This window comes from Moraxella nonliquefaciens, assembly GCF_001679005.1.
GTDB lineage: Bacteria > Pseudomonadota > Gammaproteobacteria > Pseudomonadales > Moraxellaceae > Moraxella > Moraxella nonliquefaciens.
This window is the reverse complement of the sequence record NZ_LXTW01000003.1, coordinates 62,930-120,600: the sequence shown is the minus strand read 5'-3', so window position 1 is coordinate 120,600 and position 57,671 is coordinate 62,930. Positions and strand designations below refer to the sequence as shown.

Below are 57,671 nucleotides of genomic sequence, written 5' to 3'. Positions count from 1 at the left end.
GCGGTTGTTTGCTTTTGGCAATAAAAAGCTGACCGTCTGTGTATTTAAAAGCACTTTTGGTAAATTCAGCCGATTGCTTGTGAGTTTTCTTTTTGAATGTTGGGTATTTAGCACGACCCTCAAAGAAGTTTTTAAAGGCGGTTTGTTGGTGTCTAAGTACTTGCTGGGTGGGAACACACGAAACATCATTCAAAAAAGCGAATTGAGGTTGTTTTTTAAGCCAAGTCAATCTGGCATTGGCTTGAATATAGCCAATTTTAGTTTTGCTTTGGTAGTATTCATCAGTACGCCAACGCAAAATCGTGTTATAGACAAACCGCACACAGCCAAAGGTTTGAGCAAGCAGTTTGGCTTGTTCATCAGTTGGGTAAAAGCGGAATTTGTAGGCACGATGTTTCATAGCTCACATTTTATCATTAAAAATGTGAAATATCAATTTAACAACACAGCGTTTCTTCCATGCCCTAAGTCAATGATGGTGTGTGATAGCTCTTGTTTTAGCAGTTCAAAGTCTATGCCACGCTGGGTGATGGGGTATCCGTTTTTGTCTTTGATGATGTTACCTCTCGCATCGGTTTTTGCTTTTTCGCTGATGCAGTGGGGGAACAGCTGACAGATGCGGTCAATGTTGTTATCCACCAGGTTTGGGGTGTGCATTTTTGGGCTTTGTGCTGACATGGGATTATCCTTTTTGGGTGCTTAAACTGATTGCGACATCATTTTTATTTGTAATTAAGATTGATAATGGTGCTTATTTGATGCTTTTATCATCTGCTTCATAGACATCGCCACGAAAATAGCCACGTTCATGCTCATCATTACAAAAGAACAATTCACGCTCATCATCTGCCCCCTTGTGCAAAATACCCCGATAGGTGGCAAGTTCATGCCCACAATAATCGCATTGTCTGATGCTGGTGTCATCATCTGCTGTTGGAGATAAATGCTTGGGCGGTTTTGGGTACATCAGTTTAAAAAAAATCTTCATCACGATGGCGATGATGATAAGGTTGATTAAAAAAGCAAACATGGCATACATCAAGGGCAAAATAATGCCTACTATATCACAAAATGGGGCGATAGTGTGCTATACTAAACCGATTTGCCTGATTAAACTGATTGAACTGATTTGGCAAATCAAAGCCATCATTTCATCATTGCTTGCTCATAGATATGGATTGACAACAAGCGATAACCATCAATGTATTTTAGTGGATAATTAAAAATGCCAACAGAAAATTTTAGCGAAATTAGCACCCCAGACGGTACAATCACTTTTGCCATCATGCAAACAAATTTTTGGGTGGGTGACATCAAAGGCAATGTGGGCAAGATGAAAGCCCTTGCCTTGGATGCCAAAACACGTGGAGCGGACATTGTCATCTTTCCTGAACTGGCACTCGTCGGCTATCCGCCAGAAGATTTGCTACTTCGTCCTACACTATCAGAGCGTGTCAAAGTTGCCATGAACGAACTTGCCAAGATAGAAGACATTGTCATCATTTTGGGTTATCCACATGTGGATAATCACGGTACATTTAACTCAGCGGCGATATTGCAAGGTGGCAGCCAAAAAGGTTTTTATCATAAACAATGCCTGCCAAATTATGGCGTTTTTGATGAAAAACGCTACTTTACAGAAGGTCGCAATCAAGTCCTCTTTGACTACAAAGGGCTGACCATAGGACTGCTTATCTGCGAAGACATTTGGCATGACAAACCCATCAAAGCACTCAAAGATGAAGGGGCACAAATGGTGGTCGTGCTAAATGCCTCCCCCTTTGAAATTGGCAAACAAACAGAACGTAAAGCACTCATCAATCGCCAGTCATCAACGCACAAACTGCCCATCATCTATGTCAATACCGTCGGCGCCCAAGATGACATTGTCTTTGATGGTGGTTCTATCATCAGTCAAGACGATGGCAAAATTGCTCACGAAGGGGCAAGATTCTTAAATCAGCTCATCATGGCAACCTTTGATGTATCCAGTGGACGTTTTGACACCCAAACCAAACCCCCGCTAGATTTATCCGAAGAATCACAAATTTATCAGGCTTTGGTGGTTGGTCTGCGTGATTATGTCAATCGTTCGGGCTTTAAGGGTGTGATTGTGGGTCTGTCAGGAGGCATTGACAGTGCGTTGGCTCTTGCCATCGCCGTTGATGCGTTGGGGGCTGATAAGGTCTATGCGGTCATGATGCCTTATGAATACACATCACAGATGAGTCTGGACGATGCCGCCGCCCAAGCCGCTCGCCTAAATGTCTCTTACACCATCTGCCCCATCCATGATGCAGTGGCAGGACTCAAATCCACACTTGCACCACTGTTTGTCGGGTCAACTCCTGATGTTACCGAAGAAAATCTACAAGCTCGGGCAAGAGGTGTGATACTCATGGCTTTGTCCAACAAATTTGGGCATATGGTCATCTCAACTGGCAACAAATCAGAAAATGCGGTCGGTTATGCCACACTCTATGGCGACATGGTAGGTGGGTTTGACGTCCTAAAAGATGTCTATAAGACCGATGTCTATCGTCTGGCAGATTATAGAAATCGCTTAGAAGATGAACCTGTCATCCCTAAACGTGTCATCACTCGCCCACCATCGGCTGAATTGCGTCCTGACCAAACTGACCAAGACAGCTTGCCTGATTATGCTCTGCTTGATGCCATCTTAAAAATGTATATTGATGAAGATTTGGGCTACAAAGCCATCTGTGCAGCAGGCTTTGACCCTGTGGTCGTTGAACGTGTGCTGACGATGGTAGACAAATCTGAACACAAACGCCGTCAAGGGGCAATCGGTACTAAGATTAGCAAAAAATCCTTTGGGCGTGAACGTCGTTACCCACTTGTTAATGGCTGGTCGCTTACAGGAGAGTTTTGACAGGGTATCAAGCCTAAGGCATCTTTACCATTACCATCAAATTAAAAATATCGCCAAAAATTTCAACGTACACGATACCATGTAAACGATTAAATGGTTAAATGGTTAAATGGTTAGATTGATTATTTTCATTATAAATGCCAAAGACAGCAATGCCCCATAAAAAAAGCTCGCCTAAGCGAGCTTTTTTATTGTTAAGGGTTATTCACTTTGACCAAATTCACTGGCAAATGCTGCTGCAAGGTCAACTTCGGCATCTGTTTTGGCAAGCAATGTATCAACAGGGTTGGCGTATGGGTCTTCGGTAACGGTAATCACAGGCTCCAAACCACGCTCAGCCAAGCGTTGGCGGTTTTGATGATATGCCAAACCAGTACCAGCAGGAATCAAACGACCAACCACCACATTCTCTTTAAGACCTGACAAGTCATCTACTTTGCCCATCGTTGCCGCTGCCGTTAAGACACGTGTGGTCTCTTGGAATGATGCCGCTGAGATGAACGACTCTGTTGCAAGCGATGCTTTGGTAATGCCCAGCAACTGACGCTCATAGGTGATGGGGGATTTACCATTGGCGGTGAATTCTTCGTTTAGGGCACGTACTTTGGTGTATTCCACCTGATCGCCTTTAAAGTAGCTAGAATCACCTCCATCAATCACCTCCACCTTACGAAGCATTTGACGGATAATCACCTCAATGTGCTTATCATTAATCTTCACACCCTGCAAGCGATAAACCTCTTGGACTTCCTTGACCACATAATTTGCCAATGCTGTCTCACCTTTTAGACGCAAGATGTCATGTGGATTTTGAGGGCCATCAGAGATAACCTCGCCACACTCCACATGTTCGCCCTCAAACACGTTGATTTGACGCCATTTTGGAATCAACTCTTCATGCTCATTACCCTCTTCGTCTGTGATGATAAAGCGGTTTTTGCCCTTAGTCTCTTTACCAAATGACACCGTACCACTGACCTCTGCCATGATGGCATGGTCTTTTGGCTTACGAGCTTCAAACAAATCAGCCACTCGTGGTAGACCACCGGTGATGTCTTTGGTGCCTGATGTGGCTTGTGGCACACGACCGAGTACCGAACCTGCTGCTACTGTCTCACCCTCTGACACACGAATCACAGTCTCAGCAGGTAGGAAATAGACCACCTCACGCCCGTCTGTTGTGTCTAAGATGATGGCAGGACGCAAATCCTTGGATAGGCTTGGACGGTCTTTACCTGCCAACACCTCAAAGGAGCTCATGCCTGTGGTCTCATCTACCTTGACAGTTGCGGTCATGCCATCTGCAATATCGCTAAACCGTGCCGTACCAGCAAATTCGGTAATGATTGGATGGGTGTGTGGATCCCATTTGGCAATAACATCGCCTGCACTCACCTCATCACCATCACGCACCAAAATGTTAGAACCATATGGCACTTTATAACGTTCACGCTCACGACCTTGGGAGTCTGTCACGCCAATTTCAGCTGAACGTGATACAACCACCAAATGACCATCTGTATGCTCTACGGTCTTCATGTTATGAAAACGTACCGTACCGTTATTACCCACAGACACACTGTTGTCCACTGATGCGGCACTTGCTGCACCACCGACGTGGAAAGTACGCATGGTCAGCTGTGTACCAGGTTCACCAATAGACTGTGCTGCCATAACACCAACCGACTCGCCAATATTAACCAAATGACCACGAGCCAAATCACGACCATAACACTTAGCACACACACCTTGCGTTGCTTCACAGGTAATGACTGAACGTACATACACCTCATCGATGGCGTTGTTATCTAACACTTCAACCAAACGCTCATCAATGAGCGTACCTGCAAGAATAATCACCTCGCCGTCGTGATTGACGACATCTTTGGCAGTTACACGACCCAGCACACGATCACCTAAACGCTCAACAATATCACCACCCTTAATCACAGGGGTTATAAGCTGTCCTGCATCAGTACCACAGTCATCATGGGTAATCACCAAATCCTGTGCCACGTCCACCAAACGACGAGTTAGATAACCTGAGTTGGCAGTTTTTAGGGCGGTATCAGCAAGACCTTTACGAGCACCGTGCGTTGAGATAAAGTATTGGAGTACCGTCAAACCTTCACGGAAGTTCGCCTTGATGGGTGTCTCAATGATAGAGCCATCTGGTTTTGCCATCAAACCACGCATACCAGCAAGCTGACGAATCTGAGTGGCACTACCACGAGCCCCAGAATCTGCCATCATATAGATAGAGTTAAAGGATTTTTCCCTCTCAATCTCACCTTGACTGTTTATCACCTCATCAGTCGATAAGTTATCCATCATCGCATTGGCGATTTTATCAGATGTACGAGACCAAATATCAACCACTTTGTTATAGCGTTCACCTGCGGTAACAAAACCACCCTCAAACTGCTGTTCAATCTCACGTACCTCGGCGTCCGCAGCATCGACAATCTCTTTTTTGTTTGGTGGAATCACCATGTCTTCCATACCGATTGAGATGCCTGATAGGGTCGCTTGGGCAAAGCCTAGATACATCAAATGGTCAGCAAACAGAACGGATTCTTTGACGCCCAATTGACGATAACATGAATTTAGTAGCTTAGAGATATTTTTCTTGGTCATCTCTTTGTTGCATTCTTCAAAAGCCATACCCTCTGGCATGATATTCCAAATAAGCAAACGCCCTGCAACTGTGTCTTTGATTTCGGTTTTGGTGGTTTTCTCACCCGTTTTTTCATCCAAAATCGTCTCAGTAACACGCACTTTGACCTTGGCATTAACCGACAAATCATCAGAGCCAATGGCACGTAAAGCCTCATTGACGGTGCTAAATGTCATATTTTCGCCCTTGGCATTGACATGACTGCGACTGATATAGTACAGACCAAGTACCACATCTTGTGATGGCACAATGATCGGGTCACCGTTGGCAGGCGATAAAACGTTATTGGTAGACATCATCAAGGCACGAGCTTCAAGCTGAGCCTCTAAGGTTAATGGCACGTGAACCGCCATTTGGTCACCGTCAAAGTCGGCGTTAAACGCTGCACATACCAAAGGATGTAGCTGAATGGCCTTACCCTCAATAAGAACAGGCTCAAAGGCTTGCAAGCCCAGACGGTGAAGCGTTGGGGCACGGTTAAGTAGCACAGGATGCTCACGAATGACGCTTGCAAGCATGTCCCACACCACAGGTTCTTCACGCTCTACCATTTTTTTGGCAGCTTTGATGGTTTGGGCAATGTTATTTTGTAACAGTTTGGCATAAGTAAATGGCTTAAACAACTCTAATGCCATTTTCTTGGGCAGACCACATTGGTGCAGACGCAAGGTAGGGCCTACCACGATGACCGAACGACCAGAATAGTCTACACGTTTACCCAGCAGGTTTTGACGGAAACGACCTTGTTTGCCCTTAATCATATCAGCAAGCGATTTGAGTGGACGCTTGTTTGAACCTGTGATGGCACGACCACGACGACCGTTATCTAAGAGTGCATCTACCGCCTCTTGGAGCATACGCTTTTCGTTACGTACGATGATGTCAGGGGCATTAAGTTCAAGCAGACGTTTTAGACGGTTATTACGATTGATGACACGGCGATATAAATCATTCAAATCAGAGGTGGCAAAACGACCGCCTTCAAGTGGTACCAAAGGGCGTAGGTCAGGTGGCAAGACAGGCAATACTGTCATCACCATCCATTCAGGCTTATTACCTGAATCACGGAACGCTTCTAGCAGTTGCAAGCGTTTTGACATTTTTTTAAGCTTGGTCTCAGAGCCTGTTTGGGGAATGGCAGTACGAAGCTCATCAATCTCACCATCAACATCAATGTCTTTTAACAAATCTTGAACAGCCTCTGCACCCATTTTTGCGATGAATTCATCGCCGTATTGTTCTAGGGCATTAAAATATTGCTCATCATCCAAAAGTTGATACTTTTCAAGGCTTGTCATGCCAGGGTCGGTTACGATATAGCTTTCAAAATAAAGCACACGCTCAATATCACGCAGGGTAATATCAAGCAACAGACCAATGCGACTTGGTAAGGATTTTAAGAACCAAATATGTGCCACAGGACTGGCAAGCTCAATATGACCCATGCGGTCTCGGCGAACTTTGGCAGTAGTTACCTCCACACCACATTTTTCACAAATAATGCCTTGAAACTTACGGCGTTTGTATTTGCCACACAGACATTCAAAGTCCTTCACAGGCCCAAAGATCTTGGCACAAAACAGACCATCACGCTCAGGCTTAAAGGTACGATAGTTAATGGTTTCTGGCTTTTTAACCTCACCATGCGACCATGATTTGATGGTATCAGGACTTGCCAAAGAAATTTGAATGCTGTCAAACTCTTTTAGCCCACCATCAGCAGGGCTTTTCATGATGTCTAATAAATCTTTCAAATGACTTCTCCGTTTAGTTTTATCTCATCGCAAGCGGATGCCCATCCAAAGACAAGCACCCAACTTAACAGCAATTACTTTTTCTCTTTTAGGTCAATATTAATACCCAAAGAGCGAATTTCTTTGGTCAGTACGTTAAATGATTCTGGCATGCCAGGATTCATGTATTGTTCACCATCGACGATGTTCTTATACATGCGTGTACGACCCTCAACATCGTCCGACTTCACAGTAAGCATCTCTTGTAAGGTGTAGGTTGCACCATATGCCTCTAACGCCCAAACTTCCATCTCACCAAAACGCTGACCACCAAATTGTGCTTTACCACCCAATGGTTGTTGGGTTACCAGTGAATAAGAGCCAGTTGAACGGGCGTGCATTTTATCATCAACCAAGTGGTTCAATTTAAGCATGTACATATAGCCGACCGTAACAGGGCGGTCAAATTTCTTACCTGTACGTCCATCATATAGCGTTTGCTGACCTGATTCATCAAGTCCTGCCAACGTAAGCAGCTCTTTGATTTGAGTTTCTTTGGCACCATCAAAGACAGCCGTACCCATTGGCACACCAGCACGCAAATTATCAGCCATGGCTAGGATGTCTTCATCGGACAAACTGTCCAAATCCACCTGTTCGCCACCGACTTGATTATAAATCTTATCTAAGAATTCACGAAGCTCACCAACAGCAACTTGCGAACGTAACATGGCATTAATCCTATCGCCCAAACCACGTGCCGCCATGCCCAGATGCGTTTCTAGCACCTGACCGATGTTCATACGAGATGGTACGCCAAGTGGGTTTAATACGATATCCACAGGATTGCCATTTTCGTCATAAGGCATATCCTCAACTGGCATGATGCGAGAGACGACACCCTTGTTGCCGTGACGACCTGCCATCTTGTCACCTGGCTGGATGCGACGTTTTACCGCCAAATATACCTTCACGATTTTTTGCACACCATGAGCCAAATCATCACCTGCGGTTAGTTTGGCTTTTTTTCTGGCAAATTTATCATCAATCTCTTTTTGCTTATCGGTTAAGTAATCAGCAATCTGAGTGAGACGTTCAGAGATTTCCTCTTCGGCAGGTTGAATGTCAAGCAAGGTTTCAAGTGCTAAGCTCTCCATGTCAGTACCTGTTAGTACCGTACCTGCTTTAAAGCCTGCACCGCCTGAGACTTTTTTACCATCTAACAAGGTGATGATGCGACCACGTGCCGCCGCTTCAAAAATAACAAGCTCTTCTTTTAGGTCTTTACGATAATCATCAAGCATTGCTTTTTCAATGGCTTTGGCACGGCTGTCTTTTTCCAATCCATCACGGGTAAAGACTTGCACGTCAATAACCGTACCTTTGGTTGATGATGGCACACGCAAAGATGTGTCTTTAACATCCGCCGCTTTTTCACCAAAAATGGCACGAAGTAACTTCTCCTCTGGGGTCAGCTGACTTTCACCTTTTGGTGTTACTTTACCAACCAAAATATCACCAGCATCCACCTCAGCACCGATATAGACAATACCCGCTTCGTCAAGATTAGACAGAGCTGCCTCGCCCACGTTTGGAATATCGCCTGTAATCTCTTCTGGCCCAAGTTTGGTATCACGAGCCACACAAGTTAACTCTTGAATGTGAATCGTGGTGAAACGGTCTTCTTGAACCACTCGCTCAGAGAGCAAAATAGAGTCCTCAAAGTTATACCCATTCCATGGCATAAACGCCACACGCATGTTTTGACCCAAAGCAAGTTCACCCAAATCAGTAGATGGGCCATCAGCCAAGATATCACCACGAGCAATCACATCGCCAGCATTGACAATGATGCGTTGGTTAATACAGGTGTTTTGGTTGGAGCGAGTGTATTTGATGAGGTTATAAATATCAATACCTGCCTCACCTGCGATCATTTCAGCATCATTGACACGTACGATAATACGACTGGCATCAACCTCTTCAATCACACCGCCACGTTTGGCGACAACACACACGCCACTGTCACGAGCAACATGGCGTTCCATGCCTGTACCCACAAGCGGTTTATCAGCACGCAAGGTTGGTACTGCTTGACGTTGCATGTTTGAACCCATCAAAGCACGGTTGGCATCATCATGCTCCAAAAATGGAATCAAACTTGCTGCCACTGACACCACTTGGCGTGGCGAGACGTCCATATGTGTTACTTTATCAGGACTCATTCGTACCGATTCACCATGATGGCGTACCATAACCATCTCTTCGGTCAGTTCGCCATGTTCGTTCATGGGTGAATCTGCTTGGGCAACAACAGCCCCAACCTCTTCAATGGCAGACATGTATTCAATGTCATCGGTTACCTTACCATCAACAACACGACGGTAAGGCGTTTCTAAAAACCCAAAGTTATTGGTCTTGGCAAAAACCGCCAATGAGTTAATCAAGCCAATGTTTGGACCCTCTGGCGTCTCAATCGGACACACACGACCGTAGTGCGTGGTGTGTACATCACGAACCTCAAAGCCTGCACGCTCACGAGTTAAGCCACCAGGACCTAAGGCAGAGACACGACGCTTATGGGTAATCTCTGATAATGGGTTGTTTTGATCCATAAATTGCGACAGTTGCGATGCACCAAAAAATTCTTTGATGGAAGCTGCCACAGGCTTAGAGTTGATCAAATCTTGGGGAGACAGATTGTCAGATTCGGCAACAGTCAAACGCTCTTTGACAGCACGCTCTACTCTTGCAAGTCCAATGCGGAATTGATTCTCGGTCATCTCACCAACCGAGCGGATACGACGGTTACCCAAATGGTCAATATCATCAACCTCACCACGACCATTACGAATTTCAATCAACTCTTTTAGTACATCAACAATGTCTTGATTGGATAACACACCCTGTTCACGTTGCACATCAATACTGTCGCTATTTACAAAATCACGACCCAAACGGCGGTTAAACTTCATGCGACCAACATTTGACAAATCATAACGCTCATGGCTAAAAAACATGGATTCAAATAGTTTTTCAGCAGTTTCTAAGGTTGGTGGCTCACCTGGACGCATGATTTTATAAATCTCAATGAGTGCCTCTTCACGTGTATTAATCGTGTCAGCACGTAGCGTATCAGCGATATACGCTCCATGGTCAATGTCATTGGTAAATAGGATTTTAAAGGCTTTGATATCTTTATCAATGAGTTTAATAAGCAACTCATGATCAATCAAGCTATTAGCACGAGCAATGACCTCATCATGATAAATCACATCTTGGGCAAGGACACGCTCATAAAGATACTCATCAGGCACAGCTAATTTAGTCATACCAGATGCTTGGATTTCTTTGATACGGCGTGCGTTAATGCGTTTGCCTTGTTCAACAATCACCTTGCCATCGGGTGAGACAATGTCAAATTGTGCCATCTCGCCTTGTAGACGCTCAGGTACAAGCTCAATCTCAAAACCACTATCCCCTTTAAAAACATCTACGGTCTCAAAGAATGTGGATAAAATATCGGCAGTATTCATACCGATGGCACGCAGTATAATAGTTGCAAGCAATTTACGGCGACGGTCAATACGAGCATACACCAAATCCTTGACGTCAAATTCAAAGTCAAGCCATGAACCACGGTAAGGAATGATACGAGCGTTATATAACACTTTACCACTAGAATGCGATTTACCTTTGTCGTGGTCAAAGAATACGCCCGGTGAACGGTGCAACTGTGAGACAATCACACGTTCAGTACCGTTAATGATGAATGTACCATTATCGGTCATGAGTGGCATCTCACCCATATACACAACTTGCTCTTTGATATCTTTAATCGCCGCTTTACTCTCTTTATCTTTGACATCTTTGTCTTTGACCACCAAACGAATCTTGACACGCAGTGGAGCGGCAAAGGTTGAACCACGCATGATACATTCACGTTCATCAAACTCAGGTTCACCCAAATAATATTCAATAAACTGCAACTCAGCATTACCAGAATGGCTGGTTATCGGAAAAATAGATGAAAATGCTGCTTGCAAACCAATATTAGCACGGGCAGCAGGTTTTTTGTGTTCTTGTAAAAACTGCTCGTAAGAATCCACCTGAATGGCGAGCAAGTACGGCACGTCCATCACATCAGGCAGACGAGAAAAACTTTTACGAATACGTTTTTTTTCAGTATAAGAATATGCCATTAAGAATCCTTACGTTAAACTAAGAAAAGCACTCTGATTGAGTACCAGAAAGAAACTACCAACCCTCAAAAATCAATCACTGCCCTTTTGTTTTGCATGTTAAATACCAAAGACACAAAAACACGCCAAACACGATAACGCATTTAGCTTGTTAAACACTTTAAAAATATGGCTTATGCATGGGAGTGTTTGTCCTTTTTGAAGTGTGCTGACACCAGCTTGAAAGACCGTGCTAACACAAAAGGTCAAATACCAAATTATACAGCAAAAAACTCCATCTTGCAATAACAAAATGGAGTTTTTGTCAACTCTCTTACCCTGAATTGATGATTATCAACCCAAGAAAATGAGATTAAGTGGTTAAACTTAGATTATTTAAGTTCAACAGAAGCGCCAGCTTCTTCAAGTTTTTTCTTAAGCTCTTCAGCTTCGGCTTTAGACACACCCTCTTTAATATTTTGTGGTGCACCCTCAACCAAGTCTTTGGCTTCTTTTAGACCAAGACCAGTTACTTCACGTACTACTTTAATGACAGCAACTTTCTTATCACCAGCAGAGGTAATAACAACGTTAAAGTCGTCTTTTTCCTCAGCAGCAGCAGCTTCACCACCTGCAGCAGGAGCGGCAGCCAGTGCGGCGGCAGATACGCCAAATTTTTCTTCCATCGCAGAGATAAGCTCAACGATTTCCATGACTGATTTGGCAGCGATAGCATCTAAGATTTGTTCGTTAGTTAGTGACATAGCAATTATTCCTAAAAATAAAGATTAAATAAAAAATTTGATTAAACAAAAATGATAACCGATACCCATCATCAGGCAGCTTCGGCTTCCATTTTGTCACGAAGAGCAGCAAGTGTACGAGCCAATTTGCCCGCTGCTGCTTCTTTCATGGTACCCATCAGACGTGCAATCGCTTCGTCGTAAGTAGGTAGGGTTGCCAGTTTATCAATGGATTTTGCATCAATAAATTCGCCTTCAAAAGCTGCACCTTTGATTTCAAACTTGTCATTACCTTTGGCAAATTCTTTGAACAGACGTGCCGCTGCACCTGCGTGTTCATTTGAAAATGCAATCAAGGTAGGACCCACAAAAACATCATTCATGCAAGCATAATCAGTACCTTCTAAGGCACGACGTAATAGCGTGTTACGTACGATACGCATTTCCACGCCAGCTGCACGAGCTTGTTTACGAAGTTCGGTCATCTGACCCACTGTTACACCACGAGAATCGGCAACAACAGCAGATAGGGCAACTTTGGCAGCTTCATTTACCTGAGCAACAATTGCTTGTTTGTCTTGAAGGTTTAGTGCCATGGGTTGTCTCCATATTTATCACTGAGTGATAATTAATTTTACAAATCCTTATTGCCTAAACATATAAGAATTTGCACCGAATGTACGGTGATATTTTCACCGTCTGCGTAGGCGAATGATTTTACTCATTCATTAGACCAATGTTTAAGAATAACCATCAGCACCTACGGTCTTAGACAGCACAACCCGTTGTGCTGAGCTAATATGTCAAATTTTGCTATTGTGATAAGTCATACAAACAACTCACCACAAAATTATGGCATAATAGGCAAAAACCCTAAAAAGTAAGTGGTTTATGATTTTTCGCCCAAATCCATCAAAAATTATTTGTTAGCACGGTGTGGCACTGGGTCAATAGCAAGACCAGGCCCCATGGTGCTAGACAGCGTAATCTTCTTGATATAAATACCCTTAGAGGTCGCTGGTTTGGCACGTTTTAGGTCGTTTAATAAAGCAGTGGCATTTTGCTCAATTTGTTCGCCTGTAAAGCCTACCTGACCAATAGAAGCATGAATGATACCTGATTTATCAACACGGTATTGGGCTTGACCTGCCTTGGTGTTCTTAACAGCAGTTGCCACATCAGCGGTAACCGTACCAACTTTTGGGTTTGGCATTAAACCACGAGGACCCAATACAGTACCCAACTGACCAACAACACGCATGGCATCAGGAGAGGCGATAACAACATCAAAATCAAGATTGCCCGCTTTAATACTCTCTGCCAGGTCCTCAAAACCTACCACGTCTGCACCTGCCTCTTTGGCGGCATCAGCTGCTGCACCTTGGGCAAATACCGCAACACGCTTAGTTTTGCCAGTACCAGCAGGTAGGTTGGTTGCACCACGAACCACTTGGTCTGATTTACGTGGATCAACACCCAAATTGATGGCAATGTCAATAGATTCTTTAAATTTAGCAGCAGGTAGGCTGTTTAGAATCTCAACCGCTTCTTCAATGGTATATAGTTTGTTAGCATCAACTTTTTCGCTGATTAGCTTTTGACGCTTGGTTAGCTTAGCCATTACACACCCTCCACATTAAGACCCATAGAACGGGCAGTACCAGCGATGGTACGTACAGCCGCATCCAAATCAGCACCAGTCAAGTCCGCTTCTTTGGTTTTGGCAATTTCTTCTAACTGGGCACGGGTAACTGTACCAACTTTGGTTTTGTTAGGAACAGCAGAACCTTTGGTAATGCCAGCTGCTTTACGCAGTAGTACTGCTGCAGGTGGTGACTTCATCACAAACGTAAATGACTTATCGCTAAATACGGTGATAACCACAGGAATTGGTAGACCCGGTTCAATATTTGCAGAAGCGGCGTTAAATTCTTTACAAAATGCCATGATATTCACGCCTTTTTGACCCAAAGCCGGGCCAATAGGTGGTGATGGGTTTGCTTTACCAGCAGGCACTTGTAGCTTGATGTAGCCATCAATCTTCTTTGCCATGAGAATGCTCTCCAATGATGGGTAATAACGCTAAAACTAGCTCCCCGTAATGTTTCAAATTTAAAAGTCAGTACTTTCAAATTCGCCTAAGTTAATCAAACAATGAACTCAGTGCTAAGTTGCATGTTAAACTAAGTTGCATGTTAATTTTTCATATCAATCAAAAGCTCTAAACATCTGTTCAGAGCCAAAGGGTTATTATAACAGACTTTTATAAAAAATTAAACTGTTTTTTCAACTTTTGCAAATTCAATCTCAACATCTGTTGGACGACTAAATACGCTGACAGTTAGAGATAATTTAGATTTCTCATAATCCACTTTTTTAACCATGCCTTTGAAATCAGCAAAAGGACCATCAATGATAAGCACCTCTTCGCCCGGTTCAAACATGGTCTTCGGTCTTGGTGCATCTGCACTCTTATTGATGCGGTTTAAAATACGGTCAGCTTCTATTTTAGTAATGGGTGCAGGTTGGTCTTTGGTGCCACCAATAAAACCTGAGATATTCGGACAATCCTTGACCACATGCCATGTATCCTCACGCATCTCCATCTCAATAAGCACATAGCCTGGGAACAGTTTATGCTCAACGGTGCGTTTTTTGCCATCACGCATCTCAATCACCTCTTCGGTTGGCACAAGCACATCACCGAAATATTCAGAGAGCTCACTTCTTTTGATACGCTCAATTAAGGCGCGTTGAACTTGTTTTTCATAACCTGAAAATGCTTGAATGATATACCAACGCATGATAGTTTTCCTAATGATTTACTAACGATATGAACCGATAAAATGTAAGATTAATGCAAAATAAACCCAAGCAGATAATTAAATAAATTATCCAACAGCCACACGATAAGACCCACGATAATCATCACCACAATGACCTGCCATGTGTATTTAAAGGTCTCGTTTTTGGTAGGCCATGTTACACGACGAAGTTCAATACCTGCATCTTTTAGAAGTACTTTAAAGGCCTGTCCTTGATGGGTAAACGCAAGGCAAATCACCGCCAAAATTACCAAAGTCGCTGTAATAATCAGTTGATTGATACTGCTGGTCGCAGGTGCCCAATAACGTGGCAAATAGGTAGAAATGAGTGTTGAGCTAATAAGTGCCAAAATGGCGATCAGCCATAGTGCAATATCCACCCCTGAGCGAGTGGTTGCCACATCAACGACGTTTTCTTCGGACACAACAACGGCTTTGCGTTTGTTTAGTAGACTCTTGGCAGTTGCTTTGGCATCCGCCAAACGAGTTTCTAAATCGCCTTTGGTGTCATTTTGTTGGGAATTATTCTTATTGTCGCTCATGCAAGAGATTTCCTTAAAATAAGGAAGTGATGATTAAAAAAGGGGAATGCAAAAAGATGGCAGGCGACGAGGGACTCGAACCCCCAACCTGCGGATTTGGAGTCCGCTGCTCTACCAATTGAGCCAGTCGCCTAAGGTTGTTAAGGACTGCTATTATATACATATTTTTGGTATTTGCAAGTACTTTTTGAACTTTTACTAAAATTTTTGACTTTATTTTTATCTCATACTTTATTTTTATCTCATTTGGTGCTAATATGGGGCATGTCAGACTCATCATGTTAAATCTTCATCATGTTAAATCTTTAATGATGCAATTAATTATTGATGACTTGATTTAAAAACTTAACTTGTAGTTGAACTGCCTTAAACCAAAACAGTCATTTTATGACAGCACAACAGATGACAAAGGCAAAGATGCCCAGTTGTATTTTTAGGAAATTTATTTTAGGAAAATATCATGAAAACCCCCAGCTTAGCCTTACTTGCCCTGACCTTATCACTTAGTGCATGTACTGCCATCAGTCCTGTCCACGAACCAACAAAAGCCACCGCCATGACTCACACCAATCTAGTTAGCCCTTATGATTTTAATACCACGGTTAGTCGCCTAAAATCTGCCATCCAAAGCAAAGGCATGACTGTATTTGCCACCATTGATCACGCCAAAGCTGCCCAAGATGACGGTATGACCATGCAACCTGCCACCGTGATTATCTATGGCAGCCCCAAAGCAGGCACACCGCTCATGAAAAAAGACCCTGCTTTTGCCCTAGCATTACCCTTAAAGGTGCTAATCACCGAAACTGATGGGCAGGTACAGGTCATATACACCCCTGCCAATGAGTTGATTAAAGGCAGTCAAATCCAGCCATCTGATGTCGAAGATACTCTTGCCAATGCCGAAAAATTGATTCGGTCAGTCTTGCAATAACTGATGACAATAAAACGTACCTGCCTTTATAAAAAATCTAAACCCAATAAAATCGGAGTTTTACGAAAATTTTAATGATTAAATGGGTGCTTTGATGACAAATCATGATAAAAGATGATAAATCATAATAAAGGCAGGTGCGTTCTTATCAAAAATTTTTAACATTTTTCAATACGACAGCCATCATCACATCCTGCCATACTCTGCCAATAATGCCAAAAACTCGCTTTCACTCACCACACGCACACCAAGCTCATCTGCCTTGTTCAGCTTAGAGCCTGCTTTATCCCCAGCCAGCAGCACACTTGTTTTGGTAGACACCGACCCTACAACCTTTGCCCCCAACGCATGTAGATGAGCTTTGATCTCATCTCGCCCCATGACTTCAAGTGTGCCTGTTATCACCCATGTTTGACCATCAAGTGGGGCATTAGCTGTATTCTTGACAACCGCTTGCCAATGCACACCCAATGCCATCAAATCATTAACTACCTCCATGTTATGCTTTGTGCGAAAAAACTCATGGATATTTTTGGCGGTAATCTTGCCAATATCCACCACTTTTAACAGTTCATCCACACTGGCATTTTGCAATCTGTCCAACCGACCAAAATGCTCAGCCAAATTTCGTGCCGTACTCTCGCCCACACCACGAATGCCCAAAGCAAAAATAAAACGTGATAAGGTTGTGTTTTTGGATTTTTCAATGGCAAAGAGCATATTAGCAACCGACTTTTCACCCAAACCTTCTAGTTTTTGTAAAACCTGTGCTTTATCTGTCAAACGATAAATGTCTGCCACGGTCTTAATCAGCTGCATATCAAAAAACTTAATGAGCCGCTGCGACCCCAAACCATCAATATCCATGGCTTTTCGTGAAACAAAATGTATTAAGGCTTCTTGGGCTTGGGCGGTACAGACCAGTCCCCCCATGCAACGTGCCAAAGCTTCGCCATCTGGCAACACCACAGGCGAATCACAAACAGGGCAGGTATTTGGCAGATGGATTGCACGTACATTATCATCACGCAAATTTTCCATCACATTGGACACTTTGGGGATTACCTCCCCTGCTCTGTGAATGCTCACAATGTCGCCCATCATGACCCCAAGCCGTTCAATCTCGCCAAAGTTATGCAAGGTAACGTTACTCACGGTAACGCCCCCAACATTGACAGGTTCAAGCTTACCCACAGGGGTGAGTTGCCCTGTACGTCCCACTTGCCATTCTACATCCAGTAGGCGTGTTGTGGCGGTCGTGGCAGGGAATTTGTAAGCAGTCGCCCAACGTGGCTCACGACTTAAAAACCCCAAATCATCTTGTAAGGCAAGCGAGTTTAATTTAACCACCATGCCATCAATCTCAAAGGGCAACTCATCTCGTTTGGTAATGGTCTCTTGATAAAAGTCATCAATTTGTTGTAAGTTTGCCACCACTTTAAAGGGCGATACATCAAACCCCTGTGCCTGCAAAAAACGCATTGCTCCACTTTGGGTTGTGATGGCATTGGGCAGACCTTGATTGACCGAATAACCATAAAAAGCCAGCGGACGGGATTTGGCGATGGCAGGATTTAGCTGTCTTAATGACCCTGCTGCTGCGTTTCTGGGGTTGGCAAAGACCCTCTCGCCACGTTTACGACTTTGTTCGTTTAATTTTAAAAATCCTGCTTTTGGCATTAACACCTCGCCACGCACCTCTAAAAGATCAATGTCTTGACAGTCATCAAGTACAAGTGGTAGGTTATAAATGGTGCGAACGTTGTGCGTAATATCCTCACCCACCTGCCCATCTCCACGAGTGAGTGCTTGACTAAATACACCATTGATGTATTTTAAAGATACCGCCAAACCGTCCAATTTAAGTTCCATTTCAAATTCAGGATTTTGGTTTTTGCCATCTAAACGCTCATTAACACGGCGAACAAAATTTGCCACATCATCAGCATTAAAGGCATTAGCAAGCGATAACATGGGCAAATCATGACTGACCTGAGTAAAAAATGGCAAAGGCGTATCACCCACGTTATCGGTTGGGCTGTCTTGTTGTTTTAGCGTGGGAAAGTCATTTTCCAGCTGGACTAATTTGGCACGCAAACTGTCATACTCACCATCTGTAATGGTTGGATGATCCAGTACATAATAGGCGTGATTATGGTGTTTTAGGACTCTGATGAGTTTACGCATTTGGGCAATAATCGCCATCTTGTCATTGGCAGGCATATCAGCAGATAAAGGGGCAAATAAATCGGTCATGTTATTTTGTAAATAATGATTAAAATCTAACGTTTAAAAAACCGCCCTAAAAGACGGCTTTTGAGTGAGGCACATCAGCGATAATCAGCCACTTTGGCACGCAACTTCGCCAAATACGTCCCATCTAAGATGTAACCTTCATCATCGTGCACATCAGCATTAATGTCTTTGGCAATCATCTGGGCAACAGATACCATGCTGTCAAAACCGCGCAGAGCATGAGGATGTGGCAAAGATAAAAACAGCGATAAGCCACTAAAATGACTGTCGGTTAAGGTATTCAAATCAAAACCTTCTACTAGCCCATCATAGCCTACCCCCAACATGCTAAACCATAACTTACCCGTGCCATCTTCACGCTCATAGCGATGATACATATTCATCACACCGTATTTTAATCCATAGGCTCTGACAATATCAAGCACCGCCCTGCCTGAAAGTCCACTGTATTGGTTCTTGGGAGTAATGACAACCGTTACCGTCTCTTGGGCGTTTAGCAAGGGGTCATTATCTTGATCAAAGGCTTGTTGCTGTTCAAGATGGCGGTCAAGCACAGGTGAATTCTGAGTAAAGTTGCCAGATGGTTCGGTAAATCGCTCCTTTTTGATGGGCTCATCAGTCAAGACATGGACGGCTTTGTCATCTTGGGGAGAATGATGGTCATGCGTGTTAGAATCCTGACTTGCAACCATGGCAAGGCTTGATAGGGCATCGGCTTTACTTTCATCGCTAAGCGGTTGTTCTGATTTGACAGACTTAGTATTGGCTGTTTGATTGTGTTTGTTGATGAAAAGTGCTGACTGCCCACGCTCATCACGAGGCAAAATTGGCAAACCGTCCTTGTACGCCAATATCTTAGCATCACCCTTAAAGTCCTTGGTAAATACGCTACGAACAATCAGACCCAACCCAATCAAAATGACCGATACAATGATAATTACCAAAAAAGTACTCATAGCACCCATTTCCAAAAATATTTTTCAAATAAATTTGTTAGTTTACCACGCCTGCCTAATTTAGTCATCTATTTTGACGGTAAATTTTGGCACAAAGTTGGTACGTAAGGCACTGTATTACAAGTACCGCCCCACAATCTCTGCCATCAACTTAATATGTATCTCATCGGTATTTAGAGCAGGGATATATTCATATGATTTACCGCCAGCATTCATAAAATTATCATGGTTTTCTATGGCAAGCTCCTCTAAGGTCTCTAAGCAGTCAGCAGAAAAAGCAGGGCTTAGCACTTGCACTGATACGCCCTGCTTACCCCACTCGGTAAGCAGTTCATCGGTATAGGGTTTTAGCCATTCTTGGGCGCCAAAACGTGATTGAAAACTTATCGCCCATTCATGTGTATTAAGTCCCAACTCACTTGCAACCAAAACCGCCGTTTTGCGACACTCATCAGCATAAGGGTCTCCTTTGTCAACATAAGGCTTGGGTATGCCATGAAAGCTCATCAGCAATCTATCAGCTCGCCCCTGCTTTGTCCAAAACTTACGAATGCTCTCTGCCAGTGCCTGTATATACAAAGGGTGGTCGTGATAACCCCTAGTAAACTGCACAGAGGGCATGTTACGTTTTTTCATACAATATTCTGCCACTTTATCAAATACCGCCCCTGTGGTCGTCGCTGAATACTGTGGATACAGTGAAAAGACGATAAAATCATCATAACCTTTGTCCTGCAAATCTGCCATGACTGTCTTAATATTGGGATTACCATAGGTGGTTGCGGCAAACACAGCAATATTTTTACCCTGTTTGGCAAGATGGTCTTGTAGTAGGGTTGCCTGCTGTTTTAAAATCGCCAATAGCGGTGAACCATCAGATGTCCACACACTTTGATAAGCATGGGCGACACGCTTGGGGCGAGTGGTCAGCACAAACAGATTTAGGATGATTTGCCAAATAAAGGGGGGAATTTCAATCACACGAGTATCAGACAAAAACTCACGCAAATAACGGCGAACACCCTGCACAGTCGGTTCGTCAGGTGTGCCCAAATTAACAAGGATGATGGCGGTTTTCATGAATATTTATCATTTAAAATTTGGCTTAGTGTAACATTTTTTGGCAAAATTGTGAGAATTATTTGGTGAATTTTATGATTGAAACAACCAAAACCATTCATAGAATTTTTACAAAAACGACTTTTTAATCGTCATTACTAAAAAGACATAACACATCATTCATTCGTTTTCATTCATCTTATCAATCACATGACCCCATTTGGCATTATAATCTGCCTTTTGTGATTGATAAATATCAAATACGCACAACTCACCACATCTATTATGACAACATTCATCATCGTCAGGTGGTACAGGTGGAGGCGGAACGTCGCTTGGAGTTGGGGCATTGTCTGTCAATTGATCGGTCATGATGCTCTCTTTGTAATTTTGGGCGTGTCTGTCTTTGATATTTGCTCTGTTAATGTGGTATTATAATCGTTATTGTTGGTTCAAACAACCATACCAACCCATCAATCCTAAGACCCATTAACAAACTTGATAAACTCATGAAGACCCAAACCGCCCTAACCCATGCCCTAAATGCCCTAAACCCCATACACTTGACACTGGACAACGAAAGCCACATGCACGCAGGGTATTTTGATGGCAAAGAGAGTCACTTTAAACTCATCATTGTCAGTGATGCCTTTGATGGCAAACGTTTGGCATTCCGCCATCAGCTCGTCTATAATCTGGTCAATCCCCATCTGACCATACAAGGGGGTACGGTACACGCCCTAGCCATCCATGCCTACACCCCTGCTGAATGGACAGCATTGACGGCCATCCCAAATAGTCCTAACTGTGCTGGACAAAACAAATAACCCAATACCCACAAACTCTCATCACAACCCCTTATCAGGCAGGCATTTGCATGAAAACCACAAAAAAAGCACATATCTTATTAACGGCTGTCGCTGTCGCTTTAACAGGTTGTGCCACAACCAACATCGTCCCTCAATACGTCAATCCTACCAATTATCAAGGTCATGATTGTAACCTTCTACAAAGCGAGGTCGCTCGCATCAGCCAAAGTGCCAAGGCAACCGAAAACCAAAATACCAAACTGTCTGCCACAGGTATTGGCATTGGTCTTGTGGGTGGTCGTGGCGGTATCTATCCATCCATCAGTGTGGGTGCAGGGCTAGGTGGTGGCACAAAACAAGCCAAAACCAACACCCTAGCCAAACTCTATGGTGAGCATGATGCCATGGTGGTTGCTGCTCGCCAAAAGGGCTGTGCTTTTGCCCAACACATCAAGATTTATGGCGAATGATTGACCCAAATTGGATTTACTTATCCACTTCATAAAGCAGATACCATCGTACTTAGGTACTTAGCTTGCTTTTTAACCTTATTTTTGGATTTGCTTTTAAATTGACCATCAAAATTGCATTTGGTTTAATTTGATTTAAAAATCATTAAAAATTTGCTATCATAGGCAAATTTTTAATGATGGTTTTTTATGGCAATCACACATCCCCAATTTGACCCCGTCGCCCTTGATTTGGGCTTTTTACAAGTGCATTGGTATGGACTTATGTACCTGCTTGCCTTTTTGTCTGCCTATATATTGGCAACTTATCGTGGCAAAAAACGGCGTGATTTTAGTGGTGAGATGGTCTCTGATTTGATATTCTTTGGGGCGATGGGCGTGATTTTGGGTGGTCGCATTGGCTATGTGATTTTGTATAATTTTGGCGAATTTTTGGCAAATCCTGCTTATCTGTTCAAGGTATGGGAGGGGGGCATGAGTTTTCACGGTGGTTTTGTTGGCGTATTGGTTGCCATGTTCTTTTTTGGGCATAAATACAAAAAACCTGCCTTTACCGTATTGGATTTTATCGCCCCATGTGTACCGCTTGGGCTACTTTTTGGACGGCTTGGTAACTTCATTAATGGCGAACTGTGGGGACGGGTGTCGCATGGCGATTATGCTCATCTCATGCACTTTCCCCAAGCGGTGCATGCTGACCATGAACTTATCAATGCTGACCCGAGTTTACATGAGATTGCCGTGCAAATGGGCGAATACTACCTACTGCCCCGCCACCCAAGCCAGCTTTATCAAGCCTTTACAGAGGGCGTACTGTTATTTATCCTCTTATGGTGGTTTAGTGCCAAGCCACGTCCACGTTATGCCGTGTCTGCCTTATTCTTGCTAGGCTATGGATATAGCCGTTTTATTACCGAGTTTTTCCGCCAGCCTGATGTGGGCTATGAGTTGATTTTTGGATGGATGAGTAAGGGGCAATTATACAGCCTACCGATGATTATTGCAGGAGTGGTGTTAATGGCTCTTGCCCAGAAAAGACAGATTTATGACTGGCAAAAATCCTAATGCAAAAATATTAGGCGAATAAATTGCCCCTACCTATCCTAATTTAAAAAAATACGTATTTTGGCAATCAAAAATATCATTTTGACAAACAAAAAACCTTAGCATTTTTTAATAGGATTAAATTGGGAAATATTACATGAGTACATTTACCTTTGACGGTAAAAATTTTGAATTTCCGATTGCTGTCTACACCACGCCCCATTCGGAAAAAGCCCTACTAACCGCCATACTCATAAACCTTATCGGCTTTGGTGTGGCGGTGGGGTTTGCCATAATTACCCAAAACGCATGGGCATTAGCGATATATGCCGTATTTGCACTATTGATAACATCGGTATTATTATCCACAAAAAAGCCTGCCATGATATTACACACCGACAAGGTGGTCATGATAAGACCCATACCACGGCATATCGCTTGGCAGGACTTGCATTTTTTGGAACAGACAATAACAAACCAAAACGGCAAGCAGTCTTTATTGTATTTTTATACCCTTGATAAAAATGATAAAGATAAGGAAAAACTGCTTATTTATCTTAACCCAAAAAATGTATCTTTTGGCAATCAAAAATATCATTTTGACAAACAAAAAACCTTAGCATTTTTTAATAGGTTTAAATTAAGAGATATTACATGAATACATTTACCTTTGACGGAAAAACTTTTGAATTTCCGATTGGGGTTTATGTTTATTTTGGGCGTATTGGTCTTATTTTTGCTGTATTTTTTCTACTGATTTCTTTATTTTTTGCAATCACTGGTTTTATCGGCAAAAATATGTTTGGTATGATATTTGGCATTGTCATATTTATCCTGTTTGGTGTCATGGCATTTTTATATCAAAAACCAAGACTGATATTATATCCTGACAAAATCGCTTTTGTAGAGCATGGACTTATCAAACCCAGATATTTATCCTATGAAGCATGCAAACTACACTTCCATGAAGTAAAACATCCCAGTTCAGGTAAATTGATATATACATTAGCGTTTATTTATCAAGATGAAAAAGGTGATTGGCAACAATTTGCCAAAATGAATGCCACTTATATTCGCCTAAATGAGCATTATTTTGATACCAAAACCACATTGGTATTTTTTGAACAGTTGTTAGAGCGTGTTAAGCGTTGATAACATTTTTATAAAATAAGGCAAAAACTTAATGTTTTAAATCATTTTTGCATGAAAAATGACTAAATCTTGTTTTTCATCGTCAAAATCCTTGAAAAACGTGCGATTTCCCCTATTTTTCATTACAAATACCGACATTTAACACGCCCTAAAAGAGAAAAACCCATGAAACAATACCTAGCACTGTTATCTCACATCCTAAACCACGGCACGGACAAATCCGATCGCACAGGCACAGGCACTCGCTCCATTTTTGGTCATCAAATGCGGTTTGATTTGACAGATGGCTTTCCACTACTCACCACAAAAAAAGTACACATGAAATCCATCATTTATGAACTTTTGTGGTTTATTAAGGGTGATACTCACGTCAAATATTTACAAGATAATGGCGTAACCATTTGGGATGAGTGGGCAAGCGCTGAACAGACGGCACGATTTGGCAGACAGGAGGGTGATTTGGGGGCGATATACGGTCATCAATGGCGTAACTTTGGAGCAACCAAAAACACCGATGGCTCATATCAAGCGGATGGCTTTGACCAGCTTAGTTGGCTTGTAAACGAAATAAAAACCAATCCCAACTCTCGGCGTCTCATTGTCTCAGGCTGGAATCCGATTGAAGCAGGACAAGTTGCTCTACCGCCTTGTCATACGCTGTTCCAGTTTTATGTGGCAAATGACAAACTGTCATGTCAGCTTTATCAGCGTAGTGCGGATGTGTTTTTGGGTGTGCCTTTTAATATTGCAAGCTATGCCCTATTAACCCACATGGTTGCTCAGGTATGTGGTCTGGATGTGGGTGATTTTGTGTGGACAGGGGGAGATACGCATTTGTATCATAACCACTTTGAACAGACCAAATTACAACTGACCCGTAAGCCATTGCCACTTTGTCAATTAGCATTAAATACTGATATTGATAGCTTGTTTGATTTTGGCTTTGATGACATTAAAATCATGGATTATCAATCACATGAACGCATCAAAGCAGATGTGGCGATATAAGGAGCGATGATGACAAAAATCATCCATGTGGTCGCCAAAGACCGTCAAAACTGCATTGGTAAGGATAATGACTTAGCTTGGCACATTCCTGCTGATTTAAAGCATTTTAAAGAGATTACCACAGAAGGTGTGATTGTCATGGGGCGAAAAACCTTTGAATCGCTCGGTCGTCCTTTGCCCAATCGCAGCCATCATGTCATCACACGAGATAGAGCATGGACAGCTGATGGCGTGATGGTGGCTTATGATTTGACCACAGCCATCAATAACGCCAAAGATGATGCGTCAAAACTGGGTAAGGACAGCATATTTATCATCGGCGGAGGTGAGATTTATCGTCAAAGTCTAAGCCTGGCAGATGTATTACAAATCACAGAGGTGGATTTGGATATACAAGGCGACACGTATTATCCTAATATAACAGACGATTTTGATGAGGTATGGCGGTCAGATAAGCAGACAGACGATAAAAGTGGCATCAGTTTTACATTTGTATGCTACAAAAGAGGTGTATCACCTGCGTGATTTGGCGTGATGATTGACTGCTTAACTATCTTTTTAACAACCCTCCCCAAACTTTTTAACAACCATCTACAAGCATCATTGATGTTGATTTTGGATTTGCTCTGCTTGCCTTTGGTCAATCTCATCCATGCTTGTGGCGGGGATAAATTGCCCGTTATTGATGTCCGTCCCTTGTTTGGCATGTTCAGATTTTAGGGATTTGGCAACCTCGGGGGGCATATAATTTTCATCATGTTTGGCAAGCACTTCACTTGCTACAAACGTATCTCCTTGTAATGTGCCTGTTGCCACAACTCCTGAGTTTTCGGCAAATAAATCAGGCAGCACGCCACGATAGGTCATTGGCACAACCGCCTTGTAATCAGTTACCTCAAATTGGACATTTAATGGGTCATTTGGGTCTCGCTTGACCGAACCTGCCACCACCATGCCCCCTGCACGGATACGCTTATTTTTGGGTGCTTTGCCAGCACTGATGGCAGTAGGGTCAAAATAATAATCCGTCTGCTGACCGATGGCATACAAAATCAGTCCGACTGCCAGTGCCACACCCAAAAGCATGGCAATGACCCACATGAGTTTTTTTTGGCGAGTTGGATTCATAAAATGCCTTTTTTAGTTTAAATGTTAAGAGAGGGGACTGTTTTGGTTTAATTTTTGACGTTGTTTATTGGTCAATCTGATATTTTTTTGATAAAGCTCTCTTATAATCTTTTTGCGTTCGGCAAAAGTGTACCAAATAAGCCCAAAGATGAGTAAAAAAGTAATGCCATAACTTGCCCACACATAAACGCCATGCCCATTCATGTGGATGAAGTCTTGAAAGTTTTGAAAATGTGGTGTCATCGCTTGCCTCTTTGAGCTAGCTATTTTTTTGTATTTAGGTAGTTGGCTACCCATGCTTTATTATGTTCACGTTGCAAAATCAAGGAATTGGTGCGATAAATGGCAAGTGCTGCTACCAAAAAATACACACCCAATAACATAATCAGCAGAGGTGCCCACATGGAGGTTGGCATTTTTGGGGCATTGGTAACGGTAAAAGTTGCCCCTTGATGTAGGGTATTCCACCAATCCACCGAGTATTTGATGATTGGCAGATTGACCGCTCCGACGATGGATAAAATCGCCGCCGCTTTACCCCGATTTTGGCTATGCTCAAAGGCACTAAATAATGCCATTACCCCCACATACAAAAATGCCAAAATCAACATGGATGTCAAACGTGCATCCCACACCCAATAACTGCCCCATGTCGGTCTGCCCCAAATAGAACCTGTTATCAAGGCCAGTACACACGCCATCAAACCCATGGGAGCGATGGCTTGGGCAACAATGTTGGCGGTTTTAATTTTCCATACCAAAAAGATGACCCCAAGCACACTCATGGCAAAATAGACGCTCATGGCAAGGCTTGCCATGGGTACATGAATAAAGATGATACGATAGCTGTCTTTTTGTAAGTAGTCAGGCGGAGCAAATGCCAAACCCCAAATGGTGCTGACACCAATAAACACAAAGGCGATGGCAAGCAGGTATTTGACCCACGGTGAGAACATCTTAAAAAATCGCTCTGTGCCAACGGTTGTCAAAAAACCCTGCCACAGACGATTAAAAAATCCTGTATTTTTGGTGGTCGTGGTTTTATTTTTGGGCATCTGGCATGGCTCACCGTAACAACATTAATGGCAGTAAAAGTTAAATGGCTAATTATAGCATATTTTTGACAATTGTCAGTAATTAGCGAAAAATCAAAAATGGTCGCTTTGGTAAAAATCATACAAATTTGCCCAAAACATACCCCATCTTAAAATACATTTCGTATATTTTACTCTTTTTATCATTATTTTGACAAATTGATGAAAAAATTAAAAAATTTTACTAATTTTGCTAAAAATGATTTGCCTTTTTTATCATATTTGTTCAAAATATACGATTAACTTTTTATTTTAGAAAATAACCGAGAAATTCATGACTGACCGCCCCATCGCCCTTGATTTACAAGACATTCACAAAAATTATGGTTCGCTTAAAGTTTTAAAAGGTGTCTCTTTGACCGCTTATGATGGCGATGTCATCAGCATCTTAGGGTCATCGGGCTCGGGCAAATCCACCTTACTTCGCTGTATCAATCTGTTAGAAAAGCCCAGTGCTGGCAAGATTTTTATGGGCGATGAAGAACTGCAATTGACCCATAAAAAAGGTGAGCTTGTTGCCAAAAACCCCAAACAACTTGAAAAACTTCGCTCTAAGATAGGCTTTGTGTTCCAGTCGTTTAACCTATGGCCACACAAAACCATTTTAGAAAATATCACCGAAGCACCCATTCATGTACTGGGCATGAATAAGGCAGATGCCATCACCGAGGGTGAACGCCTGCTTAGTAAAGTGGGACTGCTGGACAAAAAAGACGCCTATCCTGACAACTTATCAGGTGGTCAGCGTCAACGTGTGGCAATCGCTCGCTCGCTTGCCATGAAACCTAGGGTTTTGCTATTTGATGAGCCCACCTCCGCCCTAGATCCAGAACTGGTCAATGAAGTGTTGGCGGTCATGCGTGAACTTGCCAGTGAAGGGCGTACCATGCTTATTGTTACTCACGAGATGCGATTTGCCAAAGAAGTATCAACTAAGGTTGTCTTTTTGCATCAAGGACGTATTGAAGAGATGGGTACACCCAGCGAGGTTTTTGAAAATCCTAAATCCGAACGTGTCAAAGAATTTATGGCATCTCATCAATAATACCATAGCAACGAACCGATGATTGTTTTAAACTCAATTTAATATAAGGATTATCATGAACACACTTAGCAAATTCTCCCTAAGCCTGCTGGCAGTAAGTACCTTGGTTGCTTGTGGGGGTAACAAACCTGCCGATACCGCCATGGCAGATACCACCGCCCAAACTGGTGAAGCCAGAAATTTGGTCATCGCCACAGAAGCCAATTATCCGCCCTTTAACAAACTAAACGCTGATGGTAAGATTGTTGGCTTTGATGTTGATGTCATCCATGCTGTCTGCAATGAAATCAAGGCAAATTGTGAGGTTGTGTCACAAGATTGGGATGGCTTATTACCTGGTCTTTTAACCAACAAATATGATGCGGTCATCGCTGGTATATCCATCACGCCCGAACGCCAAGCACAGGTTGATTTCTCCGAACCATATTTTTCCAATACCATCGTATGGATATCTAAAACCGATGGTTCATTTGACCCTAACCATATTAAAAATCAGATACTAGGCAGTCAGCGTTCTACCACAGGGGCAGACTACATCACCCAAAGGTATGATGGCAAAGATGGCAACCGTGTTCAACTCCATGGCACCTATGCCGAGTCTTATTCTGACCTAAAATTAGGGCGAAATCATGCGGTCATGGCGGAGAAAGTCTCAGCCATGGACTGGTTAAAACAAGGTAATGATGGCTTTGGATTGGTCGGTGATGAGATAAATAATAACGACAATCTTGGTATTGCTGTGCGTAAAGGCGACACCCTAAAATCTGATTTTGATAAAGCATTAATAACCCTAAAAGCCAATGGCAAACTTGCCGAGCTAGAAAAACAACACTTTGGTGATACTGCCACGCTTGCATCCGTGGATAGCACCGAGCAAGTGGTCACTGAGCCTACCAACACCGCCAAAACTAAATAGTCGCCATATCCTGCAAAGAGTAATCGTTTAAAACCACCCACCAACCAAAAGGCTTTATCATGAAAATCAAATACTTAGCCATCGCATTAACCACCCTTGCTCTGAGTGCCTGTGGGGGCGACAAATCCACATCCACAGACGCCACTGTTGCCACCGATGACACAAATAACAACAAAAAAGTACTGATCGCTACCGAATCAAGTTTTAAGCCATTTAGTTATTTGGATAATACTGGTAATCTGGTCGGCTTTGAGATTGACCTTGCCAATGCTCTATGTACCCAAATGGGTGCTGACTGTGATATCGTAGCACAGGACTGGGACATTCTAATCCCAAGCCTACAAACCAACAAATCTGATGCCATCATGGCAGGCATGTCCATCACAAAAGAGCGTTTAGAAGTGGTTGATTTTTCTGATGCTTATTTTAATAATAGACTGGTATTGGTTGGTAAAAAAGGCGATAACATCACCATAAATGACTTAGCAGGCAAGACCGTTGGTGTGCAACAAACCACTGTCTCAGGTGAGTACCTTGCCAAACATCAGCCCGATGCCATCATCAAAGCCTATGATAAGCAGGATAAAGTTCATCTTGACCTAAGTGCAGGGCGTATTGATTATATGCTTGCCGACTTTGTGCCAGCCTTTGATTGGTTGGCAACCGATGCAGGTGCAAACTTTGAAATTAAGGGTAAGCCCATTGATATTAATGATAAGGTAGGCATTGCGGTGCGTAAAAATGATGCCTTAAAAGACGAGTTTAACACCGCTTTGGCACACCTAAAAGCCAATGGCAAATATGATGAATTGATGGCAAAATACTTTGCAAACACACCCTCTGACAAAACCCCTGATATTCAGACGGTCAGTGATTTTGTGGATACATCAAACAATACAGCCAAAAATAATTAAGCAAAATTTTTGAAAAATTGTTAAAATAAGCGTTTTGTTCTATTTTAACAATTTGATAAGGTCATTCTCCTTAACAATCAATGCGCTCAAAATAGACAAGCAGACCTTGTCTATTTTTATTCAAACCATCAACACAATAACCATAAAGACCGCCACACCATGTTAGAACTTCACGGATATACTGATTTACTTTGGCAAGGCACGATTTTGACCATAAAACTGGGCTTAACGAGCTTGATTTTTGGGTTGATTTTCGGACTGTTGGGGGCAACTGCCAAGCTCTCTAATGGCTGGCTATTTAAAAGTTTTGCCAATATCTACACCACCTTGGTGCGTGGCATCCCTGAACTGCTTGTGGTCTTTGCCATCTATTTTGGCGGTGATATCATCGTGTCATTTTTTGCCAAAGAAGTATTTGGTTATGGGGGACGCATTGATATTGGCAGCTTTTGGCCAGGTGTGGCTGCTCTATCTGTCATGTTCGGAGCATATGCCACCGAAGTATTTCGCATGGCAATTCAAGAGATTCCCAAAGGACAATGGGAGGCCTCTTGGTCGCTGGGCATGCAACCTACCCAAACTTTTTTTCGCATCATTTTGCCACAGATGTGGGTCGTTGCCTTACCTGGTTTGGGTAATTTATTTTTGGTGCTTTTAAAGGATACCGCTCTCATCTCACTCATCGGACTAAAAGATTTGATTTATTATTCATCTCGTGCCGCTCAGTCCACCCAAGAACCTTTTACCTTTTATCTGATGGCAGCTTTTGTCTATCTTTGCCTAACAGCAATCGTTACTGCCTGTATCAGCTTTGGTGAGTGGCGTGCCAACCCTGCCAAACGTTACGCTAAAAAAATGCTTAAACAAAAACACATGAGGGCAAACGCATGAGTTGGAACTGGCAAGCGATCATCACGCATTTTCCCGAACTGCTAAACGCATCCATCACCACATTAGAGCTTGTGGCATTATCTAGCATCATTGGGCTAATTTTTGGGGTGATTTTGGCGCTGTTACGCCTGTCTAAGAATCCCTTGGTGCAAATTTTTCCTTTTTTATACATATTCTTTTTTCGTGGCACACCTCTACTGGTACAGATATTTCTGATTTATCACGGCTTAGGGCAGTTTAAGGTCATCCAAGAGAGTGTGCTGTGGAAACCCATACTCAGTCAAGCTTATTGGTGTGCCATCATCGCCTTTACCCTAAATACCGCCGCTTATGTCGCTGAGATTGTGCGTGGGGCGATACAGGCTGTTCCCCATGGTGAATTGGAGGCGGCAGATGCTTTGGGCATGTCGCCTGTGCAAAAATTCACCCATATTACCCTACCTCGTGCCTTTGGTATTATGATACCTGCATACAGTAACGAGGTTATCTTCATGCTCAAAGGTTCAGCCCTAGCATCAACCATCACCATCGTAGATTTGATGTATGTCTCAAAAAATATCATCGCCAAAACTTATCTGACTTTGGAGATTTATTTTGCCGCAGGTATTATTTATCTGTTCATCTCATGGATAATATTGGCACTATTTAAATTCTTTGACCGCTCTTTTAATAAGCATAAACGATACAACCCCATTAACAAATAATAACTTAAACTTTTGGTCATAAAAAATCTCATGGCATCTTAAAAAAGTGGGCAACTGCTTGCTCTAAACCAACTCCAAACTAAGAAACTAAGGCGCACAAACTGTAACGTTGCTGTATTTTAATTTTTTATGGTAAACACTTGTAATTATTGTCATATATTGTTACACTTTACAGATGTTTTTATTTTGGAGATGACCATGAACAAACGCTCTTTTATCAAGCAATCATCATTAACCCTAATGATTGCCATGTGCTTACATACCACTCACGCCAAAGATTATAGCCAATTTATCGTATTTGGAGACAGTTTATCAGATACTGGCAATTTGGCACACCAAATCAACAACCATCCATCAATCTCTGCCATAGCAGGAACAGCATATGGCTCATTTACTACCAATCCTGACACAACATGGGCGGGCGTGTTGGCTGATACTTATGGGCTGACTGCCAAACCCAATAACAATAACACACTCACCGGCACCAACCATGCCATCGGTGGTGCCAAAGCTCAAAAAAATGAAACAGCAGCCTTCGGTCTGATTAGCATCCCATCGGTTCGCCAACAGATGGATAACTATTTTAACAATCACACAAAGGCTGACCCAAATGCCTTGTATGCGGTGTGGGTTGGTGCTAATGATTTGCTTGGAGCAAGTTCAAAACCCATCACAGAAGCCTTGATGGACATCAACACAGCATCATCTGCACAGGTCAGCTCCATCAAACGACTGCATCAAGCAGGAGCAAAGACCATTTTGGTACCAAATCTGCCCGATATTGGCGTTACACCAAGAGCGGCTGCCAACCCCAGTATGGCAAAGCAAGCCACATTAGCTGCCAATACATACAACCGTGCTTTATTTTCACAGCTCAATCAATCCGATGCCAACGTCATTCCTGCCAACACCTTTGCCCTACTCCAAGAAGCAACTGCCAATAAAGAAGCCTTTGGTTTTACCAATGTCAAAGGTTTTGCCTGTAAAAATATCAACAGCATGACCTCATCGCTGGGCTGTCACACAGCCAATTGGCAAGCAACGAGTGCAGATGCCAACCAAACCTACGCCTTTGCCGATGACATTCACCCATCAGGGCGTACGCACCGTATTTTGGCACAGTATTACCACACCATCATAGATGCCCCCATTCACATAGGCAAAGTTTCAAATGAGATAATAAAGACAGGTTTGAGCGACGACCGTCAAATCTATCATCAACTTGACAGGCTTGGTGATTCACAGCACAGTATTTGGGCAAAACTCCAATCTGGCAATCATGCAAGTCCTGCTACCCAAATTGGATTGAATGTGGCGGACTCATCAAAACATACAGGAGCATATCTCATCCATCACAATCAAAACCATACCTTAAATAAAACCCTATCATCCAACATTAAAACCATCGGCGTGGGACTGTACCATCGCCATGATATCGCCAACATTCGCCTAAACACCGCATTGGGAATGGATCGCCTAAGTATAGACACGCACCGCCGCATTGACTGGGAAGGGGCAAATCGTTCACACACAGGACAAACAAATGCCAGACGTTTTCATATAGGATTACAAGCTGGTTATGGCATTGACATCGGTAAAGCCACAGTGCGTCCACTTATCGGTGTTCACGCTCAACAAGTCAAGGTAGGTGATTTGGTTGAGAGCGAACCTGCCTTATCCACTGCCATGCGTTTTGGCAAACAAGAACAAAAATCATTACAAGGTGAGATTGGTGTGGACGTGGATTACATCATCAACCCCACATTGACCTTAACAGGTGGTATCGCCCACGCTCATGAATTTAATGATGACGGACGAATCATTAACGCAGCTTTGACCTCCATTCATGAATACACCAAAGGCTTTAATACCGACATTAATGCTGACAAATCCCACGCTACTACCGCTCATTTGGGCATACAAGGGCAACTTGCTAAGGCAAATGTCCACGCAGGGGTTCACACCACTCATCAAAATGGTGATACTAATCTTGGTGGCTTAGTGGGTGTTCGTTTTGCATTTTGATAAATGGGTGTAGATTTGATGGATATGAACGTAAGTTTTGCACATTTAAGAGGACAAAACATCAAATCTCATCATTTGACTGTGGTAAAATACGCCCAAACTTTTATCCAGTATCATCCATGCTTCTTGACCTAAATCACCACAGCTTTGCTGATTATAAAAAAGAGTTCATCGCCCTAGCCACACTTGCCCTACCCATGTTCTTATCACAAATCGCTCAGGTTGGTACAGGCTTTATTGATACGGTCATGGCAGGTAGCATCAGCAAAGATGACTTATCAGCGGTCGGACTGGGTAACAGTTTATTTATTACCATCTACATTACTTTGCTTGGGGTAATGACCGCCCTAAATCCCCTGATTGCCCAACAGTATGGTGCGATCAATAAAGGTGAAACCAAAGCGGGCGATATTGGTGAGTTGGGGCGACAAGGGCTGTGGTATGGGCTACTCATGGGTGTGATTGGCATGGTGCTGATTTGGGCAGCGATACTGCCCTTTGATTATTATTTTGATCATCTAAGTGCCAACACGCTTACCATCACCAAAAAATATCTGTATTTCATCGGGCTTGCCATGCCTGCTGCCATGATACATCGCACCTTACACGCCTATGCTTCTAGTCTTAACAAACCCAAAGTTATCATGATGGTCAGTTGGTTGTGTTTTTTTGTCAATATCCCCTTAAATTACATTTTTGTCTATGGCAAATTTGGCATGCCCGCCCTAGGCGGAGCAGGTTGTGGGCTGGCAACTGCCATCGTCTTCTGGCTTAACGCCATCATGCTTGGCACATACATCACCAAAGACAGATATTTTCACGAATTTGGTTTGATGGATAAGTTTAGCCTGCCTGACATCAAACTCTTTGGCGACATCACCAAACTTGGCATACCCATCGGATTGTCTTTTTTTATTGAAGTGAGTCTATTTAGCTGCATCATGTTTTTGGTTGCCAGATTAGATGGTAATACTGAAAATTATATCGCCGCCCAACAAATCGCCATCAATATCACATCACTTATTTTTATGATACCCCAAAGCCTAGGGATTGCCAGCACGGTACGAGTGGGCATGGCGATGGGTCAGCGTGAGCCTAAGCATGCCCGTTATAGCAGTGGTGTGGCATTATCAGGGGCGACTGCCATCTCATTTTTGACCGCTGCCTTTTTGGTCATCGGACGAGAACAACTGGCAACACTCTACACCAAAGACACGGCGGTCATTGCCATCACCACCACCATCATTCTCTATGCTGCCGCCTTTCAGCTTGTTGATGCCATACAATGCGTGGCAAGCTATGCCCTGCGTGGCTATAAGATAACCACAACTCCCATGATTATTCATATCATTGCCTTTTGGGGCTGTGGATTACTGCCTGGGATTGTGTTGGCGTTTTATGTTGGTATGGGCATCTATGGTTTTTGGATGGCATTGGTCATCTCGCTGGCGGTGGCAGCATTGTCTTTGGGCTGGTATTTGGAGCGACATAGCAAATACATGACAAAGCAAATACTTTGACCCAAATATCTTAGCAGGTACTTTAACAAATCTTTAAATCACACACCAAACGCTCTATGTATCATCACGCCAATTTTATCACCGACATGATGGGTGCGATGACTTGTTGCCATTGATATTTGCATGAGCAGTATTTGTTCGTCATGAGTTTGTAGGGTATATAGCCAGTAACCGCCACGAAAATCTCTATCAATCACGGTAACAGCGATGGCATTAGGGTCTTGGCTTGGCTTGACATCATGGGGACGAATCAAGGCTTTTTGACTACCCAAAGGCAAACCAACGGCGATACACCCAAATGAGGTATCAAAATTTGACTCTGTTACCTTTGTGGCATCAATGAGTACCCCTTCACCGATAAATCTCGCCACCGACTCATTGGCAGGCTGATGATATAACGCATCTGGCGTACCCCATTGTTGCAATCTGCCATGAGTGATTAGCCCAACCACATCTGCCATTGCAAAGGCTTCTGCTTGGTCGTGGGTTACCAAAATGGCAGAGACATTTTGGGAGATGAGCAGGCGACGCACTTCTTTGGAGAGGTTGGTGCGAAGCTCAACATCCAAATTTGAAAATGGTTCATCAAGCAAAATCAAACTCGGGCGTGGGGCAAGTGCACGCACCAGTGCAACCCGTTGCTGCTGCCCCCCTGACAGCTCATGTGGATAGTAATTGGCATACTCACTCATCCCAATGAGTTCAAGCATTTCAGCCACACGCTCGGATTTGGCAGTTTTGTCCATGGCAGAGAGCCCAAAAGCAATATTATCCGCCACGGTCAAATGTGGAAATAAAGCATAATCTTGAAATACCATGCCAATTTGTCTTTTATGGGCAGGGAGATGGATATTTTTGACATACAGTGGCTTGTCTTGAATATAAATCTCACCACTATCTGGCGTCTCAAAACCAGCAATACACCGCAGTAGTGTCGTTTTACCACAGCCAGAGGCACCCAGTAGGCAGGCGATTTGACCTGATTTAAGATGAAGGCTGATGTCAGTTAAGATGGGTTTGTGGTCAAAACTGATACAAAGATTGTCAATACGCAACATGGTTTTCTCAAAGTGTTAAATGGATGAGTGATTATTTTTGATTCATTTTAGAAAATAAGATGACAGGAATTAGTCCAGTTAAAATGATAGCAAGTGCTGGAAAAGATGCCTTGTCATACAAGCCTTCACTGGTAAAGGCAAATATTCTCACCGCCAATGTATCCCAATTAAACGGACGCATCATGAGCGTGATGGGCATCTCTTTCATGGTGTCCACAAAGACCATCAACATGCTGACGCCAAGGGCACTTTTGATGAGTGGCAAATAGACACGATACACCGTACCAAAAGGCGTTGCTCCCAGTGAAGCCGCTGCTTCTATGTGTGTGTTACGAATGCGTTTCATGCCAGCATCCACCGATTGGACACCCAAAGCCAAAAAGCGAATCAATAAAGCGATGAGCATGGCAAAGATGGTTCCCTTAAAAATCGCATCACTGTCTGAAAATGCAGATATGTTGGCAATGAGCCAATTATCAAGCCATGCAACAGGCACAAAGACACCAACAGCCAATACCGTACCTGGGATGGCATAGCCCAGTGTGGATATTTTGGTGGCAATCAAAGCATAGCGACTTTTATCCAAGCGAGCTGCGATGGCGATAAATAATGCAACCACAGCGACCGCCACAGCACTCATTAGGCTGATGCTGACAGAGTGCCAAATTTGCATCAGTAATTCACTAAGTACAATTTGTTGCCAACTTGACATCGCCCATGCGGTCAGCTGAATGATTGGAATGACAAAAGACAAACATAAAATCAGCCCACAGTACAAAGTGGCGAACCATTTTTTATGACCAGTTAAGACAATATTTCGGTGATGACTGGCACGACCTGTGGACTCAAAACGGCGACGACCACGGCTTAGCTGTTCAAGCAGCAAAAAAACAAACACAAGACCAATTAATAAACTTGCCAACTGTTTGGCGGTATCAAGCGAATAAAACCCAAACCATGCTTGATAAATTGCCGTTGTAAAAGTGTCATAGCCAAAGACGCTGACCGCACCAAAGTCCGCCAATACTTCCATCAAGGCTAATATACTGCCGCCAGCAATCCAAGGTCTTGCCATGGGCAATGCCAGCTTCAAAAATGACTGCACGGATGACAGCCCCAATGACGCCCCCGCTTCAAGAGCTCGGTTGCCCATGCTGCCAAAGGCATTTTTTGCCAACAAATAAACATAAGGATATAAAGTTAGGCTCATGACCACCGTTAAGCCAAAGCCATTTCTAATATCTGGCAGACCATTTTCAAAACCCCACGCTTGCCTTAAATAAGTACTAATAGTACCTGTATAGTCAAAAATACCCAACTGCACAAAAGCAAGCACATAAGCGGGCATGGCAAGTGGCAACATCATCGCCCAACCAAAAAAGCGTTTCAACGGAAAATCGGTCATGGCAGTCAGCCAAGCGGTTGTTGTGCCAAGTACTGTTACCCCAATGCCCACCCCCAGTACCAGTAATGCGGTATTTTTAAGCAACAGTGGCAACTCATAATCCAGCAAAAAGTGCCAAATTTCAGCATCAAAACTGTTAAGTGCAAAGACAATGACGGATAATGGCACCAAAACCAACAAGGCACACAGACCAAGCCACAAGCGAGGTAAAATGGAAGATGAATTCATGGGAATTTATGATAAAACAAAGGGCGGTATCATATTTTACCAAAACTGATAGAGAATGACAATTCTTCTTGTTTCTATTTAGAAAGTATTGTATAATAGCACAAATTTGGCAGGTTGATTAAAATGTCAAATTGGCGTGCTTTTTTCTGTATGAATCACGGTGGTTTTAAGACAGATTAAGTAGCAAGACTAGTGTTAATTTATTGTTTCATAACATTGCTTATAAAAGGATCTATGATGAAAAAACTGGTTATTACCGCATTGGCGATGGCAATTACCGCCCCAGCATTTGCCAATGAAATTGTTGTATATTCAGCACGTGCCGACGAGCTATTAAAGCCCATCGCAGAAGCCTATCAACAAAAAACTGGCACACAGGTGACCGTTGTGAGCGATAAAGCAGGCCCTTTGATGGAAAGGCTAAAAGCTGAGGGCAAAAATACCCAAGCTGATGTGCTTATCACGGTTGATGGTGGTAATCTTTGGCAGGCAACACAAGCTGGTGTCTTACGCCCCATCAATTCTTCTGTATTAAAAAGCAATATTCCATCGCATTTGCGTGACCCAAAAAACCATTGGTTTGGGTTATCAGTACGTGCTCGTACCATTTTTTATAACCCAAATAAGGTCAATCCAAGCGAACTTTCAACTTATGCCGATTTGGCAGACCCAAAATGGAAAGACAGATTATGCTTGCGTACCTCTAATAATGTGTACAATCAGTCTTTGGTGGCAACGATGATTGCAAACCATGGACAAGCTGCTACCAACAGAGTGGTCAAAGGCTGGGTAGCAAATCTGGCAACCGCACCATTTGCAAATGATACAGCACTGTTAGAAGCCATTGATGCAGGTCGTTGTGATGTGGGCATTGCCAATACTTATTATTATGGACGCTTGCTAAATTCCAAACCTCATGTTGCTAATAATGTTAAAGTATTTTTTGCCAACCAAGCAGGCAAAGGCACGCATGTCAATGTTTCAGGTGCAGGCGTGGTAAAACATTCAGACAACCCTGCCGAAGCCCAAAAATTCATTGAATGGATGTCCAGCGAAGAAGCACAGCGTTTGTATGCTGACCGAAACTTTGAATACCCAGCCAATCCACAGATAACACCAACGCCTGCCGTGGCTAATTGGGGCAGATTTAAACAAGATGTCATCAATGTATCGGTAGCAGGTCAAAACCAACAAAAAGCCATCATGACAATGAAACGAGCAGGTTATAAATAATTAAATTAAATCAATGATTCTGCCAATATCTAAACATCAAAAAGCACTTTGGTCAAACCAAAGTGCTTTTTATTGCTGTCTGTTTTGTGTTCATCTTATTTTTATGCTCATCTTGTTAATGCTGTTGCCAAACCTGCCTTTTGCCCTTAAAATACAACTTTAAATTAAAAAGAGCGATAACGTGGACATAAGCCCCCCATATTTAGACCCAAAATCTGTTGGTATCGTAACGCCAAAGGTCTTGCATTTTGATGAACCATTAACATTAGAATGCGAACGTGTTTTACCATCATTTGACTTAGTTATTGAGACCTATGGCGTGCTAAATACAGACAAAACAAACGCCATTTTAATCTGCCATGCCCTATCAGGTTCACACCACGCCGCAGGCTATCACAGCGAGCAAGACACCAAAGCAGGTTGGTGGGATAATTTGATTGGCAATGGCAAAGCAATAGACACAAATCAATTTTTTGTGGTATGCTTAAACAACATCGGCTCATGCCACGGCTCAACAGGCCCTACAACAATCAACCCTACCACAGGTGAAATTTGGGGGGCGGATTTTCCACTCATTACCATCAAAGACTGGATAAAAACGCAGGTCATGCTCTCAGACCGCTTGGGCATTGACAAATGGCATGCCATCATTGGCGGTTCTATGGGGGGCATGCAGGCCTTACAATGGTCGGTGGATTATCCTGACCGCTTGGAGCGTGCCGTCATCATCGCAAGCACCCCCAAACTGTCCGCCCAAAACATCGCTTTTAATGAAGTTGCCCGCCAGTCCATCCTATCTGACCCTAATTTTCATCACGGCTGGTATCTTAGAAAAAACGCCTATCCCCGCCATGGATTGGTCTTAGCACGCATGGTTGGACATATTACCTACATTACCGAAGATGCCATGAAAGTCAAATTTGGACGAGATTTGAAGTCAGGCAAGTTCATGTACGGTTATGATGTGGAGTTTCAAGTAGAAAGCTACTTGCGTTATCAAGGTGAGAGATTTAGCAAAAATTTTGATGCCAACACTTATCTGCTCATGACCAAGGCATTGGATTATTTTGACCCAACACGAGACTACACCCCTGATGGTTTGGACGAAAAAGAAGCCCTAAAACAGACACTTGCCCGCACCAAATGTCAATTTCTCATCGTCTCTTTTACAAGCGACTGGCGATTTACCCCCAAGCGTTCTATTGAGATTGTAGACGCTTTGATGGCAAATAACAAACCTGTCAGTTTTGTCAATGTGGACGCACCGCACGGACATGATTCGTTTTTATTTGACATTGCACGTTACACAACCGCCGTGAAGGGGTTTTTGAGCTCGCCCATGCCAAATAATTCATCAAATAAAGCATCATCACACCCCAAAATCTAATCTCAATACCAACAAGATAATAAACGCAACATTATGAATATTGATCACAAATTGACCGAAAAATGGATAAAGCCCAACTCAAAAATACTGGATTTGGGCTGTGGAGATGGCACACTGTTAGCACACTTACAAGAGCATTTGGGTGTATTTGGCTATGGGCTTGAAATTGACCCTGACAAAATCAATGAAGGCATCGCCAAAGGGCTCAATATCATAGAACAGGATTTAAATGATGGCTTAGCTCGTTTTGCTGATGACAGTTTTGATACGGTTGTCATGACTCGTGCCTTGCAAGCAGTCAAACACCCCAAGACCCTACTCAATGACATGCTAAGAGTTGCCAAATTTGCCATTGTAACCTTTCCAAACTTCGCCTATTGGCAAAACCGCATCTATCTTGGCATCAAAGGCATTATGCCAATAAGCGAAACCCTACCCCATCAATGGTACAACACGCCCAACATTCATCTTTGCACTTTCAAGGATTTTGAACGACTGTGCCATGATAACAACATTCGTATTTTGGACACAATTGCCCTGTGGGATAACCCCAACCCAAAGATTCCCACCTTTATCCGCAATCAAGCCGTCAAAGCCGCCCCAAATCTCTTGGCGGATGTGGCGATGTATCGGATTGTGCGAGGTTAGGCTCTCAAATTAACATGCACCAAATAGATGATGGATAATGTTACAAAATTTGACGGTTTGGCAAAGTAAAAAATTGAGTTTATCTGTCAATGATGGTATGATAAAGCACTCATTTGGCTCTTAAAGATGCCTACACAAATACAGCTCTCAACCGAAGTTTATGCAAGGTTGTCATTATTTTATGAAAGGTTGTCATTTATGAAACGTTTAAAACTTAGCATGATATCTACCCTACTTTTGGTAGGTGTCGCCAATGCTGAACTTATCTCAAATGTACCGCTAAATGTGTCTCGTTTTGAGGTCATGGACATCTCATCGCTTGCCAGCCAAGCAAATGGCGGTAATCATCACGCCCAATTTTTCCTAGCCAAACGCCTACAAAAAGGTGAGGGTATTGCCAAAGACCCCATCAAAGCAGTGCACTGGTACACCCAAGCCGCCCAAAAAGACATTGCTCCTGCCCAGCTCAATTTGGGACTGATGTATCTGCGTGGTGAGGGTGTTAAAGCAAGCATGAATGAAGGTCGCAGATGGCTAGAACGTGCCGCTCATTTGGGTGATAATCGTGCCAGTTACGCTCTTGCGATGATTGATGAAAAACAACAGCGTTATGTAGATGCCTACAAATGGTATGACCTATCCAGTCGTGATGGCATGCTTGATAATGGCATTCGCAATAGGGCCCAAGCCAAAATCGGTCAACTTGCTCTGAACCTATCATCAAGCGACATTGAAAAAGCCAAAACCAGTGCCAATGATTGGTTTACCATCAAATAACCACCCAAACTTAACAAATTCATGGTATCATTCATGGATTTGTTAAGTTTAGCCAATTAAGTTTAATCAATGATGACCCAATGATTTAACCAACAAGATTGCCATTTATCAGTTGTCATTTACCATTTTTGCCAAAATGCTTTATCATGAAAATCAAGCACAGGAGCCAAGCTGACAGCAAAGTACTGCAAATCACCTTTGATATTTAGTATCGCACAGGGGTTGATGAGTGTCTGCTCGGACAACAAATCCGACACGTCTGACACATCAAGGCTGACATGGCGTTCATACACCAGCATGTTATCATTATCATCAGCACGCCATGATAGATTTACTTTATCAGTCTGTATGGGCGTGGCGGGCGTACGATAATCGCTAAAATGATACAGGGCATACCGTCCATCGGGGGCGATATTCATCTCAACATAACTGCCATCTGCCAAAGCGATAAAGCATTCTAAACAGGTCTCTTGCCACAACTTATCAGCACGCTTGATATTACCATCATCATAATCAGCAAAATGCAATCCATCTACTTTCTCAACCATGAAACTCAGATTAATCACATGCTTGCCCTTATGCGTGTCTTCACTGGCATAAACGTGGATTTTGGGGGCAGACTTGCTTTTTTGATTGGTATTTTGAGAGCCTTGCAAAACAAATAACTGCTCTCTTTGCATGACCGAGTTATCATCATAATAAAACTCAGTAAAATGCGACAGTGGCAATAAAGCAAACAGCTTATCAGTGGGATTTGCGGTAAAAAAATTCATGGCACGCCCTTTATCAATGACCAATAATCAAAGCTTAAAAGCCAAATCTTACCAAATTTGACAGTTTTTCGTTGGGTTCATCATTTTTGCGAAATAACAAAACCATTCGCCCAATGTGGTGTACCACTTGACTGTTTGTGGCATCGGCTAAGGCAGACGCACAGGCTTTGCGTTCATCGGATGAACCTGCGGGAATTTTGATTTTGATGAGTTCGTGGTCGGTCAAGGCACGAGCGGTCTCTTCAATGAGTGTGGGCGTCAAACCATTGCCACCTACCATGATGATGGGATTTAGGCGATGACCGATACCTCGCAACTGTTTTAGGGTATCGTTGGATGGATTGCTAAAATTAGGTTTTGCCATAAAATGTCTCAAAACATGTTTTTTAATAAATTAATGCTTATTATAACAAAAATATACCAATTTTTCTTATAAAAATGTTAAACTAAGCAGTTATTTTTAGCATTTATCAATACTGACCGATGGCAACTCGCATTACCAACAAAAAATTCTCCAAATCATCAAAAGCATGGATGAAAGAACATATTGACGATTATTATGTTCAAAAAGCCCAAAAAGATGGCTATCGTGCCAGAGCGGCTTATAAGTTATTGGAAATTAACGAAAAAACTGGTCTTATCAAAAAAGGCATGACCGTGGTGGATTTAGGTTCTGCCCCTGGCAGTTGGTCGCAGGTGGCAGGGCAGTTGGTGGGTGATGATGGCATTTTAATTGCATCTGACATTTTACCAATGGACACCCTTGAAAATGTAACCTTTATCCAAGGTGATTTTAGAGAAGAAGAGATTTTTAACAAAATCATGGATGAAATAGGTGGACGGCGTGTGGATGTGGTTTTATCCGACATGGCACCCAACACCTCAGGGATGTCGGCGGTGGATATGCCACGCATGATGTATCTGTGCGAGTTGGCGGTGGATTTTGCCCTAAACGTACTGCCAGATGGTGGTGCGTTAATCATGAAAGTATTCCAAGGCGAGGGTTCACCAAAATTGCGTGCTGACATGCAAAAAAAGTTTAGCAAAATCAAAAGCATCAAACCCAAAGCAAGTCGCCCACGCTCCAAAGAGATGTTTTGGGTGGCCATAAAATAACCATACAAACATTTAGGCTTGATTTATTAATAATAAGCCCTATTAAAAGCAATATCTTTTGTATGAAAATTACACGATTTATCCCATTTTAACCCCATTTTGACTTTTTCAAATAATTGTATCAAACGCCAAAAACAGGAAACCCTTTGTGAACGACATGGCAAAAAGCATTCTATTATGGCTTGTGATTATCACCGTGGTAGTCATGGTATTTAGTAATCTTGACCGCGGTTCAAGCAAAGCTGATGAGATGAAGTATTCAGCCTTTGTCTCGGCAGTTGCCGAAGGTCAAATTCAAAAAATTGAGATTGATGGTGAAGAGATTACAGGCACAAAGGTCAACGGCTCAGATTTTAAGACCGTTCGCCCCGCCTTGGTTGATAATGAGCTTATGCCTCTGCTTCGCAAACACAACATAGAAATAGAAGGGTCAATGCCACAGCGTCAAGGAGTAGGCACTCAACTACTCATCGCTGCATTTCCCATTTTACTCATCATTGGTCTGTTTTGGCTGTTCATGCGTGGTATGAGTGGTGGTAGAGGCGGTGGTGGCATGGGTGGTCGCAACCCCATGAGTTTTGGTAAGTCCAAAGCCAAAATGCTCTCCGAAGATGACATTAAAGTAACTTTTGCTGATGTGGCAGGTTGCGAAGAGTCTAAGCAGGAAGTCGTTGAGATTGTGGACTTTTTAAGAGACCCTGATAAATTTACCAAACTTGGGGCAACCATCCCCCGTGGTGTACTGATGGTAGGCCCTCCAGGTACAGGTAAAACACTGCTTGCCAAAGCCATCGCTGGTGAAGCCAAAGTGCCATTTTTTAGTATTTCAGGTTCAGATTTTGTTGAGATGTTTGTTGGGGTGGGTGCAAGCCGTGTGCGTGATATGTTTGATCAGGCCAAAAAGAATGCTCCTTGTATCATCTTTATTGATGAGATTGATGCTGTGGGTCGTCATCGTGGCTCGGGCATGGGCGGTGGCCATGATGAGCGTGAACAAACGCTAAACCAGTTGTTGGTAGAAATGGACGGTTTTGAGGGTAATGATGGCGTGATTGTCATTGCTGCAACCAACCGTGTGGATGTGTTGGATAAAGCCCTACTGCGTCCGGGGCGTTTTGACCGTCAGGTATCGGTTGGCTTGCCAGATATCAAAGGTCGTGAACAAATCCTAAACGTTCATCTTAAAAAACTCCCCCAAACCATCGGTGTGGATGTCAATGCCTTGGCTCGTGGTACTCCAGGTTTTAGTGGGGCACAGCTTGCCAACCTTGTCAATGAAGCCGCCCTATTTGCTGCCCGTCGCAACAAGATAAGCGTGGACATGAACGATTTTGAAGATGCCAAAGATAAACTCTATATGGGGCCTGAACGTAAATCCATGGTACTGCGTGAAGAGGAACGACGTGCCACAGCTTATCATGAAGCAGGTCATGCCTTGGTGGCACAACTACTCCCCTTTACTGACCCTGTGCATAAAGTAACCATCATGCCTCGTGGTTGGGCACTTGGGGTAACATGGCAGTTACCTGAACAAGATGCCGTAGGCAGTTATGGCGATAAGATGCTAAATGACATCTCCATCTTGTTTGGTGGACGTATTGCCGAAGAGATTTTTATCAATCGTAAATCCACAGGGGCATCCAACGACTTTGAACGTGCAACCAAACTTGCCCGTGCCATGGTAACCAAATATGGCATGAGTGATAAACTTGGCGTCATGGTCTATGAAGATGAAGAACAGGGCGGATATTTTGGTGGGGCAACTCGTACCATCAGTGAGGCAACCCAACAAAAAGTTGATGATGAGGTTCGTCGCATTCTAGAAGAACAGTATGATGTGGCCTATAAACTCATCGATGACAATCATGACAAAATGCACGCCATGGTGGAGGCACTTATGAAATGGGAAACCATTGACCGTGAGCAGTTCTTACAAATCATGAATGGTGAACCCCCACGAGAGCCAAAAGAATATCAACACGAAGTACCAACGGTGGATGTCGTCAAAAACGATGAACTGCCACCCCCCTTGCCGAGTGTTTGATTATAAACCGTCTTAATACCAAACCGCCTTAGCCCCTAAGGCGGTTTGGTGCATTCATGTTTACCAAAAATACTTGCAATTTCCCCCAAAGTCTTATACGATACGCCTTTTTAATTGACAATAATAATCTTATGGCAAATTTCATAAAAAAGCAACTAAAACGCACCAAAATCATCGCAGGCATGGGCAATACTTTAATTGGTGGATTTGCCGCCGCCAAACGCATTGGAGCCTTTAAAGAACCCCCCAGAGACGTTTTGCCAAAATATATCCAAACCTTTTGCCGAAAAATGACCCGTGCATTTGGTGTGGAAGTTGTGCAAGTAAAGCCTGTGCCACAGACACATGGACTTTGGGTGTCTAACCACATCTCTTGGCTGGACATTCCTGTGGTAGGGTCGGTTGCACCAGTGTTCTTTTTGTCAAAAGCGGAGATTGGTGAGTGGTTTATTTTTGGTAGACTTGCCAGAGCAGGAGGGACACTGTTTATCAAACGTGGTTCAGGCGATGCCGATGGTGTGGCACGCCAAATCGCTGATTTTTTGCGTGGTGGTTCATCAGTGGTATTTTTCCCAGAAGCAACCACAACAGACGGTAAGCACATCAAAAAAATCCACGGTAAGCTACTACAAGCCAGCATGGATACAGGTTTGCCCATCTGTCCTGTGGTAATCGCTTATGTCAATGCAGATGGCACGCTATCGGATGACTGTGCTTATTATGACAAACGCACGATGGCAGAGAGTCTAAGGCGAGTGGCGGACAGTGACGGCGTTAAGGCTTATGTGTTACCCTTAACACCGCTGTCCCCCAAAGATAAAACTCGCACCGAACTTACCGAGATGCTACAACAAACGATGGAGGAAGGTTTGGCAGAGCTACACAGACAAGTGTTAAAGGCTTAAAGTTTATTTATTGTACCCAACACCTTTACCAACCTTACTGTTTTTGGTATTTTTGGTGTTTTTCATTTTAACTCAACCGCCATTTGCCCCTTTGGTGTTACCTTAAAAATCTGCACCTTAAACAACACATCTTGTCCTGCCAATGGGTGATTAAAATCCACTTTAATCTCATCGTCATCAACATGGCATACCACACCTGCCAAAGTATGTTGTCCTTTATCAATAAATTCCATCATCATGCCTACCACAGGGTTTGGTTCAGACAAGCTAAATTTGGCACGAGAAAAAGTCTGGACATTCTCACCATGCCAGTCACCAAAAGCTTGTGTAGGCGACAGATGGGCGGTGCGGACATCGCCTGCTTTTAGGTTGATGAGTACTTGCTCAAATCCTGCCAATAGACTCTCATCACCCATCACTAATGTTACAGGCTCATCTCGCCCAAAAGTACTGTCAATGATTGTGCCATTGGGTAAGCTTACCTCAAAGTGCAATAAAACGGTGCTGCCGTCAGTAATACGAATCTCTTCGCTGGGTAAAATATTCATAACATTCCAAAACAAAAATATGGAACCAGTTTACCACACACTCCCTGTGTAGTAAAACACCCATACTATATTATGCCAATCAATCACTTGCCAACACCTTTTTTGCCCAATCAATCACTGGCAAATCAACCATCTGCCCATCAATGGCAAAACACGCCTGCCCTGTTGTATGATGATAAGACAGCACCTTTTTGGCAAATGCTATGTTGTCCCCATTATGCACCCTTTGTCTTTGTATCACGCCCAACTGTCTGGGGTGTATGACAAGGCAACCACCAAAGCCAAAATCATCAGCGTGCGTCAGCCATTTGGCAAAACCATCATCATCGCCAAAATTAGGATAAATCGTCTCAATCGGAGCATTTAGCCCATTTGCTTGTGAGTGCAATACCAGTTCACACCGCACTTTATCTAGCATCATCGCCCCTGCCAATGTATCCTTGCCAATTCTTAGCGATGTTAGTAAGTCCAAACAGCCATAACTTAACGCCATCAGTCCTGACGCACGTGCCATAGAGCCAACATTTAAAACACCCTGCCCACTTTCAATCATGGCAACAACGGGGCGAGTGGTTAATTCATGGGTAAGGCTTATCTGCTTGGCACTCTTAGCCTTAGGTAGCACCACAGTGCTGATGACATCATGAGACTTTATCCACTCACAATCCAAACAAAACTCACCATGAGATGCCCCATGTATTCTCACCCAAATATCTGGTGTGATTTTTGTCTGAGTCAAATCACCCAACAAATCACCTAACTCATGACGCACGTCAGCAGGCAAGCGGTCAGCAGCAGCATCCTCAAAATCAATGATGATAGCATGGATATGAGCGGTGATGGCAGGGTCGGTTAGGGCTTTAATGATACGTTTGGGCTGCGTGGCAGGGACGAAGAGGTGGGCAAGCATGGCAAATCCATTTAGTAAATGACCACAAGCAAATGACCACATTCGCCTGTGGATGCGCCCCAAAATATGCTAAATGGGCGTGAAAGTCAAATACACGTGAGAGTGTCTAAGCTTAATATTTGTAGGCTTAGGTTATTGAACTTGACTTACCATATAATCAACCGCTGCATAAACCTCAGCTTCACTAACCTCGCCTGTAACCTGTGCTGGCATTTTACCAAAACCTTTGGCAGAGTGCTTGTGCAAGGTGTCTATGCCTTTATCCAAACGTTTTGCCCAGTCGGCTTTGGCGGTGAGTTTGGGGGCATCTAATAATCCTTGGTCGTGGCAAATTCTGCAAGTTTTTTCATACCGTGCCTTACCCTCGGCAATAGATAAAGCCTGTACAGGAGCGGCGGCAAGGTCTGCTTGTTCAGCATTGTCTGTTTGGACGGTCTCTACCGTACCTTTATCGGTTGCATCAGAGGTAGCAGAGTCAGCGGTTGCCACTTCATCCGCCTTGGTCTCATCTGTGCCACTTAATCCATCGGTCTCATTTAATGTCACTTCATCGGCTTTAAGCTCTGTACTGGCAGAGACAGCTTGGGTGTTATTCTTGGTCTCTGAGGTGGGGCTGGCAGGTTTGTCGCCCCCACAGGCGGTCAAAAATACGGCACTTGCCAATAATAATGATAAGGTTTTACTAGAATGTTTCATAAGCGAGCTTCACAAGTTGGCTAACGATGGCTTTAATATACCGAATTTTTGTAAGGAATTAAAGGGGAGAATTGTAAAGATGAATTTTTGATAATTATTCTTATTTTTAGATTTATTGCACATTCTTACCAAATCATTCTTTTTTATAAAATTTTATAAATTACCAAAATTCATAAATGTTATTGATGGAAAAACAGTAATAACCTGTAATGGCAAATATATAATACAAACCTATGATAACAAATAACCTTACCACTCATCCTTCAACTCTATCGTATCATTCTTTTTATAAAATTGCCAAAAATAATACAAAATCTCCAATACCATATAAATGGCAATAAAAGCAATTGCAGGATTGTCATAATCCTTTTTAATAATCCCAAAATAACCCAAAATTATTGCACAAAATAGCATTGTTAATTGTGAATTGGTTTTTCTGCTTAATTTTTTCATCATTATCAAGTCGCCAAAAAACTTTACTCCACTCTACCAAATCTCCCCCCAAAAAAAGTTAAATTTCACGCATTACAACCTTTCTAAATTCAAGCATTTTTTAAGGTATAATTACTCATTTTCCTTTATTTTTTACGAGCCAATGATGACAGACCAAGCCCAAACCGACTACAAAAACACCCTAAACCTTGCTGATACCGCTTTTTTTGGGTTGAATATTGAAAAAAATATATTAAAAACAATGGTTTAATAAAAAAATTATGCTAATTTATAAAAAATTCTTGACATCTTGTTTTTTTTAACTTAGAATCAAAGAACCATAGGCTGATGAGGTATTTTAGGTTATGGTGTTTATCTTTTTCATTTATATAAGGAATATGTTATGTTAAAGCAATTAGACCTAAGCAAAGTTGTTGGGCTTAAAAACCAATCAAACTGCAAAACAATTATGACAATTGGTGTTAAAGATAAGAAGTAATGCCAATCAAAAAGACACTGGGTTAAAATCTGGTGTCTTTTTTTTTATTGATTAAGTATTAAGGACGATGAATGAATTTTAATAATATTTATAATCCAAACCAATCTTTGGCAATTGTATTGCGTGGTGCAAATAATGAAAAGATTGTAGATTCTTTTTATTATTTGTTGGATGTTTGCGATGAAATCTTAGATAAAGATTTCAAGAAAAATATAGCCAAAAATATAGAGTTTGCAGAATCTCACTCCATATTGGGAGGTATCTTATTCCACTTTATTAATCACCTTGTTAAATCAATTACAAAAAATAATATTTATGAAATAAATGATGTGTTTATTTCTTTTAATAAATTTATCTCGTTTTATGATAGAGAAAAAATAATTTTCTCTGGTGTGGGAGATGTGGGCAACCTGTACTTAAATCAGTTTAATAAAATTAATGATGATGCTTATGAATTTTCCTGCAAACCAATTAATGTTAATTTAATTGATGAGTATAAGTTAAAAATTAATAATCTTATGAATTTTATTAAGGATATTGATTTTGAAACTTATATGGAAATTGACAATATAGTGGATGATATATATGTATTTGGTGTAGACTTTAAAGATAGTCAAGAAATGGTTTATTCTGGAAGTGACTTTGATAAACTAGGCTGTATTTTTTTCAATGAAGATATTTTTGTTGATAAAGATGATTTGTTTATCTTAGATAAGATTATACACGAATCTGCTCATCAAATATTGTTATCTGTAATGATACATGATGAAGTTGTGCTTAACTCAGATGATGAGCGTTATCCATCACCCCTTAGAACTGGCTTAAGAACAATGAATGGTATATATCACGCAGCTTTTGTTTTGTATAGAATAGCACGATTTTTTAATCAAATTATCAAAAAACAAAATACTCAATATTCTTACGATGATCTGATTTCTCATATCAATAAAAATAAGGAACAATTTTTAGCTTGCTATGATGTTATTTCCAAAAATGGAAAATTAACGAATTTGGGAAGTGCCATAATTGAGAACTGTTACAAAGAATTAAAGGATATGCCTAATGAAATTAACAGATAAGTTATCCAAAGAAACCATCGAATTGATGCAAAGATTTAATGACGATGCAGTAAGAAGGCTAAACGATGATTTATACCCAATAGCACCAGATTTAGTTGAAATGCTTATTGATTCAATTTATGGAAATATTTATCAAAGAGGTGTTTTGAGCATTAAAGAACGGCATATAGCAACATTATCAGCACTTATTGCTATGGGTAGTTCAGAAAGGCAATTGTCATTTCAGGGGCTAGCTGCTTATAAGCTTGGTATTACAAAAGAAGAAATTCAAGAAATATTGATACAAAACGCAATATTCAGTGGGTTTACAAGAGCAATGAATGCTGCTGTTGTGCTTGATGAAGTGCACAAGAAATATCTACAAGGAAAAGACAATGAAGCATAGGGATTTTTATGTTTATCAAGTTGCAGAAACAGTACTGAATACAAGTATTAGAACCGTTGGTTTTTTGTTTGCTTGGTTAATGCTTACCGTATTTAAAAACCCCCAGCATTTGGGGGTTTTTATTGGAACTTCTTGGGCGTGTCAGGTGTTGGCATTGTTGTTGTTTTCTTGGGTGTGCAGTCAACCAAAATTTACCATTCATAGTAAAAAGATATTACTGTGTTTTTGTGTTATTTGCTTATTATCTTTTTTGCCATTATTATTTATTCATAATTATTTTATTTTTGGTATAATTTTTGTTATTAGTTCTATTTTTACCATTCTTTTAAATCCGTTAGGGACAAGCCTTACCAATGACTTGTATGGTGGTAACAATAAATCAAATGGTTTTAAGGTGCGTGGATTTGTCAATTCCATCAATACCATCTTGTCTCCCGCTATTTCTGGGTTTATTATTCATTATTTTGGTGCACATCAAATTATATGTGCTTGTATTATTTTATCTTTTATAAGTGGCATTTTGTTTTATGGTATAAAAAATATAAAATTGCAGGAAAACTTAGAAAAACAATCAAAAAATACCTTTAAAATATTACTTAAAAATCCCATTGAAAGATTGATGGTTTTGGTATCATTGCTGGCTAATTTTATCATCACCCCAATGATTGCTTATATCATTCCCTATAATATAGCAAATAAATTTAAATTACCTGCATTTTATATCGGTATTAGTGAGGGTTGTTTTGGTATTGGAATGATATTGGGTAGTGTTTACTTTCTAAAATTATTCAATAAAAAAATTGGCAGTCATAAAAGTGTGGTGTGTAGCATTGTATTGGTTGCGATTGGGATTTTATTGTCTTTGTTGGACGGATTTTATCTGTTTTGCATGGCATTAATAATGATGGGTGTTGGGGTGGTAATGTTTAATATTAACAGTACCCATATTCGCTGTACAGCAACCCCAAAGGATATTCGTGCCAGTTTTGAATTTATCTTTTTGGCGTGTTGTATTGTGTTTATTCCCATTGGTGTTTTTTTGACGACTTGGGTGTTAAATAATGGATTTTTGATTTATTTTTATGGTGTGATTGTTTGTTTTTTATTAATGTTGTCTGTTATGATTGATAAAAATTTAGATGTTGTTCATATCTATAAGGTAGATAATGATAAACTGGAGGGTTATTACAAAACTTACTACCCTAAAATTTATCAATAATCATTTGGGTAGTTGAGGTAAATTTTGTCTTTATAAATGTTGTGAACTAGGCTATAATTAGCCGTTTTAAATAAATTTGAGCCAAGCCATGACAAACCAAGCCTCCCAAGAAGACTACAAAGACACCCTAAATCTTGCCGATACGCCATATCCCATGCGTGCCAACCTTGCAAAGCGTGAGCCAAAATGGCTTGACGAATGGGAAAAAGATGGACTATATCAGCAAGTTCGTCAAGCCAAACAAGGCTTGCCCAAATACATTTTGCATGACGGCCCCCCTTATGCCAACGGGCAAATTCACCTAGGTCATGCGGTCAATAAAGTCCTAAAAGACATCATCACCAAATCCAAAAACCTATCGGGTTTTGATGCCGTCTATGTCCCTGGTTGGGACTGCCATGGTCTGCCCATTGAGCAAAAAGTAGAACAAAAAATTGGTAAAGTCGGACAAAAGGTCAATGCGACGAAGTTTCGTGAAGCGTGCCGAGAGTATGCCAAAAGTCAGGTGCAACTACAAATGGCAGATTTTAAACGCTTGGGCGTGCTTGGCGATTGGGACAACCCTTATTTGACCATGAATTACCAACAAGAAGCCAATATCGTGCGAGCATTGGGAAAGATTTATGACAACGGTCATATCGTGCGTGGCATGAAACCTGTCAACTGGTGCTTAGATTGTGGTTCTGCCCTTGCTGAGGCGGAGGTTGAATATCAAGACAAAACCTCAGATGCCATCTATGTTGGCTTTGATATTGTCAATCGTGAAAACCTACCCATCATCGCTAATATCAGTGGCACGCTTCAAGCCGTCATTTGGACAACAACCCCATGGACACTGCCTGCCAACCAAGCAATCTCGGTACATGGCGACTTTGATTATGCCGTCATTAAGGGCAAAAAAACCCCCATCTTTGCACTACCAAGCCAAATTGACAGTAAAAATTTTACCCTAAGAACCCTAACCAAAGCCGATAAGCAGGCACTACAAGCGTGTGCGTCCGACCCTGCCATTTGGCAATTTATGCCAACCAAACGACACCTGCCAGAGGTGTTTGAACCATTTTTTGAACAAGCAGTGAAAGATAAAGCCTATGCCATTATTGATAAGCGAACTGGCAATATCATTGGCACAACCCGTTTTTGTCATGACAATGCCAAAGATGATGTCATTGGTATTGGTTTTACCTTCATCACACCCGAATTTTGGGGCAAAGGGGTAAATGATGAGATTAAACACACCTTATTAAACCACGCCTTTAAATACAGAAATACCGTGCGTTTTCAAATACATGAAGGCAATGACCGCTCCAAAAAAGCGGTAGAAAAATTAGGGGCAACTTATCAAAAAGATGTAGAAAATGACTTTGGTAAAATGTGGGTCTATACCATCACAAACCCAAGCACCATCAATCACAGTGCCCATTTTATCGTAGCAAATGATTTGGTGGCAGATTTTAGTAAAAATGTGGCACTTGATGATGTTAAGGCTATCACAACCATCAAAGGGGCAGATTTGACCGTCTTAAACGCCCAACACCCTCTTATCAGCGAACGCCAAGTACCCATCATCACAGGCGAGCATGTTACCGCTGACAGTGGTACAGGGTTGGTGCATACCGCTCCTGCTCATGGTGTGGACGACTATATTGTTGGCAACAAATACAATTTACCTGTTGAAAACCCTGTTGGTGATGCAGGCGTGTATTTGGACAATGCCAAGGTTTTTGTGGGTGAACACATCTACAAAGCACAGCCTAAGATTATCGAGACTTTGGGGTCAAGCGGACACTTGCTTGACCACAAAAAAATCCACCACAGTTATCCACACTGCTGGCGACACAAAACCCCCATTATTTTTCGTGCCACGCCTCAGTGGTTCATTAGCATGGAACAAAACGGACTTCGCCAAAAAGCCCTAGACGACATCAAAAATATCACATGGACACCAGCATGGGGTCAAAACCGCATTGAAGCCATGATTGATGGTCGCCCTGACTGGTGTATCTCACGCCAACGCACATGGGGCGTGCCGATTACCTTTTTTACCCACAAAGAAACAGACCAATTACACCCACGCACCTCCGAGCTTATTGAAAAAGCCGCCCAAATCATTGAACAAGGCGGTATTGAAGCATGGTTTGATGCTGACATTAGCGACTTTTTGGGTGATGAGAGCAGTGAGTATCACAAAGTAACCGACACACTGGATGTGTGGTTTGATTCAGGCAGCACACATTTTGCCGTACTTGACCAAGATAACAGCCTAACCAACCCAGCCGACATGTATCTAGAAGGCTCAGATCAGCATCGTGGCTGGTTTCAAACCTCTTTGCTCACCAGTGAAGCCATTTATGGGCGAGCCCCCTTTAAACAAGTCCTAACCCATGGCTTTGTCGTGGACGAAAAAGGGCATAAAATGAGCAAATCTTTGGGCAATATCATCGAACCACAAAAAGAGATTGACAAAACAGGGGCGGACATGCTCCGTCTGTGGATTGCCTCTGCTGATTATCGCTACGAGATGAGTGCAGGACAAAAAGTCTTTGCAGGGGCGGTGGATAATTATCGCCGTATCCGTAATACCATACGATTTTTACTTGCCAATACCAGCGATTTTGACCCAACCACGAACAGTGTGGCGTTGGACGAGTTGGTCAGCCTTGACAAATTCATCCTACATCTTGCCAAGGATACCCAAGAGACAATCATAAAATCCTATCACGACATGGATTTTCACCAAGTTGTTCAGGCAGTATCTATGTTCTGTTCGCAAAGTTTGGGGGGATTTTATCTTGATATCATCAAAGACCGTACTTACACTACTAAGGCGGACGGACACCCCAGACGCTCCGCCCAAACCGCCCTATATCACATCGCCCAAGCGGTTGTGCATTGGATTGCTCCGATTTTGCCATTCACCGCCCAAGAAGCATGGGGCTTTATCCGTGCCAACAACGCCCATAAATACATCTTTGCAAGCAATTGGTATGATTTGCCCAGCCCTATCATGACAGACATCACCCCAGATGATTGGCAAGTGATTTTGGCACTAAAAGATGACATTAATAAAGCAATGGACGATGCTCGTACTGCCAAAATCATCAGTGCCAACTTAACCGCCAAAGCCAACATCTTAGCAGACAAGACAGTCTTTGATGCTGTATCAAAATTAGGCGATGAAGCACGTTTTGTCTTTATCACAAGCGACATCAGTCTGACACAAGGCGAAAATGACGTAATCATCACCCCAGCAGATGGACAAAAATGTATCCGTTGTTGGCACATTCGCACCGACGTAGGTCGTCATGTTAAACATCCCAAGCTATGCGGACGTTGTGTGTCTAATGTAGATGACAAAGGAGAGGTGCGTAAATTTGCATAATGCTGTGGGCAAATTTAAAGTACAATTTGCCCATATGTTTTGGATGATTCATCATTAGGACGTGCCTGCTTTTGCCATTTGCCATAAACATATCCGTTCAAAAGCGGGTAATTCATTGTTACAATACCCTATGTTACAATACCCTAAAATGTGTGATAAAGGGTAGGCACACCAATCTACAAGAATTTATTATGTCAGAAAATACCCAAAATAACATTCAACCCTTAGCATCAAGTGCCAATGCCAATAAAGCCATACTTTATTATTTCATTGGGTTTGTCGTGCTTGTCATTGACCAGATGACCAAGATTTTTTTTGAAAAATGGCTCGTCAATGAAGGCAATAGCATCAATGTGATTGAACCGATATTAAACTGGACGCTTGCTTATAATCATGGGGCGGCATTTAGTTTTCTTGCCAATCAAGGTGGTTGGCAAAAGTGGTTGTTTGCCACATTGGGGCTTTTGGTATCAGCATTCATCATGGTCTACCTTCGCAAAATTCCCAAAAATGCCAAAATTCTGGCATGGGGGCTTGCTTTGGTGTTAGGTGGGGCAATTGGCAATGTCATTGACCGCTTTTTATATGGTCATGTGATTGATTTTATTCATGTTCATTATGCCAATATGTGGCATTATCCTGTGTTTAATGTGGCGGACATGGCGATCATGGGCGGTATGGGACTTGTGATGGTGGACATGCTATTTTTGGAAAATAAACGTAAAAATGGCGTATCATGATGGATTTTGCCCATGTTTAGTCATTTTATACAAAGAATGCACTTAAATTAACTTAATCTTTTTTACAAAAGCGACCAAAAAGTGTTACAATGGTCTGTAAACATTCATTTTGTATACATAGGTAATTGTATGAACATCAACCATCGTTTTATCCTAAGACCTCTTGCCGTATCGGTTTTTGTGGCAATGAGTGCCACAGGCTGTGCCATTGATGATGACATGAATGCCACACGACATGCCAATCTCATCATCAATCATGCCGACCCACTTGCCATCAGTGCCAAAGAAGCACACAAGCGTGCCGAACTTGTAAAAAACGTCTACGGCGATGCCATCAAACATGCCAAAGAAGCGATAAAGACCGCTCAAATCGCCGATGCCAAACTTGCCAATCAAGCAAACGACCTACAAAATACCATCAATAACAAATACCACGCTTGGCTAGAAATTGAAAAAGAAGCTCAATCACTTGCCAAACAAAAATATCAAGCAGGGCTTGACAACGATAATGCCAAAAAAGCGGAACTTGCCAAACTTGAAGCCCAAAAGCAGGCTCATGCCAAGCAGTTATTTGCCGAACTTGAAGCTGCCAAAGTACAGGCTAATGAACTGTTAGAACAGGCACGCATCGCTAAGGAAAATCACCTAAACGCTGAACAAGCAAAAGCCCAAGAAGAGGCTAAGAAAA

The 57,671-nt window shown here is 42.4% G+C and carries 55 protein-coding genes, 1 tRNA gene and 1 pseudogene (1 of these 57 cut by a window edge); 30 read left to right on the top strand and 27 right to left on the bottom strand.

The features are described from left to right. The 3 genes from A7456_RS01745 to A7456_RS01735 form a co-directional block, all read right to left on the bottom strand. Positions 1–400: the beginning of an RNA-guided endonuclease InsQ/TnpB family protein gene (locus tag A7456_RS01745; RefSeq protein ID WP_067006931.1), read on the bottom strand. It extends 719 nt beyond the left edge of the window; only the first 400 of its 1,119 coding nucleotides appear in the window; its start codon is at positions 398–400; the stop codon falls past the left edge of the window. 32 nt (positions 401–432) lie between these two features. After that, on the bottom strand, positions 433–678 hold the full coding sequence (locus A7456_RS01740; RefSeq protein WP_067006929.1) for a hypothetical protein: 246 nt from the start codon (positions 676–678) through the stop codon (positions 433–435). Positions 679–751: 73 nt separating this feature from the next. Continuing rightward, complete coding sequence (locus tag A7456_RS01735) at positions 752–1,030, bottom strand: hypothetical protein (protein ID WP_067007363.1); 279 nt, start codon at positions 1,028–1,030, stop codon at positions 752–754. A 22-nt stretch (positions 1,031–1,052) separates the two neighbouring features. Here A7456_RS01735 and A7456_RS11575 point away from each other — a divergent pair, with 22 nt between their 5' ends. Together A7456_RS11575 and A7456_RS01725 are read left to right on the top strand one after the other, a co-directional pair. Beyond that, a complete protein-coding gene (locus tag A7456_RS11575) occupies positions 1,053–1,223 on the top strand; it encodes a hypothetical protein (RefSeq protein ID WP_197940246.1) in 171 nt (56 codons plus the stop codon). 2 nt (positions 1,224–1,225) lie between these two features. After that, positions 1,226–2,893 (top strand): NAD+ synthase, encoded by a 1,668-nt coding sequence (locus A7456_RS01725; RefSeq protein WP_067006924.1) that lies wholly within the window; start codon positions 1,226–1,228, stop codon positions 2,891–2,893. Between the two features lie 201 nt (positions 2,894–3,094). On the opposite strand, the gene rpoC is transcribed toward A7456_RS01725, so the two are convergent. The 9 genes from rpoC to A7456_RS01680 all read right to left on the bottom strand — a co-directional run bounded on the left by rpoC (position 3,095) and on the right by A7456_RS01680 (position 15,727). Continuing rightward, a complete protein-coding gene (gene rpoC / locus A7456_RS01720; protein ID WP_067006921.1) occupies positions 3,095–7,324 on the bottom strand; it encodes a DNA-directed RNA polymerase subunit beta' in 4,230 nt (1,409 codons plus the stop codon). Positions 7,325–7,398: 74 nt separating this feature from the next. Then, positions 7,399–11,505, bottom strand: coding sequence for a DNA-directed RNA polymerase subunit beta (gene rpoB, locus A7456_RS01715; RefSeq protein WP_067006918.1), 4,107 nt, complete (start codon positions 11,503–11,505; stop codon positions 7,399–7,401). Positions 11,506–11,876: 371 nt separating this feature from the next. Then, the gene (gene rplL / locus A7456_RS01710; protein ID WP_066891804.1) at positions 11,877–12,248 is read right to left on the bottom strand and encodes a 50S ribosomal protein L7/L12; all 372 of its coding nucleotides are present in this window, start codon (positions 12,246–12,248) and stop codon (positions 11,877–11,879) included. Between the two features lie 71 nt (positions 12,249–12,319). Then, complete coding sequence (gene rplJ / locus A7456_RS01705; protein ID WP_066886012.1) at positions 12,320–12,823, bottom strand: 50S ribosomal protein L10; 504 nt, start codon at positions 12,821–12,823, stop codon at positions 12,320–12,322. 323 nt (positions 12,824–13,146) lie between these two features. After that, positions 13,147–13,848: a 50S ribosomal protein L1 gene (rplA, locus tag A7456_RS01700; RefSeq protein WP_066891801.1), complete on the bottom strand. Its 702-nt coding sequence runs from the start codon at positions 13,846–13,848 to the stop codon at positions 13,147–13,149. Beyond that, a complete protein-coding gene (gene rplK, locus A7456_RS01695) occupies positions 13,848–14,279 on the bottom strand; it encodes a 50S ribosomal protein L11 (RefSeq protein ID WP_066886018.1) in 432 nt (143 codons plus the stop codon). Before rplK ends, rplA begins: the two co-directional genes overlap by 1 nt. 221 nt (positions 14,280–14,500) lie before the next feature. After that, entirely contained in the window at positions 14,501–15,034 is a 534-nt protein-coding gene (nusG, locus tag A7456_RS01690; protein WP_066886021.1) for a transcription termination/antitermination protein NusG, read from the bottom strand. Between the two features lie 47 nt (positions 15,035–15,081). Further along, positions 15,082–15,594, bottom strand: coding sequence for a preprotein translocase subunit SecE (secE, locus tag A7456_RS01685; RefSeq protein WP_066886024.1), 513 nt, complete (start codon positions 15,592–15,594; stop codon positions 15,082–15,084). 57 nt (positions 15,595–15,651) lie between these two features. Further along, positions 15,652–15,727: transfer RNA gene (locus A7456_RS01680), tRNA-Trp, on the bottom strand. Positions 15,728–16,054: 327 nt separating this feature from the next. On the opposite strand from A7456_RS01680, the gene A7456_RS01675 reads away from it, so the two are divergent. Then, positions 16,055–16,528, top strand: a complete 474-nt coding sequence (locus tag A7456_RS01675; protein WP_066886027.1) for a DUF302 domain-containing protein — start codon at positions 16,055–16,057, stop codon at positions 16,526–16,528. A gap of 186 nt (positions 16,529–16,714) precedes the next feature. On the opposite strand, the gene ligA is transcribed toward A7456_RS01675, so the two are convergent. The 4 genes from ligA to A7456_RS01655 form a co-directional block, all read right to left on the bottom strand. Next, on the bottom strand, positions 16,715–18,784 hold the full coding sequence (ligA, locus tag A7456_RS01670) for an NAD-dependent DNA ligase LigA (protein WP_067006915.1): 2,070 nt from the start codon (positions 18,782–18,784) through the stop codon (positions 16,715–16,717). A 74-nt stretch (positions 18,785–18,858) separates the two neighbouring features. Then, a complete protein-coding gene (locus A7456_RS01665; RefSeq protein WP_067006912.1) occupies positions 18,859–19,740 on the bottom strand; it encodes a cell division protein ZipA C-terminal FtsZ-binding domain-containing protein in 882 nt (293 codons plus the stop codon). A 117-nt stretch (positions 19,741–19,857) separates the two neighbouring features. Then, a complete protein-coding gene (gene hemH, locus A7456_RS01660) occupies positions 19,858–20,820 on the bottom strand; it encodes a ferrochelatase (protein ID WP_067006909.1) in 963 nt (320 codons plus the stop codon). Positions 20,821–20,979: 159 nt separating this feature from the next. Continuing rightward, complete coding sequence (locus A7456_RS01655) at positions 20,980–21,171, bottom strand: oxidoreductase-like domain-containing protein (RefSeq protein WP_145916036.1); 192 nt, start codon at positions 21,169–21,171, stop codon at positions 20,980–20,982. Between the two features lie 137 nt (positions 21,172–21,308). Between A7456_RS01655 and A7456_RS01650 the strand changes: the two genes are divergently transcribed. From A7456_RS01650 to A7456_RS01620, 7 genes are all read left to right on the top strand, one after another. Next, positions 21,309–21,626, top strand: coding sequence for a BolA family protein (locus A7456_RS01650; RefSeq protein ID WP_067006907.1), 318 nt, complete (start codon positions 21,309–21,311; stop codon positions 21,624–21,626). A 50-nt stretch (positions 21,627–21,676) separates the two neighbouring features. Then, entirely contained in the window at positions 21,677–22,078 is a 402-nt protein-coding gene (locus A7456_RS01645; protein WP_067006904.1) for a hypothetical protein, read from the top strand. A gap of 189 nt (positions 22,079–22,267) precedes the next feature. After that, positions 22,268–23,143, top strand: coding sequence for a prolipoprotein diacylglyceryl transferase (gene lgt, locus A7456_RS01640; RefSeq protein WP_067006901.1), 876 nt, complete (start codon positions 22,268–22,270; stop codon positions 23,141–23,143). Positions 23,144–23,279: 136 nt separating this feature from the next. Further along, positions 23,280–23,780: a hypothetical protein gene (locus tag A7456_RS01635; protein ID WP_067006898.1), complete on the top strand. Its 501-nt coding sequence runs from the start codon at positions 23,280–23,282 to the stop codon at positions 23,778–23,780. Next, positions 23,777–24,274 (top strand): hypothetical protein, encoded by a 498-nt coding sequence (locus tag A7456_RS01630; protein ID WP_067006896.1) that lies wholly within the window; start codon positions 23,777–23,779, stop codon positions 24,272–24,274. The genes A7456_RS01635 and A7456_RS01630 overlap by 4 nt, the downstream gene beginning before the upstream one ends. Positions 24,275–24,439: 165 nt before the next feature. Next, a complete protein-coding gene (locus tag A7456_RS01625) occupies positions 24,440–25,282 on the top strand; it encodes a thymidylate synthase (RefSeq protein WP_067006893.1) in 843 nt (280 codons plus the stop codon). Positions 25,283–25,291: 9 nt separating this feature from the next. Next, a complete protein-coding gene (locus tag A7456_RS01620; protein ID WP_066891773.1) occupies positions 25,292–25,807 on the top strand; it encodes a dihydrofolate reductase in 516 nt (171 codons plus the stop codon). 75 nt (positions 25,808–25,882) lie between these two features. Here the strand turns inward: A7456_RS01620 and ccmE are convergent, their stop codons facing one another. The 3 genes from ccmE to ccmC are packed head-to-tail and all read right to left on the bottom strand — an operon-like array spanning position 25,883 to position 27,465. Next, entirely contained in the window at positions 25,883–26,410 is a 528-nt protein-coding gene (gene ccmE, locus A7456_RS01615) for a cytochrome c maturation protein CcmE (RefSeq protein ID WP_066886065.1), read from the bottom strand. Positions 26,411–26,434: 24 nt separating this feature from the next. Then, positions 26,435–26,653, bottom strand: coding sequence for a heme exporter protein CcmD (gene ccmD, locus A7456_RS01610; RefSeq protein WP_066886068.1), 219 nt, complete (start codon positions 26,651–26,653; stop codon positions 26,435–26,437). Between the two features lie 20 nt (positions 26,654–26,673). Next, entirely contained in the window at positions 26,674–27,465 is a 792-nt protein-coding gene (ccmC, locus tag A7456_RS01605) for a heme ABC transporter permease CcmC (RefSeq protein WP_067006891.1), read from the bottom strand. A 313-nt stretch (positions 27,466–27,778) separates the two neighbouring features. On the opposite strand from ccmC, the gene A7456_RS01600 reads away from it, so the two are divergent. The 7 genes from A7456_RS01600 (at position 27,779) to A7456_RS01570 (ending at position 35,519) form a co-directional block, all read left to right on the top strand. Then, the gene (locus A7456_RS01600; protein ID WP_066886074.1) at positions 27,779–28,549 is read left to right on the top strand and encodes an ABC transporter ATP-binding protein; all 771 of its coding nucleotides are present in this window, start codon (positions 27,779–27,781) and stop codon (positions 28,547–28,549) included. Positions 28,550–28,604: 55 nt separating this feature from the next. Further along, positions 28,605–29,465 carry a transporter substrate-binding domain-containing protein gene (locus A7456_RS01595; RefSeq protein WP_066886077.1) on the top strand — a complete coding sequence of 287 codons (861 nt, stop codon included), beginning with the start codon at positions 28,605–28,607 and terminating at the stop codon, positions 29,463–29,465. A 59-nt stretch (positions 29,466–29,524) separates the two neighbouring features. Beyond that, a complete protein-coding gene (locus tag A7456_RS01590) occupies positions 29,525–30,379 on the top strand; it encodes a transporter substrate-binding domain-containing protein (protein WP_067006888.1) in 855 nt (284 codons plus the stop codon). A gap of 159 nt (positions 30,380–30,538) precedes the next feature. Continuing rightward, entirely contained in the window at positions 30,539–31,270 is a 732-nt protein-coding gene (locus tag A7456_RS01585) for an ABC transporter permease (protein ID WP_067006885.1), read from the top strand. Beyond that, complete coding sequence (locus A7456_RS01580; protein WP_066886085.1) at positions 31,267–31,974, top strand: ABC transporter permease; 708 nt, start codon at positions 31,267–31,269, stop codon at positions 31,972–31,974. The genes A7456_RS01585 and A7456_RS01580 overlap by 4 nt, the downstream gene beginning before the upstream one ends. Before the next feature lie 198 nt (positions 31,975–32,172). Beyond that, positions 32,173–33,999 carry an autotransporter domain-containing protein gene (locus A7456_RS01575; RefSeq protein WP_067006882.1) on the top strand — a complete coding sequence of 609 codons (1,827 nt, stop codon included), beginning with the start codon at positions 32,173–32,175 and terminating at the stop codon, positions 33,997–33,999. 119 nt (positions 34,000–34,118) lie between these two features. Then, entirely contained in the window at positions 34,119–35,519 is a 1,401-nt protein-coding gene (locus A7456_RS01570; RefSeq protein ID WP_067006879.1) for an MATE family efflux transporter, read from the top strand. Positions 35,520–35,557: 38 nt separating this feature from the next. On the opposite strand, the gene A7456_RS01565 is transcribed toward A7456_RS01570, so the two are convergent. Both A7456_RS01565 and A7456_RS01560 read right to left on the bottom strand, forming a co-directional pair. Continuing rightward, positions 35,558–36,577 (bottom strand): ABC transporter ATP-binding protein, encoded by a 1,020-nt coding sequence (locus tag A7456_RS01565; protein ID WP_067006876.1) that lies wholly within the window; start codon positions 36,575–36,577, stop codon positions 35,558–35,560. A 31-nt stretch (positions 36,578–36,608) separates the two neighbouring features. Further along, positions 36,609–38,216, bottom strand: coding sequence for an ABC transporter permease (locus A7456_RS01560; protein WP_082995381.1), 1,608 nt, complete (start codon positions 38,214–38,216; stop codon positions 36,609–36,611). 231 nt (positions 38,217–38,447) lie between these two features. Between A7456_RS01560 and A7456_RS01555 the strand changes: the two genes are divergently transcribed. The 4 genes from A7456_RS01555 to A7456_RS01540 all read left to right on the top strand — a co-directional run bounded on the left by A7456_RS01555 (position 38,448) and on the right by A7456_RS01540 (position 42,255). Beyond that, entirely contained in the window at positions 38,448–39,443 is a 996-nt protein-coding gene (locus A7456_RS01555; protein ID WP_082995380.1) for a Fe(3+) ABC transporter substrate-binding protein, read from the top strand. Between the two features lie 187 nt (positions 39,444–39,630). Continuing rightward, positions 39,631–40,830 (top strand): homoserine O-succinyltransferase MetX, encoded by a 1,200-nt coding sequence (gene metX / locus A7456_RS01550; RefSeq protein ID WP_227713324.1) that lies wholly within the window; start codon positions 39,631–39,633, stop codon positions 40,828–40,830. A 33-nt stretch (positions 40,831–40,863) separates the two neighbouring features. Then, complete coding sequence (gene metW, locus A7456_RS01545) at positions 40,864–41,478, top strand: methionine biosynthesis protein MetW (protein ID WP_067006868.1); 615 nt, start codon at positions 40,864–40,866, stop codon at positions 41,476–41,478. Between the two features lie 198 nt (positions 41,479–41,676). Further along, positions 41,677–42,255: a tetratricopeptide repeat protein gene (locus tag A7456_RS01540; protein ID WP_067006865.1), complete on the top strand. Its 579-nt coding sequence runs from the start codon at positions 41,677–41,679 to the stop codon at positions 42,253–42,255. 119 nt (positions 42,256–42,374) lie between these two features. On the opposite strand, the gene A7456_RS01535 is transcribed toward A7456_RS01540, so the two are convergent. Together A7456_RS01535 and A7456_RS01530 are read right to left on the bottom strand one after the other, a co-directional pair. Next, positions 42,375–43,028, bottom strand: coding sequence for a DOMON domain-containing protein (locus A7456_RS01535; RefSeq protein WP_067006862.1), 654 nt, complete (start codon positions 43,026–43,028; stop codon positions 42,375–42,377). A gap of 34 nt (positions 43,029–43,062) precedes the next feature. Next, positions 43,063–43,392, bottom strand: coding sequence for a YhbY family RNA-binding protein (locus A7456_RS01530; protein WP_066891733.1), 330 nt, complete (start codon positions 43,390–43,392; stop codon positions 43,063–43,065). 119 nt (positions 43,393–43,511) lie between these two features. Between A7456_RS01530 and A7456_RS01525 the strand changes: the two genes are divergently transcribed. The 3 genes from A7456_RS01525 (at position 43,512) to A7456_RS01515 (ending at position 47,093) form a co-directional block, all read left to right on the top strand. After that, the gene (locus tag A7456_RS01525) at positions 43,512–44,144 is read left to right on the top strand and encodes an RlmE family RNA methyltransferase (protein WP_066886118.1); all 633 of its coding nucleotides are present in this window, start codon (positions 43,512–43,514) and stop codon (positions 44,142–44,144) included. A 157-nt stretch (positions 44,145–44,301) separates the two neighbouring features. Then, the gene (ftsH, locus tag A7456_RS01520) at positions 44,302–46,188 is read left to right on the top strand and encodes an ATP-dependent zinc metalloprotease FtsH (RefSeq protein ID WP_067006860.1); all 1,887 of its coding nucleotides are present in this window, start codon (positions 44,302–44,304) and stop codon (positions 46,186–46,188) included. Between the two features lie 131 nt (positions 46,189–46,319). Next, positions 46,320–47,093 carry a lysophospholipid acyltransferase family protein gene (locus tag A7456_RS01515; protein ID WP_067007358.1) on the top strand — a complete coding sequence of 258 codons (774 nt, stop codon included), beginning with the start codon at positions 46,320–46,322 and terminating at the stop codon, positions 47,091–47,093. A 62-nt stretch (positions 47,094–47,155) separates the two neighbouring features. Here the strand turns inward: A7456_RS01515 and A7456_RS01510 are convergent, their stop codons facing one another. The 4 genes from A7456_RS01510 to A7456_RS01495 form a co-directional block, all read right to left on the bottom strand. Beyond that, positions 47,156–47,641: an FKBP-type peptidyl-prolyl cis-trans isomerase gene (locus A7456_RS01510; RefSeq protein WP_066891727.1), complete on the bottom strand. Its 486-nt coding sequence runs from the start codon at positions 47,639–47,641 to the stop codon at positions 47,156–47,158. 79 nt (positions 47,642–47,720) lie between these two features. Further along, positions 47,721–48,551 (bottom strand): HpcH/HpaI aldolase/citrate lyase family protein, encoded by an 831-nt coding sequence (locus tag A7456_RS01505; RefSeq protein ID WP_158512458.1) that lies wholly within the window; start codon positions 48,549–48,551, stop codon positions 47,721–47,723. 132 nt (positions 48,552–48,683) lie between these two features. Beyond that, entirely contained in the window at positions 48,684–49,247 is a 564-nt protein-coding gene (locus A7456_RS01500; RefSeq protein ID WP_067006855.1) for a c-type cytochrome, read from the bottom strand. A gap of 249 nt (positions 49,248–49,496) precedes the next feature. Beyond that, positions 49,497–49,703: a hypothetical protein gene (locus A7456_RS01495; protein ID WP_066891715.1), complete on the bottom strand. Its 207-nt coding sequence runs from the start codon at positions 49,701–49,703 to the stop codon at positions 49,497–49,499. Between the two features lie 546 nt (positions 49,704–50,249). On the opposite strand from A7456_RS01495, the gene A7456_RS01490 reads away from it, so the two are divergent. The 6 genes and pseudogenes from A7456_RS01490 to A7456_RS11315 all read left to right on the top strand — a co-directional run. After that, complete coding sequence (locus A7456_RS01490) at positions 50,250–51,257, top strand: aKG-HExxH-type peptide beta-hydroxylase (protein ID WP_067006852.1); 1,008 nt, start codon at positions 50,250–50,252, stop codon at positions 51,255–51,257. Further along, the gene (locus A7456_RS01485; RefSeq protein WP_067006849.1) at positions 51,241–51,642 is read left to right on the top strand and encodes a carboxymuconolactone decarboxylase family protein; all 402 of its coding nucleotides are present in this window, start codon (positions 51,241–51,243) and stop codon (positions 51,640–51,642) included. The genes A7456_RS01490 and A7456_RS01485 overlap by 17 nt, the downstream gene beginning before the upstream one ends. Continuing rightward, positions 51,632–52,861, top strand: coding sequence for an MFS transporter (locus A7456_RS01480; RefSeq protein WP_003663294.1), 1,230 nt, complete (start codon positions 51,632–51,634; stop codon positions 52,859–52,861). The genes A7456_RS01485 and A7456_RS01480 overlap by 11 nt, the downstream gene beginning before the upstream one ends. An 88-nt stretch (positions 52,862–52,949) precedes the next feature. Beyond that, positions 52,950–56,243 (top strand): isoleucine--tRNA ligase, N-acetyltransferase domain-containing, encoded by a 3,294-nt coding sequence (gene ileS / locus A7456_RS01475; protein WP_067006846.1) that lies wholly within the window; start codon positions 52,950–52,952, stop codon positions 56,241–56,243. Positions 56,244–56,434: 191 nt separating this feature from the next. Beyond that, positions 56,435–56,983: a signal peptidase II gene (gene lspA, locus A7456_RS01470; protein ID WP_066886136.1), complete on the top strand. Its 549-nt coding sequence runs from the start codon at positions 56,435–56,437 to the stop codon at positions 56,981–56,983. 129 nt (positions 56,984–57,112) lie between these two features. After that, positions 57,113–57,671 (top strand): annotated as a pseudogene (locus A7456_RS11315) (hypothetical protein); the annotation flags it as partial.

What these genes read in the sequence shown, in the direction of transcription:
- A7456_RS01740 (WP_067006929.1), bottom strand. Translation starts at nt 678, where the DNA reads ATGTCAGCACAAAGCCCAAAAATGCACACCCCAAACCTGGTGGATAAC.
- A7456_RS01735 (WP_067007363.1), bottom strand. Translation starts at nt 1,030, where the DNA reads ATGTTTGCTTTTTTAATCAACCTTATCATCATCGCCATCGTGATGAAG.
- A7456_RS11575 (WP_197940246.1), top strand. Translation starts at nt 1,053, where the DNA reads ATGCCTACTATATCACAAAATGGGGCGATAGTGTGCTATACTAAACCG.
- A7456_RS01725 (WP_067006924.1), top strand. Translation starts at nt 1,226, where the DNA reads ATGCCAACAGAAAATTTTAGCGAAATTAGCACCCCAGACGGTACAATC.
- rpoB (WP_067006918.1), bottom strand. Translation starts at nt 11,505, where the DNA reads ATGGCATATTCTTATACTGAAAAAAAACGTATTCGTAAAAGTTTTTCT.
- rplL (WP_066891804.1), bottom strand. Translation starts at nt 12,248, where the DNA reads ATGTCACTAACTAACGAACAAATCTTAGATGCTATCGCTGCCAAATCA.
- rplJ (WP_066886012.1), bottom strand. Translation starts at nt 12,823, where the DNA reads ATGGCACTAAACCTTCAAGACAAACAAGCAATTGTTGCTCAGGTAAAT.
- rplA (WP_066891801.1), bottom strand. Translation starts at nt 13,848, where the DNA reads ATGGCTAAGCTAACCAAGCGTCAAAAGCTAATCAGCGAAAAAGTTGAT.
- rplK (WP_066886018.1), bottom strand. Translation starts at nt 14,279, where the DNA reads ATGGCAAAGAAGATTGATGGCTACATCAAGCTACAAGTGCCTGCTGGT.
- secE (WP_066886024.1), bottom strand. Translation starts at nt 15,594, where the DNA reads ATGAGCGACAATAAGAATAATTCCCAACAAAATGACACCAAAGGCGAT.
- A7456_RS01675 (WP_066886027.1), top strand. Translation starts at nt 16,055, where the DNA reads ATGAAAACCCCCAGCTTAGCCTTACTTGCCCTGACCTTATCACTTAGT.
- ligA (WP_067006915.1), bottom strand. Translation starts at nt 18,784, where the DNA reads ATGACCGATTTATTTGCCCCTTTATCTGCTGATATGCCTGCCAATGAC.
- A7456_RS01665 (WP_067006912.1), bottom strand. Translation starts at nt 19,740, where the DNA reads ATGAGTACTTTTTTGGTAATTATCATTGTATCGGTCATTTTGATTGGG.
- hemH (WP_067006909.1), bottom strand. Translation starts at nt 20,820, where the DNA reads ATGAAAACCGCCATCATCCTTGTTAATTTGGGCACACCTGACGAACCG.
- A7456_RS01655 (WP_145916036.1), bottom strand. Translation starts at nt 21,171, where the DNA reads ATGACCGATCAATTGACAGACAATGCCCCAACTCCAAGCGACGTTCCG.
- A7456_RS01650 (WP_067006907.1), top strand. Translation starts at nt 21,309, where the DNA reads ATGAAGACCCAAACCGCCCTAACCCATGCCCTAAATGCCCTAAACCCC.
- A7456_RS01645 (WP_067006904.1), top strand. Translation starts at nt 21,677, where the DNA reads ATGAAAACCACAAAAAAAGCACATATCTTATTAACGGCTGTCGCTGTC.
- lgt (WP_067006901.1), top strand. Translation starts at nt 22,268, where the DNA reads ATGGCAATCACACATCCCCAATTTGACCCCGTCGCCCTTGATTTGGGC.
- A7456_RS01635 (WP_067006898.1), top strand. Translation starts at nt 23,280, where the DNA reads ATGAGTACATTTACCTTTGACGGTAAAAATTTTGAATTTCCGATTGCT.
- A7456_RS01630 (WP_067006896.1), top strand. Translation starts at nt 23,777, where the DNA reads ATGAATACATTTACCTTTGACGGAAAAACTTTTGAATTTCCGATTGGG.
- A7456_RS01625 (WP_067006893.1), top strand. Translation starts at nt 24,440, where the DNA reads ATGAAACAATACCTAGCACTGTTATCTCACATCCTAAACCACGGCACG.
- A7456_RS01620 (WP_066891773.1), top strand. Translation starts at nt 25,292, where the DNA reads ATGACAAAAATCATCCATGTGGTCGCCAAAGACCGTCAAAACTGCATT.
- ccmE (WP_066886065.1), bottom strand. Translation starts at nt 26,410, where the DNA reads ATGAATCCAACTCGCCAAAAAAAACTCATGTGGGTCATTGCCATGCTT.
- ccmD (WP_066886068.1), bottom strand. Translation starts at nt 26,653, where the DNA reads ATGACACCACATTTTCAAAACTTTCAAGACTTCATCCACATGAATGGG.
- ccmC (WP_067006891.1), bottom strand. Translation starts at nt 27,465, where the DNA reads ATGCCCAAAAATAAAACCACGACCACCAAAAATACAGGATTTTTTAAT.
- A7456_RS01600 (WP_066886074.1), top strand. Translation starts at nt 27,779, where the DNA reads ATGACTGACCGCCCCATCGCCCTTGATTTACAAGACATTCACAAAAAT.
- A7456_RS01595 (WP_066886077.1), top strand. Translation starts at nt 28,605, where the DNA reads ATGAACACACTTAGCAAATTCTCCCTAAGCCTGCTGGCAGTAAGTACC.
- A7456_RS01590 (WP_067006888.1), top strand. Translation starts at nt 29,525, where the DNA reads ATGAAAATCAAATACTTAGCCATCGCATTAACCACCCTTGCTCTGAGT.
- A7456_RS01585 (WP_067006885.1), top strand. Translation starts at nt 30,539, where the DNA reads ATGTTAGAACTTCACGGATATACTGATTTACTTTGGCAAGGCACGATT.
- A7456_RS01580 (WP_066886085.1), top strand. Translation starts at nt 31,267, where the DNA reads ATGAGTTGGAACTGGCAAGCGATCATCACGCATTTTCCCGAACTGCTA.
- A7456_RS01575 (WP_067006882.1), top strand. Translation starts at nt 32,173, where the DNA reads ATGAACAAACGCTCTTTTATCAAGCAATCATCATTAACCCTAATGATT.
- A7456_RS01570 (WP_067006879.1), top strand. Translation starts at nt 34,119, where the DNA reads ATGCTTCTTGACCTAAATCACCACAGCTTTGCTGATTATAAAAAAGAG.
- A7456_RS01565 (WP_067006876.1), bottom strand. Translation starts at nt 36,577, where the DNA reads ATGTTGCGTATTGACAATCTTTGTATCAGTTTTGACCACAAACCCATC.
- A7456_RS01555 (WP_082995380.1), top strand. Translation starts at nt 38,448, where the DNA reads ATGAAAAAACTGGTTATTACCGCATTGGCGATGGCAATTACCGCCCCA.
- metW (WP_067006868.1), top strand. Translation starts at nt 40,864, where the DNA reads ATGAATATTGATCACAAATTGACCGAAAAATGGATAAAGCCCAACTCA.
- A7456_RS01540 (WP_067006865.1), top strand. Translation starts at nt 41,677, where the DNA reads ATGAAACGTTTAAAACTTAGCATGATATCTACCCTACTTTTGGTAGGT.
- A7456_RS01535 (WP_067006862.1), bottom strand. Translation starts at nt 43,028, where the DNA reads ATGAATTTTTTTACCGCAAATCCCACTGATAAGCTGTTTGCTTTATTG.
- A7456_RS01530 (WP_066891733.1), bottom strand. Translation starts at nt 43,392, where the DNA reads ATGGCAAAACCTAATTTTAGCAATCCATCCAACGATACCCTAAAACAG.
- A7456_RS01525 (WP_066886118.1), top strand. Translation starts at nt 43,512, where the DNA reads ATGGCAACTCGCATTACCAACAAAAAATTCTCCAAATCATCAAAAGCA.
- ftsH (WP_067006860.1), top strand. Translation starts at nt 44,302, where the DNA reads ATGGCAAAAAGCATTCTATTATGGCTTGTGATTATCACCGTGGTAGTC.
- A7456_RS01515 (WP_067007358.1), top strand. Translation starts at nt 46,320, where the DNA reads ATGGCAAATTTCATAAAAAAGCAACTAAAACGCACCAAAATCATCGCA.
- A7456_RS01510 (WP_066891727.1), bottom strand. Translation starts at nt 47,641, where the DNA reads ATGAATATTTTACCCAGCGAAGAGATTCGTATTACTGACGGCAGCACC.
- A7456_RS01505 (WP_158512458.1), bottom strand. Translation starts at nt 48,551, where the DNA reads ATGCTTGCCCACCTCTTCGTCCCTGCCACGCAGCCCAAACGTATCATT.
- A7456_RS01500 (WP_067006855.1), bottom strand. Translation starts at nt 49,247, where the DNA reads ATGAAACATTCTAGTAAAACCTTATCATTATTATTGGCAAGTGCCGTA.
- A7456_RS01495 (WP_066891715.1), bottom strand. Translation starts at nt 49,703, where the DNA reads ATGATGAAAAAATTAAGCAGAAAAACCAATTCACAATTAACAATGCTA.
- A7456_RS01490 (WP_067006852.1), top strand. Translation starts at nt 50,250, where the DNA reads ATGAATTTTAATAATATTTATAATCCAAACCAATCTTTGGCAATTGTA.
- A7456_RS01485 (WP_067006849.1), top strand. Translation starts at nt 51,241, where the DNA reads ATGAAATTAACAGATAAGTTATCCAAAGAAACCATCGAATTGATGCAA.
- A7456_RS01480 (WP_003663294.1), top strand. Translation starts at nt 51,632, where the DNA reads ATGAAGCATAGGGATTTTTATGTTTATCAAGTTGCAGAAACAGTACTG.
- ileS (WP_067006846.1), top strand. Translation starts at nt 52,950, where the DNA reads ATGACAAACCAAGCCTCCCAAGAAGACTACAAAGACACCCTAAATCTT.
- lspA (WP_066886136.1), top strand. Translation starts at nt 56,435, where the DNA reads ATGTCAGAAAATACCCAAAATAACATTCAACCCTTAGCATCAAGTGCC.